We start from the raw sequence: 43,559 nt of genomic DNA, 5'->3' as shown, positions 1-43,559 counted from the left end.
CTGCCTGCCCGCGAGGCCGTACCGGTCGTGACGGACTCCCCCGCATCAGGCGTGCTGCCCGCCTGCGGGGCCGTGCCGGTCGGAACCTTCCCTGAAGTCACCGTCGCCGCCGCGTCGGCGGCGCCGCCCGCCTGCACGGACGCGTCTTCCGAGACCTGCGCCGCACTCCCCGTGGCCGACGCTCCCGCGCCGCCTTCGTCGGAGTCGCCGGGCGTGCCCGCCGCGCGCCGAGTGGCGCCCGGCTCCGGCTCCCGGCCCCCGTGCGCCGCACCCTCGGCCGGTTGCCCGGTTCCGGCCGACCGGCCACCGGAGACGTCGGCGGTGTCTTGCACGTCGTCGGGTCCCTTGTCCGTGGGCTTGCGCTTGTTCATGGCTGTCTCCTGTGCTCGGCGTCGCGGTGCGGGACGGGCGTCTCGGATGCCGTCGCGGCCCGGATACCCTGCGAAGGGGCGGACAAACGGGACGGCCGCCACGCCATCTCGAATTCCCGTCGCGGGTCGCCCGGGGCCATGGGCCCGCTCACCCCGGTCCGCACGAAGCCATTGCGCAGATACAGCCGCTCCGCGAAGGCATTGTGCTCGGCGAACTCCAAACGGACGACGTCGTGTCCGCCCGCGACCGCCCAGTCGAGCACCGCGCCGACCAGCCGGTCGGACACGCCGGTCCCCCGTGCCCGCGGCGCCACCCACATCGAGATCAGGTGCACGCCACCGCGTTCCGGGTCGAGCATGCCCGCGACGGTGCCCACTTCGGTCCCGCCCGACTCCGCCACGAACTGCACCCGGTCCGACAGGGCTCGCCGCCAGTCGCTTTCGGTGCGGGCCCGCGCCTCGGCCAGGGTGGTACCGAAGAACTGCGGCGCGTCGGTCAGCGCCGCGAGCCGGACACGCCGGAACACCGCCCAGTCATCGGGCGCGAGCGATCTGATCCTGGGTATCGAGACGTCCATCCGCATGTCTCTACCGGGTCGAAGACCTCGTGCACAACGGATTTCGACCACGGCGAGGCGCTGTCACCGCGACATCGGCGACGGGCAACCCGATCCTCGCAACCTCGAACCGGCAAGGGTGTCCGGAGCAGTCGCGCGGGTCGCTTCGTCGGCGCGGCGGGACCGGTCGTCGTCGAGCACGGCGCTCACCCGAGCCTGCGCAGTCCGGCGAACTCCAGCCCGGCGAAGGTCGCCACCGCCGCCGCTCCGACGAGTAGGAATGCGAGAGCGAGCCCGGTCAACGCGAAGAATCCCGAACCGGCCAGCCCGATCATCCCGGCCGCGGAGAGCGCGTTGACCGTGACCACCGCCCCCGCGTAGCGCGCGGCGACCGCCGGGCGCCGGGCGATCGACAGCAACGCGAGCGCGCCGCCGAGCATGACGACGCCGAACGCGAGGCTCCAGCCCGTCGGTACCCCGAGCGGGTCGCGCAGCAGTCCGGCTCCGGCGAGCAACACCCCGCCGAAGATCCCGGTGCTCCAGCCGTCCACGCGCAATGCGGAGCACAGGAACGCGGCGCCGCCGTCGCGGCGAGCCAGGGTGGTGGGTCTCATGTCGTACTCCCGTGGTCGATCCGGCGGGGCCGATCGGCTCCCGGCACCAACCCTGCTGCCCGGAGATGGGCGTCTCAATAACCTCCGAGGTCATGGCCGCACCGCGCGCCGGGATGCTTAGCTGACCGGGTGACTTCGGTGCGGACACAGTCGAGAGCGGGCATCCTGCTGCGGGAATGGCGGCAACGGCGCAGGCTGAGCCAGCTCGACCTGGCGCTGGCCGCGGACACCTCGGCGCGGCACCTGTCCTACGTGGAGACCGGCCGAGCCGCGCCGAGCCGGGCGATGGTGCTGCGGCTGTGCGACACGCTGGAGGTGCCGCTGCGCGAACGCAACACCCTGCTCGTCGCGGCCGGTTTCGCGCCCGCCTACCGGGAGAGCAGCCTCGACGACGCCCATCTCGCGTCGGTCCGCTCCGCGCTGGACGCCATGCTGACCGCCCACGAACCGTATCCGGCGGTGGTCATCGATCGGCTGTGGAACGTGGTGGTGGGCAACGCGGCGATGAGCGTGCTGATGGACGGCGTCCCCGAGCACGTCCGCGCGCCCCGGCCCAACGTCTACCGGCTGGTGCTGCACCCGGACGGGCTCTCGGCCCGGTTGGCCAACCGCACCCAGGTGCGCGAGCTGTTCCTGGAGCGGCTGGCCAGGCAGGTCAGCGCGAGCGGTGACACGGAACTGACCGCACTCTACGACGAGGTCTCCGCCTACCCCGATCCGCCGGGGACGGACGCGCAGGCGCGGACCGGCATACCGTCCAGCCCGTTCGAGGTGCCGATCCGGATCAGCACCCCGGCGGGCGAACTGTCGATGTTCAGCACGATGGCGACCTTCGGCGCTCCGGCCGACGTGACGCTGTCGGAGCTGGCCATCGAATTGTTCTATCCCCTGGACGACTTCACCGCGGCCGCGCTGCGCGGGGCGGCGGCCGCGGCGAAGTCGTGAGCGGACCTCAGGCGTCCAGCATGGACTCGTCCCACTCGCGGTCCAGGTCGGGATCGGCGGCCGACAGCACCTCGTCCAACCGCAGCCCCAGCTCGCCGATGTTCGGCTCGGTCATCATGTTCAGGTGATCGCCCGGCACGTCGATCACCGTGAACCGGCGCGCCGCGTACTGCTTCCAGCCGTTGTCGGCGCTGTCGAACATGCTGCCGACGGTCTTGTGCGCCAGGTCGACGCCCGGCGGCAGGCCCTCGGTGGCGCGCAGCAGCGTGATGTCGCGCTGGTACGGCTCGAGCTTGTAGTCCAGCATGGCCGAGTAGTTGGCGAAGAACACCTCGTAGAGCCGCCGGATCGCCTGCGGCGAACTGTCGGCGGGCAGGATGCCCGACCGCACCGACTCCGCCAGCATCGCCGCGAACAGATCCTCGGAATTGTGCACGCCGGGCTCGAAATCGACCAGGGCGGAGCGGCTTCCCCGCGCGTACCACAGCAGCTCGAGGAAGAACCACCGGATGAGCTTCTCCTCCGGAATCGGGGTCCGGGTGCGTGCGCGCAGCGCCATGGTGTCCAGCAGCGTCACACTGGAGACCTCGTGCTCGGGCAGCTGGCGGGCCATCTCCAACGCGACGTAGCCGCCGAACGACCAACCCGCCAAGTGATACGGCCCCTTCGGATGCACCCGCCGCACCGCCTGCAGGTACGACTCCGTCATCGCGGGAATGGTCTTCTCCGGGGCGCTACCGGAATCCGCGCCTGCCGCCTGCAACCCGTAGATCGGGCGATCCGGATCCAGATAACGCGCGAGGGCCAGGTAGCACAGCACGTTTCCGCCGATCGGGTGCACCAGGAACAGCGGTGGCTTGCTGCCGCCGACGCTGATCGGCACCAGCGGGTCGAATGTGCGTTGCACGGCACCCGCCCGCACCAGGGTGGCGATCCCGGCGGCGGTGGGCGCGCCGATGAACGCGTCCAGCGGCACCTCGACGCCCCACCGGCGCGACAGCGCCATCACCACGCGCATCGCCCCGATCGAGGTGCCGCCCGCCGCGAAGAAGTCGTCGTCCACACCGATGGCGCGCAGTCCCGCGTACTCGGCGAGCAGTTCGACCGCCGACCGCTCGTACTCGTCGGCGGGCTCCCGCCGCGCCGACACGGTTTCCGTCGCGTCCTCGCCGTAGGCGCGCAGCGTCGCGTCGTCGCGCTTGCCGCTGGGCGTGCGGGGCAGCTCATCGAGCCAGGCGAACCGCGACGGCACCATGTGCGCGGGCAGCATCGAGCGCAGGTCGTGCCGCAACGCGGCGAGGTCGGTCTGCTCGGGCGCGCCGACCAGGAACGCGATCAGCGAGCCGTCTATGCCGCCGAAACCGCGCGCCACCACTGCGGCCTCGGTGATGCCGGGGAACTTCTCGACCAAGCTCAGGATGCACAGCTCGACTTCGGCCGGCTCCACCCGGAACCCGCGGATCTTCACCTGGCTGTCGCTGCGTCCCAGGCAGACGATGTCGCCGGAGAACAGCCGGACGCCGAGATCGCCGGTGCGGTAGCGGATTCCGCCCGCGTGCGTGGCGACGAACCGCTGCGCGGTGAGCGCGGGCCTGCCCTCGTAGCCGCGGGCGATGCTGCGGCCGCCGAGATAGATCTCGCCGATCACGCCGTCCGGCACCGGCCGCAGGGCGCTGTCGAGTAGTTCGACGGTGTCGCCGTCGACGGCGCGCCCGATGGGCGGCAGCGCGGGGAACTCGTCGGCCGGACCCGTGAGCGTGAACTTGGTCGCGACGTGGGACTCGGTGGGACCGTACTGGTTCTCCAGCACCAGGCCGGGAACCACCTTGCACAGGGCGCGGATCTCGTCGGTGATGCGCAGCTGCTCGCCGGAGGAGATCAGCACCTTCAGTTCGGTCGGGAACATCCGATGCGCCACGGCCGCCTCGGCGAACGCCTGCAAGGCCACGTACGGCAGGAAGAGCCGTTCGATGCCCTCTTCCACCACCGTGGCCAGCAGTTGCTCGACGTTCGATCGCAGATCCGCCGAACTCACCCGCAGGGTGGACCCGGCCGCGAGGGTGGTGAAGATCTCCTGGAACGAGACGTCGAAACTCAACGGCGCCAACTGCAGTGTGCTCAGCAGGCCGCTGCCGGTGGCCGCGCGATTCTGCCAGTCCACCAGAGAGGTCAGGCCGCGATGCGGCATGGCGACGCCCTTGGGCTCGCCGGTCGACCCGGAGGTGAACAGCACGTAGGCCACCGCGTCGGGCGAGACGTGGTCGGGCAGCGCCACTTCCGCGTCGGGCACGGAGTCGTCGAAGAGCGCGGCGGTGTCCAGCACCAAGGCGGCGTCGTCGACGATGTCGCGATAGGCGGCGTCGGCGATCACCCGGTGCGGGCGAGCTCGGTCGATCATCAGATTGAGCCTGGCTCGCGGGTAGCTGACATCCAGCGGAACACACGCGGCCCCGATCCTGGTCAGCGCGAGCACGAGCAGCACCAGCCGCGGGCGGCGCCCCATCAGGATGCCGACCCGGTCGCCCGGCGCCACCCCGAGCCCGACCAGGCGCCGGGCCAGCCGGTCGGAGCGATCGATCAGCTCGTCGTAGGTGACCGATTCCTCGTCACCGGCCAGGGCGATGCGGGTGGGGTCGAGCGCGGCCGCCTCGGCCACCAGCGTGCCCACGTCGCGGGCGGTCGCGGGGCCGACGCCACGGTCGATCGCCGCGTCCGGGTCGGCGACGATTCCGGCCAGCATGCGCAACTGGGTGAGCGCCACGGTCTCGCACTGCTCGGCGGTCAGCGTGTGGTCGCCGTCCACCCGCAACCACATCCGGCCGTCGCGCGGGTCGGTGGCCGCGGTGACCAGCAGTTGGAAGTTGGTCTCCTCGCGAGCGTCGAAGTCGAGCAGGCGCACGCCGTCCAGCACGAGCATGGGCTGGAAGACGTGGTAGTTGACGAAGTTGAACGCCGTCTCGAAGACCGGCCCGCCGTCGGCGAGGATCGACCGCAGCGGGTAGCGGCGGAACGGGTAGGCCTCGCGTTCGCGTCGCGCGATCTGCTCTACCGCCGCGCGCCATGTGGTCGCGGTGCCGTCCAACCGGATCGGCAGCGTGTTGAGGAACAGGCCCGCCACTCGTTCGGCGCCGGCCCGGTCCGGGCGACCGTGGCTCACCACGCCGGTGGTGACGTCCGTGCGGCCGGTCAGCGCCCGCAACGCCAGGCAGTGCGCGGCCAGGTACACCGATTTCTCCGGCACCTGGTGGCGCGTGGCGAACGCCGAGACCCGTTCGGCCAGCCTGCGCGGCACCAGCGCCCGCGCTTGCGGCACGCCCGCCACCACCGGCTGGTGCACCCCCAGCGCGGTGAGCGCGGTGGGTTCGGCGCCTTCCAGGGCGGTCAGCCAGTAAGCGCGGGCCGCGCTGTCGCGCGCGGCGCTCTGCTCGGCCCGCGCGTACTCGGCGAGCACGGTGGCCGGATGCGGGGTGGCCTCGACCCGGTTGCGAGTCATGCCGATGTGGTGGAGGTAGTCCAGCAGCAGTTCCAGCACCGACGTGGCGACACTCCAGCCGTCCAGGATGGCGTGGTGGAAGCTCAGCACCAGGTCCACCGTGCCGACCGGCTGCTGCGAGCCGGGACGGACGAATACCCGGATCGCGAAAAGCGGAGCGCGTGAGATGTCGTACTGGGCGTGGGCCCGCTCCTGGAGATAGATCTCGATCAGATCCTCGCCGTCCGCCTCGTCCATCTCGCCGAGATCGATGATCTCCAGTTCGTAGGGCGGCGCGACATGCACGATCTGCAACGGAACCGAATACCTGCTCAGCTCGAACGACGAGCGCAGCGCGGGTTGACGCCGCACCAGCCGGCCCACGGCATCCCTGAATTGCGAGGCGTCCCAGGGTACTTCGAGCCGATAGCGGAACACGTCCTTGTAGGTGACCGAGTCGGCGCGCTCGATGCTGTGATACAGCATGCCCAGTTGCAGGGCCGTTGCCGGGAACGCGTCCTCGGCCTGGTGCAGCGCGGCGCGGTCGATCAGCGGCACCGTCTCCAGGGGCGAGGCGACGCGGCCACGCTCGTCGTGGCGGTCGTCGCGCACGACGCGGGCCAGCTCCGCGATGGTGGGCGCCTGGTAGAAGGCGTCCACGTCGAAGTAGAGCCCGGCGCGTTCGGCTGCGGTGCGCACGGCCAGCGCGAGGATGGAATCGCCGCCGTGGGTGAAGAAGTTGTCGTGCACGCCGACCGACTCGACGCCCAGCACGGTGCGCCAGACCTGCGCGAGCCTGGTCTCGACATCGGTGCGCGGCTCCGCGCCCGCGACCGGCTCGCCGCCGTGGCCGAGGACGAGCTGCTCGGCCAGGGCGCGCCGGTCCAGTTTCCCGTTGCGAGTCAGCGGAATCCGGTCCACCCGGATCAGTCGCGACGGCACCATGTAGCGGGGCAGCCGGGCCGCCAGCTGCGCGGCGATCTCCTCACCGGAGACGTCGGCGCCGACGAAATAGCCGACCAGTTGCACGCCGTGCGCTTCCGAGACCTCGTCCACCACGGCCGCCGCACGGACCCCGGCGCAGCCGAGCATCGCGTTCTGCACCTCGCCGAGGGTGATCCGGTTGCCGCGGATCTTCACCTGATCGTCGAAGCGACCCAGGTATTCGAGATTGCCGTCCGGCAGCCAGCGCGCCAGGTCACCGGTCCGGTACCGGCGGCGCCCCGGCACCGCGCGATCGTCGACGAACGCCGCCGCGGTCAGCTCGGGCCTGCCGCGATAGCCGCGGGCCACGCCCACCCCCGCGATGTTCAGCTCCCCCGGCACGCCGACCGGCACCCGGCGGCCGATGTGATCGAGCACGAGCAAGTCGATGTTGTCGATCGGGCGGCCGATCGGCACCACGTCGAGCGGATCGTCGGCGGGGCAGTCGAAATAGGAGACGTCGACGGTGGCCTCGGTGGGTCCGTAGAGATTCACCAGCTGCGGCGCCGACGCCCCGGCCGCGGCGAAGACCGCGTGGAACCGGCGCACGAGCGCCGGGGGTAGCGCCTCGCCGCTGCAGAAGACCCGTCGCACGCTGCCGATGCGGGCGACCGTGGCGGGGTCGGCCGCGAGTTCGTCGACGAACGCGGCCAGCATGGAGGGCACGAAGTGCAGCACCGTCACGCCGTGTGCGGCGATCGCGTCGGCGATGCGGCGCGGATCGCGCTCGCCGCCAGGTTCCAGCAGCGCCACTTTGGCGCCGGTGATCGCCCACCAGAACAGCTCCCACACCGAGACGTCGAAGGTCACCGGCGTCTTCTGCAGGATCACGTCCGAGTCGTGTAGGGGGTAGCGTCGCTGCATCCAGGTCAGGCGGTTCACCACCGACCGGTGCTCGATCATCACGCCCTTGGGCACGCCCGTGGAACCGGAGGTGTAGATGAGATAGCTGAGATCCGCTGGATGCGAGACGTTTTCGATACCACGCGCCGGGACGGTGTCGGCCACCGTGATCCTCGTGACGCCCAGCCTGTCGAAAACCGCTCCATGCTCCGGCCCCGCCACGACGAATCGTGCCCCGCAGTCGGCGAGCACGGTCTCGATACGAGCGGCCGGGAAGTCGGGGTCGAGCGGCACATAGGCGCAACCGGCCCGCAGCGCACCGAAGATCGCGACGAGCATCTCCGTCGAGCGGGGCAGTACCACCGGGACGCATTCGTTGCCGGTCGCGCCCAATGCGTGCAGCCTCGCGGCGAAACCGTCGGCCAGCGCGGACAATTCGGCGTAGCGCAGCGGCTGCTCCCCGGACCCGGCGACCGGTTCGATCGCGATCCGGTCCGGATGGCGCGTGGCCACGTCGGCGACCAGCCGGTCGATCGTCGTGTACGGGAATTCCTCGCGCGGTCCGGATTCGAACGCGGCGACGGCCGCCTGCTCCCGCCGCGACATCAGCGGCAAGTCCGAGATCGGCGCCTCAGGCCGGTCCAGCGCCGCCACCACCAGCGCACCGACGCCGCGCACGACCGACTCGAACGGGAAATTCTCGTCGAAGACGTCCTTGTCGTAGTACAGCTGGAGGTTCAGCGAGCCGTCGCGCGCGTGCTCGACGCCGAGAATGTTCAGCGCCTCGAGCACCGTGCCCGGGTTGACGATGTCGAGGGTGCCGAGAATCTTGTCGAGGTGATCCGACGGCGGCATCTTGATGTAGGAGTACGCCACGTCGAACAGCGGCGGCGCCGTGGGATCGCTGCTGAGGGCACGTGCCAGGTCACCGTAGGGAAAACGCTCGTAGCGCTTGAGTTCCCGGATCTGCGCGGCCACTTCCGAGGCGACCGCCGACAGCGGCTCGGCGGGGTCGACCCGGATGCGCAGGGGCACCACATTCGTCCGGTGCCCGGCGGTGCGGAAGGTCTCCGCGCTGTGCCGGTTGAGCATCGGGACGCCGATCACCACCTCTTCGGAGCGGTGAATGGTGGTCAGGTAGGCGGCCAGCGCCGAAACCGTGAACGCGAAGACGGAGAAGCCGGTGGCGCGAATGCGGTCGAGAAACGCGGGTTCCACCACCACGCGCCGCCGCCCCCGGTCGACGTTGGGGGTGCTCGCACGTCCGGAGAACAGCGCGGGGACCACTCCCTCGAAGCGACGCACCAGCGCGTCGCGGTCCGCCACCCACTGCGGGGAGGACAGATACTCCTCGTGCTCGGCGGCGATCTCGCGATAGGTCGCCGCGCCGCGGTCGGTCTGCTCGGTGAACGGATCCGGCTCGGCGAGCTGCTCGAGCGAGAGGTCGGTGCGGCTGTAGTTGTCGACCAGGGCGCTCCAGAGCGCGTTCACGCCCCAGCCGTCGATCATCGCGTGGTGCATCGCCACGTAGAGATGGAAGTGGTCGGGCCCGTCGACCAGCGCGGCGATCCGGAACGGCTGCCGGGGCGGGGACGGCGTCACATTGGCCCGGTTCACCCAGTCGCGGCGCGCCGCGGCCGGGTCCGACGCCCAACTGAGATCGACCAGCTCGACCTCGGGTAGCTCGTCGGAGACCCACTGCCAGAAGCGGCCTTCGGAGAACTCGAACCGCAGGCGCAGCGCCTCGTCGGCGAGCAGCGCCCTGCGCACCACGGCCCGCAACCGGTCCATGTCGAACGGTTCATCCATGAACGCGCAGTAGGCGTTTCGGGTGACCGGCGCCGGGGCATACCGGTAGGCGACCGACAAGACATCGCGTTGGTACGCGCTGACCGGCCAGGCTTCGGGGGGTCTCTCGGAAGTAGCACTCGGTTCGAATGTCACAGTCACTCCTATCGCGACAGTCGCGGCACCGGCCGTGCGCGGATCTACTCGAGCCCACCCTGATCGCTGACACGCAAAGCTGCTACCACACTTATCCAGTTATCGATATCGCGAATCACGGCATCGGCACTGCCGATGCCGCGACTCTGCTGTTGTTATCGCGGTGTATGCGGGCCGGTCAGCAAGCTGACAGCAGCGCGCGCACGCTTTCGTCGGCCAGACGGTCGGCGCGGTCACGTGATACCGCGGGCTCGACGTAGCCGATGTTGAGGGACAGCTCGTTGTGCGTCGCATTGGCGGTGGCCATGATGAAGCCGCTGACGGACATGCCGGAGACGAACTGCGCGCCCTCCAGCTGCCAGGAGCCGATCTTGGCCGGGAACGGGTAGTCGCCGAGGTAGGTCATACAGAGATGTCCCGGGCCGCGAGTGTCCATGAGTTTCACCGTGGACGCGCTGGCGGCCACCGACTTCGGCGCGGCCACCTTCAGCAGGTTCAACGCGGACAAGTGATCGCGCCGGTCCATCCGCGCACCGTACTCGCGCTCGATCTCGGCGGCGATCTCCCACAGCGAAGCCCACGGTGCGTACTTCGCCGGGGTGGCGATCATGCCCTGATAGGTGCCGACCTCGGTGTCGCCCGCGGCGCCGTCGAGATGTTCACGGAAGTTGACCGAGCTGCCGACGGTGTACCAGGCAGCCTTGTCGGTGCCCGCCTCCCTGGCCGCCGCGGTCAGCAGCGCGGCGGAGAGCGCGGCCTGCAGGCCGACGCCGTGGCGGGCGCAGCCCGCGGTGAGCGCCTCCAACTGGTCGCCGTCGAGGCTGCGGTGCACCACCCGGCTGCGCCGCTGTGCGGGCGGGGCGAGCCTGGTCGGCTCCAGCCTGCGCGGCTTGCGCAGCTGCGACTTCTGGTCGCGCAGGAACGATCCCGCGGTGCGCAGCGCACCGCCCGCACCTTGGAAGCGCGGGGGGAACAGTTCTTCCGGGCCCGGCCGGACCGGCGCGGGCGAGAAGTCCCCCCCTTCCCCGGCGGCCACTTGGAGCACCTGCTTGGCCACCGACAACGCGCTCTCGCCGTCGGCGATGGCGTAGTGCAGCGTGACGATCAGCTCGTTGGTGCCGTCGGTCTCCTTGATCAGCACCGCCCTGGCCAGCGGGCCGGTGCGCCAGTCGAACGGCTCGCGCAGCTCCACCTCGTCGGCCTCGGTCAGCCAGTTCGTGCTGTCCTCGGATTCGATCACGCGCAGCGGGATGGGCGCTTGCACCGGAACGAAACGCGGTGCGGTGCCGTCCGGTTCGGCGGCGACGGCGACCCGCAAGAGCGGATGTCGGCGTTGTACTTCGTCCAAGCCCGCGCGAATCCGGTCGGCTTCGACGTGGCCACGAATTCGCACCCGCGACAGGATGTGCAGCGGTGCCAGCTGATCGGCGATCCAGTGCCAGCGCTCGACCGGCGAGAGCGGACGCGGCAGTCGCGCCGCCGGCCCGTCCGGCGGCGGGAACGACATCGGTTTGCCGAGTTCACGCAGGAAGAATTCGGTGGGCGCGTGGCGGAAGTAGGTGTCGCGCACTCGCACCAGGCGCGGGTCGGTGGTCTGCTCGATCTTCGCCAGCGAAGCCGATCCGTTCACGAACATGGCGGTGCGGTCGGCGCGCAACTTCTCGTAACGACGCAGGCCCGCGACCGGGTCCAGGGAGTTGCGCAGCACACTGGCCAGCACCACCGCGTCCTCGATCGCGGCGTTGGCGCCCTGGCCGAGGCTGGGCAGCATCGGGTGCGCCGCGTCGCCGAGCAGCGTCACCCGGCCGCGGCCCCACTGCGCCAGCGGCGGGCGGTCCTGAGCGGGCACGGCCAGGATCGCCGCTTCGTCGGTCTGCTCGATGCAGGCGCGCACCTCTGGCGCCCAGTCGGCGTACAAGCGCAGTAGGTCTTCCTTGTCGCCCTGCCAGTTGGCGGCCTCGTCGGCGGGGAGCGTCTTGGTGCCCCACCAGTACACCCGGCCGTGACCGATGTCGTGGATGCCGAAACGCATTCCGGTGCCCCAGAAGTGCGCCGACAATCCGCGCGCGACATTGGGGTGCTCGAACGGGATGCAGGCCAGCCAGCAGACGAAATCGCCGGGCCGCGGCTCGGCGCGACCGTGCAACTGGGCGCGCACCACCGAGTGGATACCGTCGGCGCCCACGAGCAGATCGCCCTCGGCGACCCGGCCGTCGGCGAACTCGACGCGCACGTGCTCGCCGTCGTCGACGAAGCGGGTGGCCTGCGCGCCGACGAAAGTCGGCGTGTCGCCGATCGCGTTCAGCAGCACGTCGTGCAGGTCGGTGCGGTGCAGCGCCACGGCGGGTGCGCCGAGCTGGGCGTCGAGCCGATGCACCGGGAGCACCCGGATCGGGCTGCCGTCGGGGTTGCAGAAACGGAAGGTCTCGACCCGGCCGCCGCGTTCGAGCAGCTGCTCGTCGATGCCGAGACCCAACGTGCGCAGTGCGTTGATTCCGTTGGCCTGCACGGAAAGCCCGAAGCCCTGGGCCCGCAGTTCCGGGCCCGCTTCGTATAGTTCGACGCCGAATCCCGCATGCCGCAGGGCGGCCGCGGTGGTGAGTCCTCCGATCCCTGCCCCGAGAACGACAACCTTGATCGGACTGCTCATCGAACCTGCACTCTCATCGAACCACTCGACGGCACAGGTGGTTCCCGCCGCGACGCGGCCCGCGGGCCACTCTGCCCGCGCGAAACCGTCCCGCTGAGCAGCACTGACCGAGGTCACTGCGTCGACCCCGACCAGGCAGGCAGCTAGGACGCCTGTGCCTGACCGTCCGGAAGCCTACCGCTACTCGGCGCGCAAGGCCGAGTTGAAGTGAGATTCACCGCATCGCGCGATTGTGAAACGGAAATGTGTTGCAATGAGGCATAATTCGCCCTCCACGCACCGCGTTCGCCCTCGAATCGGGCTCGTCGTCGGCTTCAGAGGTAGGACGTATCGTTCACCAGACGCACCGAAGACCCGCCGTCGAGATAGAACTCGGCTATCGAGAGCGACGCCAGATCCAGATGCAAGCGATACAGCAGCGACGGGCCGGCATCGAGGGCCAGCCGCAGCAGCGTCTTGATCGGGGTCACATGACTGACCACGACCACATTGGCGCCGGGGTACCGCTCGAGCAGGTCGCGCAGAGCCGCGTCCACCCGCGCGCGGACCTCCTCGAAGTTCTCCCCGCCGGGCGCGGCGACGGTGGGGTCACCGATCCAGCGGGCGTGTAGATCCGGGTCGCGTTGCGCGGCCTCCGCGAAGGTCAATCCCTCCCACGCGCCGAAGTCGGTCTCGATCAGCCCGTCGTGGATCTCGACCGGGACCCCGAGCGCGGCGGCGGCCGCCTCGGCGGTCTCCCTGGCCCGGCCGAGCGGAGAGCTGACCACCGCGGCGATGCCGCCTTTGGCGGCCAGCATTTTCGCGGCGCGCGCGGCCTGCTCGCGGCCCAGCGCGGTGAGCGGCGGATTGCCGCGACCGGAATAGCGGCGTTGCACCGACAACTCGGTTTGACCGTGGCGAAGCAGCAGCAAACGCGTGGGCCGACCCGTGGCACGGGTCCAACCGGGACCGTGCTGCGCGGGCTTCGACTGCTCGGCGTTCGCTTCCCTGGCTTCGTCGATCCAGCTCGGCAGATCGCGCTCGGTGTCCGCGAGAGCCGGATCGGCGGCTTCCACCGACCGGGTGGAGGCGGCCTGGGCACGGCCCTCGTCCACGTCGGCTCCGGCGTCCATAGCCTCGTTCGCGAGCCGGTCGGCATGCGAGTTCTGCGCGCGCGGGATCCAGCGGTAACTCACCCGGGCGAACCCGGCCGCGATCCTGCGGGCCTGGTCGGCGAGCGGGATCAGGGCCGCGTGCTTGATCTTCCAGCGACCGGACATCTGCTCGACGACCAGCTTGGAATCCATCCGCACCACGACCGATTCGGCGCCCAGCTCCGCGGCCGCCGCCAACCCGGCGATCAGTCCGCGATATTCGGCGACGTTGTTGGTGGCGATGCCGAGGAACTCCCGGCGCTCGGCGAGCACCCGGACGTGATCGGCGTCGTAGACCACCGCGCCGTACCCGGCCGGACCGGGATTGCCCCGCGAGCCGCCGTCGGCTTCGACGATCACTTCGGGGAAGCTCATCGCATCTCCCCGGCAATCGGTCGCGGCGAACTCACAGCCCCGATTCCCTGGTCCGGACCAGGATGGCGCCGCACTCCGGGCAGCGCACGACCACGTCGGGAGCGGTCTTGGCGATACGGGCGATCTCGCCGCGATCGAGTTCGATGCGGCACGCGCCGCAGCGCCGCGCCTGCAACAGGGCGGCGCCGACACCGTGCTGTTCCCGCTGACGGTCGTAGATGGCCAGCAGTTCGCCGGGCAGCTTCGCGACCACGCCCGCGCGATCGGTTTCGCAGCGCGTCTGCGCCACCTCCAGGTCCGCGAGCGCCTCGTCCCGCTGTCGCCTGGCATCGCCGAGTTCCTCGTCGGTCTTGCTCAACCGCGCGCCCGCGTGCTCGTGGTCGGCGGCGGAGGCTTCGCGCCGCTCCATCACCTCGAGCAGCTCGTCCTCCAGCACGGAGCGGCGGCGCTCCAGACTGCCCAGCTCGTGCTGGATCTCCGAAAGCTGTTTGGCGTTCACGGTTCCCGCGGTGAGCAGACTCTTGTCCCGCTCCTCGCGCTTGCGCACCGCCTCGACCTCGCCCTCCAGCTTGCGGATGTCGCGGTCGAGATCGTCCAGCACGATCTCCACGGCCACCGCGGCGTCGGAGTGCGCGTTGCGCTCGGCCTCCAGCCGCGCCACCTCCTGCTGCTCGGGCAGCACGGTGCGGCGGTGCGCGATCCGGGTCAGCTCGGCGTCGACGGCGGCGAGCCGCAGCAGCTCGGCCTGGATCGGGGGTTCGACATTCAACGCGGACAAACTCCTGGACGGGGTGGACGGGACTGGTGTTCAACCGTACCCCGCCGGATCGGCGGACCGGCGTCAGCCGCCGACCGTGCGAGTTTTGATGGCGTCGCGGGAGATGTAGACGTCGTATTCGCCGGGCACCGCGATCACCGCGTTGCCGTAGGCGGAGCGCACGAACGGCTGGGTCCACCAGCGGCCGGCGCGCATGTCGGCGAAGAAGTCGCGGTCGCCGTCGTTGAGGAAGATCTGGTTCTGTTTGGTCGCGACGCCGTCCAGACGCTGACCGTACAGGCGGCTGATCCGGTAGCCGGAGTGAAAGCCCAGCGCGTTCACCCACGGCTCCAACTCGACGATGCCCGCTTGCAGCACCCACATGTCGCCTTCGACCTGGTGGGTGAGACGCTGCTCGGGGTGGTCGTCGTCGCCGTACAGGGTGACATCGACGTCGAGCAGGTGTTCCTGTCCCGCCACCGGCTTGGCCACCACATGCGCCGCTTTGATCTCGCCGGTCAATCCGAGATAGGTCTGCAGCAGCGTCGCGATCCACAACAGCACCGCGGCGACCAGCAGCAGCGCGAGCCCGCCCGTTCCGCGTGCGAGCAGCGGCCGCATTCCCACCCGGCGCGCGGCGATCAGACCGGAGATGATCAGCGCTACACCGACGACCAGCAGCAGGATCAGCCCGATCTGCACGAGCCCGAAATCCACCGGGAAGTTCATGCGGTAGTTGTACCCCGCGCGAACTACTCGATTCACCCGAAACGCCCAACCCGTTCCGGCCCGGCGCGGACACGCCCCGACACGCCGTTGCCAGTTCGTCGCCGAGACAACGGGTTCGGACGCGGACGTGCGACGCTCAGCCGGGCGCGCGCACCGTCCACGGATCGGTGCGCAGCGTGGACACCCTGGTCTCCAAACCGGGAAGGGCGGTTCGCACGACCGCTTCCGCCTGCGCGCACCACGGGAATTCGGTCGCCCAGTGCGCGGCATCCACCAAGGCGGGGCCGCCCTTGCGCAGGTGCTCGTCGACCGGGTGATGGCGCAGGTCGGAGGTGAGATACACATCGACACCCAGCCCGCTGGCCCTGTTCAGATAGGAGTCACCCGCGCCGCCACACACCGCGACCGTGTAGACGGTGCGATCCGGGTCGCCCGCGGCGCGTACGCCCCACGCAGTGGGCGGGAGGGCGCGGGCCACGCGATCGGTGAAGTCGCGCAAGGATTCCGGTTGCGGCAGGGTGCCGATCCGGCCGATGCCGAGCGACGACGGCAGCTGGGCGCGTTCGCTGATGTGATACACCGGGTCGTCACCGGGATGCGCGGCCCGCAGCGCGGCGAGCACGGCCGAGCGCGCGGCGGGCGGGGCGGCCACCTCGATCCGCTCCTCCTCGACGTACTGGAGTTCGGTCAGGGAGCCTTGTTCCGCGGCTTCGGGACGGAACTGGCCGGTCGCGGGCACACGCACCGCACGGTCGCAACAGTGCCCGCTCGCGCCCGCACCGGCGGCGAAGAGCGCGGCGAGCACCGCGTCGGTGTGCGTGCGCGGCACCTGGATCACCCAGTTGTCCACGGCTGCTTCGGGTTTGGAGTCCAGCGGGCCGGTCACGGTCAGGCCGATGGCCGCGGCGAGCGCGTCGGAGACGCCGGGATCGGCGGAGTCGGCGTTCGTGTGCGCGGTGAACAGCGCACAGCCCGAACGGATCAGCCGATGCAGCAGCGCGCCTTTCGGCGTGCTCGCCGCGACGGTGTCGACGCCGCGCAGCAGCAACGGGTGGTGCACCACCAGCGCCTGCGCACGCCAGTCGATCGCCTCGTCGACGACCGCGGCGGTCGCGTCCACCGCGAACAGCACCCGGGTCAGCTCCTCGGCCGGGTCACCGCAGACCAGGCCGACCGAGTCCCACGGCTCGGCCAGCGCGGGCGGGTAGGCCGCGTCGAGAGCCCCGACGAGATCCGCGAGCGTGGTCATCGTCCACCTTCCTTCGCTTCGGTTCCGCACTGTGCGGCAGTGGATTCACCGCCGAGCGTGCCTGCGTGGCTGCGTGCGCTCGCCCGTCTCGTGCCGGTGATTCGAGTGGTCGGACGGTACGAAGGGCACAGTCCAGCGCCACGAACACCGCGTCCGTCGTGGTGAGTGGGCCGGACCCTTGTTCGCCCGGATGCCCGGTGCGGCGACCACCATGCGGCGGACGTGGAGATCGGCCACCGGCCGTGAGACGTCCGACACGCGAAATCTCCGTCCGGCCAGTGCGCCTGCGCGCGGGATCGGATCTTTGATCGGCGTGGCACGGCCGGAGCCTCGTGCTCACCGGACATCCGCCGACCGGATCGCCGCGACCAACCGGTCGACCTCCGCGGGGCCACGGACCGCGACGCGCAGGTGATCCGGGCCCAGGCCTGGGAAGGTGTCCGCGCGCCGGACCGCGATCCCCTCCGCGGCCAAATGTTTGCGCAGCAATTCACCGTCCGCCACGCGCAGCAGCAGGAACGGGCCTTCCGCCGGAGTGTGGACCGCCACGCCGAGGCCGGTCAGGCGCTCGATCATCGCGGCACGGTGCACGGCGAGCGTTTCGGCGCGGCGCTGCGACTCGGCCACGGCGGCCGGGCTCGCGGTCGCGGTGATCGCCTCCAGTTGCAGGGTGCCCAGCGGCCAGTGCGGTCGCCCGTGGCCGAGGCGCGCCAGCACCTCGGGCGCGCCGAGGAAGTAACCGCAGCGCAGCCCCGCCAGCGCCCACGTCTTGGTGAGGCTGCGCAGGACGAGCAGGTCGGGCGCGGGGTCGGCGGCGAGGGATTCCGGCTCACCGGCCACCGCGTCGGCGAAGGCCTCGTCGACCACAATGACGCGTCCGAGCCTGCGCAGGGCGCGGATGGCGGCGGCCGGGTGCAGTACCGAGGTCGGGTTGGTGGGGTTCCCGAGCACCACCAGATCGGCTCCGGCGGGCACCGCGGCGGAATCGAGCCGGTAGGGCGGTTCGAGTACCACCCTGGTGACGGGAACGCCCGCTTCCCGGAGCGCGAGTTCGGGCTCGGTGAACGACGGATGCAACACCGCGGCCGACCGCGGCGCGAGGCGAGGCAGCATGGCGAAGCCTTCCGCCGCGCCGGCCAGCAGCAGCACCTCCCCGGGATCGCGGCCGTGCCGGGCCCCGATCGCGCGGCGGGCGGCTTCGGCGTCCTCGGCGCTGGGATAACGCCCCAGATCGGAGAGGCGCGCGGCCAAGCGCCGCCGCAGCCATTCCGGCGGTGCGGCCCCCTGCACGTTCACCGCGAAATCGAGCATGCCCGGACGTACGTCCACGTCGCCGTGGTGGCGCAGTTTCGCTCGATCGACGGTGTCCTCGGCCACGAGACCACACCCTACGTGGCGGCGCCGGAGCGGGACCGGCCAGAATGGCAGGCGTGGGCCAGCTGCACGTCTCGTTCGTCTGTACCGGCAACATCTGCCGCTCTCCGATGGCGGAGAAGATCTTCGCCTCGCACCTGTACCGGGCCGGCCTGGCCAATCGGGTGCGGGTGAGCAGCGCGGGCACCGGTTCGTGGCACGTGGGCGACGACGCCGACCCGCGCACCAGCGCGACCCTGCGCAAATACGGGTACCCGACCGGCCACGTCGCCGCGGCGTTCGGCGCCGAGCACAGTGACGCGGACCTGGTGATCGCGCTGGACAGCTCGCACCAGCGCGACCTCGCCCGCCTGGGCATCCCGGCCGAGCGGCTGCGGTTGCTGCGCGCCTTCGACCCGGACGCCGACGGTCAGGACGTGGCCGATCCCTACTACGGCGACACGGCGGACTTCGAACTCGTGCGCGCGCAGATCGAGGCCGCCGTCCCCGGCCTGCTCGACTGGGTGCGCGCCGAACTGGCCGCCGCCGAACCGCCCGACCCGCGCCTCGTCTCCGACGAGCGATCCTGATGCGCAGACTGACCTTCCTGCTTCGCCCCAGCTGGCTGATCCTGGCGGTGCTGGTCGCCGCGTTCGCCTACCTGTGCTTCACCGTGCTCGCGCCGTGGCAACTCGGCAAGAACACCGCCACGTCGCACCGCAACCAGTTGATCGCCGACTCGGTGAAGGCCGAGCCCATCGATGTCACGACCGTGCTCTCCGGCGCGGGGAGCGAGCACACCGAGTGGCGGCGTGTCACCGCCTCCGGCAGTTATGTGCCGGACTCGACGGCGCTGGTGCGGCTGCGCCATCTCGACGGCGCTCCGGGGTACGCGGTGCTCGCGACGTTCCGGTTGGACGACGGGCGCGTGCTGCTCGTCGACCGCGGGCTGGTGGCGGCGGTCGACGGCACGCGCCCGCCGCAGATCCCCGAGCCCCCCGCCGGGCCACAGCGCATCGAGGCCAGGGTCCGGATGTCCGAAGGGGTCACGCCCGGCAAGGACCCGAGCGTCCAGGACGGCTATCGCCAGGTGTACTCCATCGACACCACCCAGGAGACGGCGGTCCTGCGACAGTCCCTGACCGCCGTTCCGACCGGCGGCGAGCGCGGCGGCTACCTGCAACTGGGTGAAAACCAACCGGGCGCGTTCACTCCGACGCCGCTCCCCCAGCTCGATGCGGGACCCTATTTGTCCTATGGCCTGCAATGGCTGGCCTTCGGCATCATGGCTCCCCTCGGCCTCGGCTATTTCATTTACGCCGAGATCCGGGAACGAAGGAAAGAAAAGAGCTCCGCCGCAGAATCGCCCGAGGCCACGTCAGGCACCGAACCGGCCGGGTCCGAGCAGGCTCCGTCGACGGCTCCCAGCGTGCCCGCCGCCGCACCGACCACGCAAGCGCGCCTCGCCGACCGCTACGGCCGCGGCCGCGGTTGATCCCGGCATGGTCGCGGCCGGACTTGCTCGACGCGACGCCGGACGATTCGCACTACGGCTGAGCCGGGCCGAGCAGATCCCACCGGTTCCCAGCGATGTCCAGGAAGACCGCCACCTGCCCGTATGGCTCGCTCCGTGGCGCGCCGACGAACTCGACACCGCGCGAGACCATTCGGTCGTACGCCGACCGAAAGTCCTCGACCTGCAAGAAGAATCCGACGCGGCCCGCGACCTGCTGTCCGGTCACCGCGGCTTGCCGCGCACCGTCGGCGCGGGCCAGCAATATGCCGGTTTCGGCGCCGGGTGGCCGCACGACTACCCACCGTTTCGGGCGGCCGTCATTCGTGCGAGCCGCTGAGTCCTCGATCAGTTCGAATCCCAACGAGTCGACGAAGAAGTCGATCGCGGCGTCGTACTCCGCCACCACGATGGTCATGAGCCCGATTCGCACCCGCCGACCCTATCCGAGCCGGAATAATCCGGATTCGCACGATCAGCGCCCCTACACCAGCCGATCGGAAGTTCCGCGCGGCGCCGACGCTGCGGCCGATGACCGTCATCGCCCGGCGATCGCGAGCGGCTGCGGCCGCCGGTGCGCGGGCCGACCGCCCGCGGACTCCCGCCGTTCGCGGCTGCCCGGTGCGGCGGACGGCTCAACGCCTGATCGCGGCCACCCGCCGCGGCCAACTACTCAACGTCTGATCGCGGCCACCGCGGCGGCGATCACGGTGGCGGTGAGTTGCACCGCCTCCGAAAGGCGTACGGCGCGGCGCAAGTCGTGCACGGTCGGAGCTGGGCCGTCACCGAGCACCGGGCGCATCTCCACACCGTGCGGGTACTCGGTGCGGCCACCCAACCGGACGCCCAGCGCCCCGGCCATCGACGCTTCGACCACGCCCGCGTTGGGGCTGGGATGCCCGGCGGCGTCCCGGCGCCACGCGGCCAAGGCGGCAGCGGGCCTTCCGCCGATCGAGGGTGCGAGCACGGCGGTGAGCAAACCGGTGACGCGCGCCGGGATCAGGTTGGCCGCGTCGTCGACGCGCGCGGCGGCCCAGCCGAAATGCCGGTAGCGCTCGTTGCGGTAGCCGATCATCGCGTCCAGCGTGTTGACCGCGCGATATCCGAGCAAACCCGGAACGCCCGCCACCGCTCCCCACACCATCGGGGCGACGGCCGCATCGGAGGTGTTCTCGGCGATGGACTCCAGGGCCGCGCGGGCGAGACCGTCCGCGTCGAGCGCCTGCGGGTCGCGGCCGCACAGCGAGGGCAGCAGCGCGCGGGCGCCGTCGAGATCGCCCCCCGCCAGGCGATCGGCCATCCGGCGACCGGCTCGGGCCAGACTCCGGCCCCCCAGCACGGTCCAGGTCGCGGCGGCGGTCGCGACCACGCCGCCGCGGCGTACAGCCGCGCCGAGTCCGACCACCGCGCCGACGGCCAGCGCCTCGTGCACCAGCCCCGCCGCGCGCCGGTCGGCATAGGTCACCGACTCCAAAGCCGCCACCGCCGAACCGAATCCGGCCACCGGGTGCCACCGCCGCGGATCGCCGAACGTTCGATCGAGCGCGAAGCCGAGCAGCAACCCGAGCGCGGTAGCGGTCCCCTTCTGCACTCGGCGACACTATCGGGCGGGCGGCGACCGTCCCGCACGGCCCGGCCGTGTCACACTCCGCGCCCCTGCGTCGTCGACCTGGTGACGCATCCATAGACTCGCCCCGGCGGGGCCCGAACGACGAACGGCGAACAGACGTGACTTCCGAGCAGCCTTCCCCCGAGCACCTCGACCAGGCCGAGCTGGCTCGGCGGTTCGAGGAGCACCGCCCGTATCTGCGCAGGCTCGCCTACAGCACCTTGGGCAGCCTCAGCGACGCCGACGACGTCGTGCAGGAGGCCTGGCTGCGGTTGCAGCGGCAGTACGAGAGCGGCGCCGCCGGTGAGATCGACAACTTGCGGGCCTGGCTGTCCACCGTCACCGGCAGGCTCGCCCTCGACCACCTCGGCTCCGCTCGTGTGCGCCGCGAACAGTACGTGGGCGAATGGCTGCCGGAGCCGGAGGTGACCAGCTGGGACGACCCCGCCGACCGGATCACCCAGGACGAGCGGGTAACCACCGCGCTGCTGGTCGTGCTCGAGTCGCTGTCGCCCGCCGAGCGCACCGCGTTCGTACTCCAGGACGTCTTCGGCATGAGCGGCCCCGAAGTCGCCGAAGTGGTCGGCCGCACACCGGCCGCCGTCCGCCAGCTGGCTTCCCGCGCACGCAAACACGTCGAGGAGGGCACCCCGCGCTTTCCCGCCTCCCCCGACGAGCAGAAGAAGGTGGTGTCGGCCTTCGCGCTGGCGTGGCGTTCCGGCGACCTCGGCGCCCTGCTGGGCGTCCTCGACACGAACGTCAGCCTGACCGCCGACGGCGGCGGCAAGGTGCCCGCGATCCGGCAGCCCGTGCACGGCGCCGAGCTCGTGGCCAAGCTGCTGCTCGGCTGGTACCAAGTGGCGGGCGGCTGGGGCCGCGCGGTGCTGGTCAACGGCCAGCCCGGACTGGTGGTCTTCGACGGCACCCACACGGGCGTCTTCTCCTTCACCGTCGACGAGGGTCGCATCGTCGCGATCGACGTGGTCCGCAACCCCGACAAGTTGCGCGACCTGCCCACCACCGGTGAGCCCGACTGGCACCTGGGCGGAAGCCGCACCGAGCGGGAGTAATCAGCCCGCGACGCCGAGCGGCCGCGAGTATCCGTGCGCGGCCGCGACTTCGGCCGACAGCAGCCGCCCGGCGTCCGCGGTGAGCCCGTGCGCGAGATCGGGGTGCCGGGCGCATGCCTCCTGCCAGCCGAGTTCGGCGATCGCCCGCACGTAGGGCAGGGTCGCGTTGGTGAGCGCGATGGTCGAGGTGTGCGGCACCGCGCCCGGCATGTTGGCGACGCAGTAGAACAGCGAATCCGCCACCCGGAAGGTCGGATTCGCGTGCGTCGTCGGGTGGGCCGAGGCGAAGCAGCCGCCCTGGTCGATGGAGATGTCCACCAGCACCGCGCCGGGGCGCATACCGCCGACGAGCTCATCGGAGACCAGCTCCGGCGCACGCGCACCGGGAACCAGCACCGCGCCGATCACCAGATCCGCCGACAACACCGCGCGCCGGACCTCCGTGGCGTTCGACGCGACGGTGGCGATCCGCCCGTCGAAACGAGCGTCGAGTTCGCGCAACCGATGCAGGTTGGTGTCCAGCACGCTGACGCGCGCCCCCATGCCGACGGCGACCGCGGCCGCGTTCGACCCCGCGACGCCGCCGCCGAGCACCACCACTTCCGCCGGGCGCACGCCGGGGACGCCGCCGGGCAGCAGTCCGGCGCCACCGAGCGGCGCCATCAGGTGATACGCGCCGACCTGGGCGCCGAGCTTGCCCGCGATCTCGCTCATCGGAGCCAGCAGGGGTAGCGACCCGTCGGCGGCGCGCACCATCTCGTAGGCGATGGCGGTGATGCCCGAGCGCAACACGGCGTCGGTGCATTCGCGCGACGCCGCCAAGTGCAGGAAGGTGAACAACACCTGCCCACGGCGCATCCGCTGATACTCCTGCGCGATCGGCTCCTTCACCTTCAACACCAGGTCGGCTTCCCGCCACACCTGGTCGGCGTCGGGGACCAGGCGGGCACCCACCGCGGCGTAGTCGGCGTCGGGAAATCCCGATCCGACGCCCGCGCCCGCCTGCACCAGCACGTCGTGTCCGTGCCCGGTCAGTTCCCCGGCGCCCGCCGGAGTCAGGGCTACCCGGAACTCTTGATCCTTGACCTCCTGTGGAACTCCGATCCTCATACCGCCATCGTGGCCCCGGCGCGGGGCCGACGCCACGACCGACGCGCCGAACGCGCACGGCGACCACCCGAGCCGCGCGCGCCGGGTGAGTTTCTCGGCACGTTGCCCAGCTGAGTTCGGACGACCCGTCTCACACGGTGGTGGTGCGTCCCAGCGGCGGTATCCGCAACTGCTCGGTGCGGCCGCCGTAGCGGAAGACACGGCCCAGGTGGTCGAGCGTCTCGCTGAAGTGCGCCCAGCCTTCGGCGTGGACGGGCACGATCACCGCGTCGCCGAGCGCTTCGGCTGCCTCCAGCGCGGTGCGCGCGTTCAGGGTGACGTCGGTGTCGCCGAAACGGCCGACGTTCGCGGCGCCCACGTTGAGCACGGCGATGTCGATGCGGCCGATCCGCTCGACGATCTGCCGTACCAGGTCGACGGAGGCGTTGTCACCCGAGACGTACACCGTCGGTTCGCCTTCGGCGCGCAGCACGAACCCGGTGACGATGCCGCTGAACGGCTCGCAGCCCTCGGGACCGTGCAGGGCCGGCACGCCGGTCACCTGCACGCCGTGCACCGTCACCGTCTCCCAGTTCGCCAGCCCGCGCACTCCTTCGATCCGGGTCGCCGCGCCGGGCGTGGACAGCACGGTCGGCACCGTGGTCAGCAACTTCCGGCCGGAGTCGTCGAGGTTGTCGGCGTGTTCGTCGTGCGAGAGCAATACGACGTCCACGGGGCCGACTTCCGCCTGCGATACGGCAGGCCCGACGAGTTTGTGCAATGTGATGGGCCCCGGGTAATCGCCCGGCTCGTCGAAGGTGGGGTCGGTCAGCCAGGTGCGGCCCGCGTAGCGGAACCGCACCGTGGGACCGCCGATGTGCAGGAGTTCCAGGCCGGTGCGTTCGATCGTCTCGCTCATGCCGTTGATCTTGTCCCGCCCGCCCGCCGCAAGCCAGTGGCCCGCGAGCCGCTTACCGTTAAGATCAGGCCATGCGTACGGTGGCCGTCCTGGCGTTCGACGGAGTCAGTCCCTTCCATCTGTCGGTGCCCAGCCTCGTCTTCGGCCGGGTCGGCGTCGAAGGGCCCGCGCCGTATCAGGTGGACGTGTGCGCCGAGCGGCCAGGAACAGTGCGCACCCCGGCCGGATTCGACATCCACGTCCGGCACGGACTCGAGACGCTGACGCGGGCCGACACCGTCGTGATCCCGAGCTGGCGACTCGGCGCTCCGCTGTCCGCCGACGTGCGCGACGCCCTGCGCACCGCACACGCCGGCGGCGCCAGGATCGTCGGGCTGTGCCTGGGTTCCTGGGCGGTGGCCGCCAGCGGACTGGCCGACGGCCGCGAGATCACCACGCACTGGGCCTCCGCCGCCGAGCTCGCCCGTGCGTTCCCCGCGGTCCGGGTCCGTGCCGACACGTTGTGGTCGGATCTGGGCGATGTCGTGACCTCCGCCGGGGTGGCTGCGGCGCTGGACTGCTGCCTGCATCTGGTCCGCGGCGATCTCGGCAGCAAAGCCGCCACCGAGCTGGCCAGGTCGCTGGTCACCGCCCCGCATCGCAGCGGCTCCCAGGCGCAGTACATCCCCGTCGCGGTGCCCGACGCCGCCGACGACGATCCGATCGAGCGCGCCATGGTTTGGGCGCGCACCCATCTCGGCAACCCGGTCGACCTGGACGGCTGGGCCCGCGTCGCGCTCATGTCGCGGCGCACCTTCACCCGCCGCTTCCGCGACCGCACCGGCACCAGCCCCCAGCAGTGGCTGCTGCTCCAGCGCACCGATCGCGCGCGGCTACTGCTCGAATCCACCACCGACACCGTGGAACGCATCGCCGTCGACACCGGATTCGGCACGGCGGTGAGCCTGCGCCACCACTTCCACCGCATCCTCGGCACCAGCCCCGCCGCACACCGCACCAGTTTCCAAGGACAGAACTGACCGGGACGGGCCGCGGGTGGCCGCACAGCCGAGCCCGCTAAGTTCATGGCCATGCGGATTCAGCTGGGCGAGCATGCGCCGGAGATCGATGAGAGCGCGTGGATCGCGCCGAACGCCACCGTGATCGGCCGTGTCCGGCTCGGCGCCGAGGTCAGTGTCTGGTACAGCGCGGTGCTGCGCGGCGACCTGGAGACCATCGAGGTCGGCGCGCGCAGCAATATCCAGGACGGCTGCGTGCTGCACGCCGACCCGGGCTTCCCGCTGACCGTCGGCGCGGGGGTCTCGGTAGGGCACAACGCGATCCTGCACGGGTGCACGATCGGCGACGACGTGCTCGTCGGCATGGGCGCCACCATCCTCAACGGCGCAGTGGTCGGACCCGGCAGCTTGATCGCGGCCAATGCGCTGATCCCGGAGGGCGCGCGGATTCCGCCCGGTTCGCTCGTGGCGGGCGTGCCCGGCAAGGTGCGCCGGGAACTCGGTGCCGAGGAGCAAGATCGCATTCGCCTGAATGCGACTGTCTACCTAGCAAATACAGCCCAACATCGCACGGCGAATGAGGTGTGAAACAGGACACACTGATCAAATGTCCATTAGAGATCGCTGATAGCATTCAGCCAGCGTGCCCGGCGACCCGGGCTCTCCTGTCGACACGGTTGTCGTGCGACTTGTAGCGCAGTGGTGAACCCACCCGGGTCGATGGGTGGGCGAGCGTGCAGGCAGGAGGTATCACGGTGTCGTACGTGCAGTCGGGTGTGCACGGGCCCAAGGGCCGGATCAGCGTCGCCGACATCGCGGCCCAACCGGGGGGAGTCGAGGCACTCCAGCGCCGGGTTCATGAATTACGTTCTCGCGGTGTGGATTTCGCCGCGAACGCGATCGAGAAGGAAATGGCCGAGCTGGATCTGCCGCGCCAATGACTTCGACGCCACGCTCACCGCGGATCACGATGCCGCGGTGAGCGTGGCGAGTCCGGCCGTGGTGTGCTGATCCAGCGCCATCAACGCGGCCCGAATTCGTACCGTTTGCCAGCCACCGTCGACCCGGCGCAGGCGCACCGTCCCCTCGGTACGATGCCGCGCCAGATCTCGCGACATGGTTCGCGCGGTCGCCAGATCATCCGGATGAATCTGCGGCCTCGGTTGCCCGGGGAGATCCGCCCAGGCGACGTCCGGCATGGGTGGCCCGATCCACCGGATCAGCCGCAACGAGCGCAGATTGACGATCGCGCGGTACTCGCCGGGTTCGGTGGCGGCCTCCAGCACCGCGTACTCCAGGATCGTCGGCGGTGGAGCGGCGGAGACGGCGGTGGCCGCGCCGATGTCCTGGGTCACCCCGCGCAGCAGCACATGAGGCTCGCCCGCGTCGTCCGGCTCGGCGACGATCCGGCAGGCGAAATGCCCGGCGCGCAGAGCGTCGTCGTCGCGCCGGATGGTCCAGACCGCCTGATGCTCGGTGCCCGGCGCCGAGTTGACGATCTTGGCCAGCGCCTCGCTCTCGTCGCGGTTGGCGACCAGCCGGGTGAACGCGCCCGCGATGGCCAGCTCGGCGGCACGGTTCTCCGGCGCGACGCCGTACAGGTCCAGCAGGTCGATACTGCGCACCGAGCGGTTGGCCGTGAGATCGAAGTACCACGCCCCCATCGGGTCGGCCGCCGCGACCGGCTCTTGCCGCGGGCCCACCCACAGTCGTACGGCATGCGCCCGCCCCGGTGCGATGAGCAGCGGCTCGGCCCGCACCGTGCGCCGCCCGTCGCCGGAGACGCACGCGACCGGCGCACCGGTGGCGCATGCCCGCCGCAGCGCCGACTCCGCGTCGGCCCGCGACAGCGGATTGCGCACGATGTTGCTCAGCGGCACGAACGCCTTCGGCGCGGACCCCACGGCGATCACTCGCCCCGGCTGGCCCGAAAAGCAGTCCAGCAGCAGCCATTTCGTCACCATCCGCGCCCCCGCACGTCATCATCGGCGGTCCACCGTAACTCGTAATATGCTCGGCCGGTTGTCATTTCGCCCTCCCCGTCCTTGACCGCGCATCCGGCGTGCGGTCAGGACCGGAATACCATGTCCAGCACCTTCTCGTGGTACGACCCCGCCATTCGTGTGACCAGGTCCACAGCGATGGCATCGATTCCGACCAGGACTTTCGCCTCGCCGCGCGCGGCGCCTCGCAGAATGGTCCGCGCAGCCGCTCCCGGGCTGGTCCGCGCCACATGTCCCTCGAATCGGCGCACCACCGCTTGCGCGTCGACGCCCGGCGCGACGCTCGCCGACCGGGCGATCCCGGTGAGCACTCCGCCGGGATACACCCCGGTGACCCGCACCGAGCCGCCCGCCGCACGCATGTCCTGGCGCAGCGAGTCGGTGAAACCGCGTACGGCGAACTTCGCCGCGTTGTACGGCGCGTGCCGCGCGACGGCCACCAGCCCGAACGCCGAGGACATATTGACGACATGCGCGCGATCGGCGGCCAGCAGATGGGGCAGGAACGCCTTGGTCCCGTTGACCACACCCCAGAAGTCGACGGCCATCACCTGTTCGAAGTCGCTGAAGGGCGACTCCAGCACGCCGCCGACGTGCAGGATGCCCGCGTTGTTGAACAGTGCGTCGACCCGCCCGAACCGGGCGACGGTCCGCTCCGCGTATGCGAACACCGCTGCCCGATCGGTGACGTCCACCGTGCTCACCGACGGCTCCCGGCCCACCGCCGCGCACAACACCCCCGTCTCGGCCACGGCATCCGCCGACTTGTCCGACAGCGCCAGCGATGCCCCCGCGCCCGCCAATGCCACCGCCAGCGCCCGGCCGATGCCCGAACCCGCGCCGGTGACCGCCACCACACGATTCGCGAAATACCCCATGGCTCAACCCCTTTCCGGACCGGCCGGAGTCGCGGCCGGACACCGACCACAGGCTAGTCAGCCGAATCTGGACGCGCGACCCACTCCATCCGGCCGCTCCTCGGCAATGCCGGGTCACGCGGCGTCCACCCAATGAAATAATGGACGTTCCCGTCCGCACCCGTCGCGATGCCGCGCCCACCGGCCACGGCCCGGCGACCGCGCCGAACCTACTGGAGATCCGATGCCAACCCTCTCGCCCATGTTGCAGCGCATCCTCGAGAAGCCGGTCGCCGACGGCGAAAAGCTCCTGGAAAGCGCACTCTCGGCATTCCTGGACTTCGGTATCAAGCGGACCAGCATGGGCGAGATCGCCCGCCGCGCCGGGATCAGCCCGGCCACGCTGTACCGGCGCTACGAATCCAAGAACGACCTCGTCGAGGCGGTCAGCGTCCGGGAGGCACAGCGCTTCGTCGCCGCGATCGAGAAGCAGGTGCGCACCGTCTCGGGCAACGACGATCAGCTCGTCGAGATCTTCGTCGCGTTCATCAGCGCCATCGCGGGCAACGAACTGCTGCGCAGGCTGCTGCGCACCGAGCCCGACCTGATCCTGCCCCGGCTGACCACCGAGGCGGGGCCGATCCTCGCCGTCGGCCGCGACTACCTGGCCGAGAAGCTGCGCGAGCTGCGGAACGCCGGTGGCACGCACGACTTCGACGCCGATCTGGTCGCCGAGATCATGGCCCGGCTGGCGCTGTCGCTCGCCCTCACCCCCGACGGCCTGATCCCGGTCAGCGATCAGAACGCGGCGCGCGAGTTCGCCCGCCGCACGCTGCTGCCGATGGTCGGCGTCCGGGTCAGCGCTTAATGGGCGCTGTCGGACGCAGTCCGTCTTCAGCCCGCGCATGGCCGGAGCGAAGGCGGAGGTACGCGCAATCCGACGCCGAACGCGGCGGCCACCCGCTCGTCCAGCTCGGCCCGCGCCGCCGCATCCGGCGCCCGGCCCTCCACGAACTCGCGCACCAGATCGATGACTCCCGCCGACCGGACCGCCGCCGGATCGGGCACCGGCAGCCGTGACACATATTGGGTGATCCACCGCCGCCTGCCCGAGTACAACCGATTGCCGCAGACCACGTCGTAGAACCGCAATCCCAGCGCCGAATTGGCCACCCCCATCAGCAGGTATGCCAAGCGCGTCGCCTCCGTGGGCGCAGCCGCCAGATCGGGCAGCGAGATCCAGTAGCAGTCGCCGTTGACCACCGCGCCCGAGCTGTCCAGCGCGAAACGCGGACGGTCGCTGATGTCCGGGAATACCAGCTTCGGCTGCTGCCACAGGTGCGGGCGCTGCGGCACCCAGATCTCGTACCAGGCGCGGCCGCTCTCGACGACATAGCGTCGCCCGGCCAGTGTGCGACGATGCGACCGTAGATACGCGGCGGCGGCGGGGTATTCGCCGAGATCGATCGGCGTGCGGCGGGCACAGGCCAGGTCGTAGGGATACAGCACGCGAACGTCGCGGGCGCGTGTGGCCCGCCACGGCGCCAGATCGTGATGGGTGATCAGCTCCAGCAATAGTTCGGGCTCGGGACACAGGTCGGCCTGTGCCCAGCGGTCGGAGATGAACACATGGTCGGCGGTCGTCTTGATGCCGACCCGGATGCGCGCCACCTCGCCGAAACTGCGCCAGGTCGCCGCCGCTATCCGCGCCAGCCAGGAATCGATCGCATCGTGCGACATCCGCCACGCGGCCTCCGGCTCCCGCGCCGCACCTCGGAGCGTCCTTCGTTCCGCCGTGACATCCGGCGTGGCGTCACTGGTCGAACTCTCATCGCCACCCCGACCGGCTCCGGGGGCCCCGGGCGGCCCGGACCCCGTTGCCAACGTGCCGACCTCGACGGCGAAGGTCCGGCCGTTGTACTCGACGATCGAGCCGCCCGGGTCGAGCAGCGCCTCGAACAGCGTCTTCGCACCTGGTGTTTCGCCGATGGCCTCGTAGGCGGAGACGTAGCGGCAACCGTCGCCGTGGTTCGCGCGGCGCGCGATGGTGATCGCTGGCAGCACAGCGGCGGTGAACAGTTTGGTGTCCCCCAGGTCGTACAGCTCGACCGGAGCCAGATCGGTCAGCAACAGCCGCCGGATGTTCGCGCCGGCCTTGGTGGTCAGGAATCGGTTGGCGCACAAGAGGCCGAGCACACCTCCCGCGGCCAGCAGCCGTGGCAGCGTCGCCACGAACGGATGGGTCAGGTCGATCCGCCCCCTCAGACCGAACCGCTTGCTCAGCAACTGCGCGGTCGATCCGCCCAACTGCTGGGTGCGCACATACGGCGGGTTGGTGATCACCGCGTCGAACGAGCCTTCCGCGAGCCGCGCCTCGACCGCGAGGAAGTCCGCCTCGTGCCAGTGCACATCGATCCCCGCCGAGCGGGCGCGCTCACGGGCGACCGCGAGCGCGCGGGCGTCCAGGTCGTAACCGGTCAACACCAGACGGGCACCGGGAAACCGGGCCGCGACCTCCTCGTGCACGGCGAACAGCAATTCGCCGTCGCCACAGGCCGGATCGAGCACACGCAGGACGCCCGCGTCCGAGGGCTCGGCATGGCGCAGCAGCCGTTGCGCCAGGAACCGCGCCAGCACGGGCGGCGTGTAATGCCTGCCGTGCCGTTTGCAGTCCCGCGCGGCGGGAGCTTCGGACGCCATATCGGGATTCTGCCTGGCGCGACCGCGCCCGTTGCCGCAACGCGGGCAACACTTTTGCGCCCCGCGCGCGTCGCGGCCGACTCGCCCGGCGACGGCGTGGCGCCCGGCTTTCGCGTCGGAGCGTTCGATGCTAGCGTTCGGTCTCGAAATAAGACTGCCAAAGGAGGCGGGGGAATGACCGTGACGACCGACGACTTCACAACCCTGACCCGAGTGCTCGACGAACGGTGGACCTGCAGGCAATTCCACTCGCAGCCCGTCGAGCGCGACACCATCCGCGCCCTGTTGCGGCTGGCCCAGCGAACGCCGTCGTGGTGCAACACCCAGCCATGGCAGGTCGTGGTGACGGAGGGCGCCGGAACGGATCGTTTCCGGAAGGAACTGGTCGAACACATCGCGACAGCCACGCCCGCGTCGGATTTCGAGTTTCCCGCGCAATACACCGGTGCGTACCGGGACCGCAGGCGCGAATGCGGAAAGCAACTGTACGACAGCGTCGGCATCGCCAAAGGCGATCACGAGAAGACGATGCGGCAGGCCGTACGGAATTTCGAACTCTTCGACGCGCCGCATGTGGCGATCGTGACCAGCGAAGCCGATCTGGGCGTCTACGGAGCGGTGGACTGCGGTCTGTACATCGGCAGTTTCCTGCTGGGCGCGCAGAGCCTCGGTCTCGGCGCGGCGCCGCAGGCGGCACTCGCCTCGTACTCCCCTTTCGTCCGGGAGTACTTCGGCATCCCGGAGCATCGCAAGGTCGTCGCCGGAATCTCCTTCGGATATCCGGACCTCGATCATCCCGTCAACGGCTTCCGCACCACCCGGGCCGACGCCGACGAAGTCGCCACCTGGTTCGCCGACTGACACCCGAGGGCGTCAGCGCGCGCTACCCGCGGTCGCCTCGGCGCCGGTGACGCCCAGCAAGCCCGGTCCCGGCTTCGGGGTGACATCGCGTGCGGTGAGTTCGGCTCCGCACGAATCGCATTCGAGCCGGACGTGGGCCTCGCCCGCGCACTCGTGATGGGCGTAACGCACCGGAGGCCCTTCCGGCGCCATGTAAGCATCGCCCCAATCACGGATGGCCAGCAGAATCGGGTAGATGTCGTGCCCCTTGGGGGTGAGGCGGTACTCCTCGTGCGCACCCACGGCGGCCTTCTGCTTGACGAGGATGCCGTGCTCGATCAGCCGGTCCAGCCGATCCTGCAACCTGCTGCGCGAGATGCCCAGTGCGCTCTGGAAGGCGTTGAACCGCCGGATCCCGGAGAAGCAGGACTTGAGGATCAGCAGCGTCCAGCGATCACCGAAGATCACGAGCGGGCGCGTGATCGAGCACGGCACGTCGGCCAGTTCTTCGTAGCGCACCTCCCGATGCTACCGACCACCGAGCCGCTCCCGCCCCGTGAGACTTCACGACCTCACCCGCTCGAACTGCGTGCGACACACCAAACAACCGACTCCACAGCGCCGCACGAGCCCGTCGGTGCGAAATCCGGAAAACGCGAAGCGGGCCCCGGGAATACCGGAGCCCGCTTCGGTGCGTAGATCAGAGCGGAATGTTCTTGTGGTGGCTGGCGCGGGCCGGGGCCGCGGCGAGCGCCGCCGCGATAATGCTGCGGGTCTTCGCCGGGTCGATGACCTGGTCGACGACACCGATGGCGATAGCGCGCTCCACGCCGCCCGCGATGCGCTCGTGTTCGGCGGTGAGCCGCTCGTGCAGCGCCTCGCGCTCCTCCTCCGGCGCGGCCGCGAGGGCCTTCTTGTGCAGGATGCCGACCGCGGCCTTGGCGCCCATGACGGCCACCTCCGAGCCCGGCCACGCGTAGACCGCCGTCGCGCCGAGCGAGCGGGCGTTCATCGCGATGTAGGCGCCACCGTAGATCTTCCGGGTGACCAGCGTGACCCGCGGAACGCGCGCCTCGGCGAACGCGTGCAGCAGCTTCGCGCCGCGCCGGACGACGCCTTCCCACTCCTGGCCGACGCCGGGCAGGTAACCCGGAACGTCGGTGACCACGATCAGCGGAATGCCGAACGCGTCGCACAGCCGCACGAAACGCGCCGCTTTCTCCGCGCTCTCGGAGTTCAGGCAGCCGCCGAGACGGATCGGGTTGTTCGCCAGCACACCGACGGTGCGCCCACCGAGACGGCCCAGACCGGTGACGATGCTGCGGGCGTACCCTCCCTGCAATTCCTCGAACGACGACTCGCCGTCGACGTTGTCGAGCAGCTCGTTGATGATCGGCTTCACGTCGTAGGCGCGCTTCGCCGACTCCGGCAGCATCGCCTTCAGGTCGACGTCGCCGTGCTCGGCCGCGACCAAGTCGAATTCGCCCTGCTCGGCGAACATCGACACCAAGCGGCGAGCGCGGTGCAGCGCGTCGGACTCGTCGGCGGCCACGATGTGGGTGACGCCGGACTTCTTACCGTGCGTCTCCGGCCCGCCGAGGGTGGCCATGTCGACCTGCTCGCCGGTCACGCTGCGCACCACGTCCGGGCCGGTCACGAAGACGCGGCCTTCCGGAGCCATGATCACGATGTCGGTCAGCGCCGGGCCGTAGGCGGCGCCACCGGCCGCGAAGCCGAGCACCACGGAGATCTGCGGGACCAGGCCGGACGCGCGGACCATGGCCTCGAAGACCAGACCGACCGCGTGCAGCGCCTCGACGCCCTCGGCCAGGCGAGCGCCACCGGAGTGCCACAGGCCGACCACGGGGACACCGGAGTCGATGGCGGTGTCGATGGCGTCGACGATGTGCTTGCAGCCCTCCACGCCCATCGCGCCGCCCATGACGGTGGCGTCGGAGCAGTAGGCCACGGTGCGGACGCCGTCCACCTCGCCGATGGCGGCGAGCACGCCGGACTTGTCGCGCGGGTGTAGCGGAAGAATGGTGCCGGGATCGAAGAAACGCTGGAGCCGGCCGAGCGGATCGCGCGGGTCGGTCGTCGTCTCCTGATGCAACGCGGGAGCGATGATTGTCATCGCGTTGTCTCCTGACCTCGATAAGTGCGCCGCTGCCGCGGCTGCGTATGGCGAAACGCGGCGGGGCCGACCACGTCAGATGGCCGGCCCCGCCGGAATCGTTGTGCAGTCGATCGCGCGGCTATGCCCGACCGAAGGCGAGCGCTACGTTGTGCCCACCGAATCCGAAGGAATTGTTGATCGCGTACTCGATCTCCTGGCGTCGGGCTTCGCCCTTCACCACGTCGAGGTCGATCTCCGGGTCCTGGTTCTCCAGGTTCAGCGTCGGCGGAACGATGCCGTCGCGGATGGAGAGCACGGTCAGCACGGACTCCAGGGCGCCGACGGCGCCGATCGAGTGGCCGAGCGCCGACTTCGGCGCGTACACCGAGGCGTGGCTGCCCACGGCTTTGTTGATCGCGTTCGCCTCGGCGGTGTCACCGATCGGCGTCGCGGTCGCGTGCGCGTTGATGTGCGTGATGTCCTTCTTGGTCAGACCAGCGGACTGCATCGCCCTGGTCATCGCCCGCGCGGCGCCGTCACCCGTCGGGTCGGGGGCGACGAGGTGGAAGCCGTCGGAGGTGATGCCTGCGCCGAGCAGGCGGGCGTGGATGGTCGCGCCCCGAGCCTTCGCGTGCTCCTCGGTCTCGATGACCATCAGCGCGCCCGCCTCGCCGAAGACGAAGCCGTCGCGATCCTTGTCGAAGGGACGCGAGGCGCCCTTCGGGTCCTCGTTGCGGGTGCTCATGGCGCGCATCATGGTGAACGCCGCGATGGGCACCGCGTCGATGAAGCCCTCGACGCCACCGGTGACGACCATGTCCGCGTCACCCATGACGATCATCCGCCAGGCGTTGGCGATGGCCTCGGAGCCGGACGAGCACGCCGAGACCGGAGTGACCACTCCTGCCCTGGCCTTCAATTCGAGGCCGACAACGGCCGAGGGGCCGTTCGGCATGACCATCTGCACAGCCAACGGCGAAATCTTGCGGTAGCCGCCGTTCTTCAGCTTGTCCACGGAATCGATGAGGGCGTCGCCGCCTCCCAATCCCGTGCCGATGGCCACACCCAGCCGCTCCGGGTCGACTTCCGGGCTGCCCGCGTTCCGCCAGACCTCGCGACCGAGCACGGTCGCGAGCTGCTCGACGTAGGCCATGCGCCGACATTCGACCCGGGTCAGCAGGGTGTCCGGCCGGACCTTCAGGTGACCGCCGATGCGGACCGGAAGGTCGTATTCCTCGACGAAGGAATCCTCGAGAACGTCGATGCCGCTCTCGCCGTTGAGGAGTCCCTTCCACGTCGCATCGACGTCACCCGCGATCGACGTGGTCGCCGCAAGGCTGGTTACGACGACGTTGGGGAAGTTCCCGTTCAAGGTGGAAGGAGTGGTCACAGTTTCGGCCCTACTCGGCGTTGTCGAACTTGGCCTTGAGCTCGGCCGCCGCCTCAGCGTTCTCGGCCTCGAGCTTCTGGATGTAGTTGACGGCGTCGCCAACGGTCTTCAGGCTGGCCAGATCCTCGTCGGGGATCTTCACGCCGTACTTGTCCTCGGTCTGAACCGCGATCTCGACCATGGACAGCGAGTCGATGTCCAGGTCATCGACGAAGGACTTCTCGATCGTCACTTCGGAGGGCTCGATGCCGGTCACCTCTTCGATGATCTTGCCGAGTTCCTCGACGATTTGTTCCTGGGTCAGAGCGGCCACTTCGTGGCTCCCTTCTTGATACTTTGTAGGGCTCTACTGGTTTTTTTCGGATCGAGCGCGGTAATAGTTACCGCCTCTCGGTCACGACCTCGCATCATGTGATGCATGGTCGCGGAGGAAAGCTAGCCGGACACGGTCAGCTCAGCCAACGCGGGGAGGTCTTGCGGGGTCTTCAGGGCCAGCGTGGGCGTGCCCTTCAGCTCCCTCTTGGCAATGCCGACGAGGGTGCCCGCCGGCGGCAGTTCCGCCACCGCCGAAACGGCGGCCTGCCGGACGGTCTCGGTGCACAGATCCCAGCGAACAGGCCGGGTGACCTGCGCGGCGAGCTTGTCGATCGCGTCCTGTCCGGACACGACCGGCTTGCCGTCGAAGTTCGAGAGCAAGGTTCTGGTCGGCTCGTTCGGCGTGATCTTCGTTATGGCGTCGGTCACAGCATCCTGCGCGGGCGCCATGAACGCCGTGTGGAACGCGCCCGCGACGGGCAGCGCCCGAACCCTGGCCTTCTCCGGAGGGTTCGCGGCGAGCTCGGCGAGAGCGTCCAACCGACCCGCGGCCACGATCTGGCCCACCGCGTTGCGGTTGGCCGGGACGAGGTCGAGTTCGGTGAGCCGTTCGAGCACGGCGGCCTCATCGCCGCCGAGCACCGCGGACATACCGGTCGGTTCCAGTGCGCACGCCTTGGCCATCTCCGCGCCGCGGATCGCGGCCAACCGGACCGCGTCGTCGGCGGAGATGACTCCGGCGACCGCGGCGGCGGCGAGTTCACCGACCGAATGCCCGGCGACGATGGTAGCGGCGGGCAGCTCGTCCTGGGAGATCTCCGCGAACGCGAGTAGCGCGGCGGCGACCACCAACGGCTGGGTGACCGCGGTGTCGGTGATCTCCTCGGCCGTCGCGGTGGTGCCGAGACGGACCAGGTCCAGGCCGGAAGCCTTGGACCACAGCGTGAGGCGCTCGTTCGCGCCGGGAAGGTCGAGCCAAGGCGCGAGCATGCCGGGTGTCTGAGAGCCCTGTCCAGGGGCGAACAACGCGATCACGCCTCTAAGAAAACACTGTGAGGCGGGCCGCACGAGATGTCGACGCGGATGAAGCTTCGGAAGCGGTTTTGTGGGGGTTCCACAAAAGACCACGTGGGCTGTCCGAATCGACCGATTCCGCCGATGCGTTACAAGCCCTCGGGGCCCAACGCGATCGAAGTGACTTCTGGGACAGGAGTTGACGATTCGTTACGGGTTCGTGTCAAACGACCCACTGTCGCGGCGATCCGGAGGACGTACGCGTCCCGTGGATTCATCGGATCCCGGCCGGTGATCTCGGCGATTCGCTTGAGGCGATACCGAACCGTATTTGGATGGACGTACAGCTGACGCGCACACGTCTCGACCGCTCCACCGCAATCCAGATAGGCATCGAGCGTGTCCGCCAGCGACGACCCCGCCGCAGCCAACGGTAGGACAAGGTACTCGTTCAGCGCGTCGATCGCAGCTCGATCACCCAACAAAGCGCGCTCCGGCAGCAATTCCGCCGCGTGCACCGGTCGCGGCGCCCCCCGCCAACCCACCACGGCCTCCATCCCGGCCAGCGCTTCCAACGCGCTGGCGTGTGCCGCTCCCAGCGTGCGGGTGGTCGGACCGATCACCACCGGACCATCGGAGAACACCTCCGCGAGCAGGTCGGCCAGGAACGGTGAGATCTGAGCGGTCTCCCCCAGATGCCCGGAGACCACCATCACCAACCTGGTGCCCTGCACCACCGCGAGCGCGGCCCGCCCGTGCCGCGCCGCGATGGAATGCACCGCCCCCACCGACGAGACACCCTGCTCCCCGGGCGGCGTGCCCACCAGCACCGTCGCCGGTGCGGTGGCGTCCCAGTTCAGCGTCGCGGCCCGGGAGAGCATGTCCGGGCCGGTGTCGCCGCGCACCACGGCGTCGACGACGAGCGCCTCCAACCGGGTGTCCCACGCGCCGCGCGACTCGGCGGCGCTGGCGTACACCGAGGCGGCTGCGAAGCCGAGCTCACGCCCGTAACGCAGCACCGCCTCGGTCAGCGCCACCAGCTGCCGGTCGTTGCGCGCGAGCGCGGGCAGCCACTGCTCGAAGAACTCCATGGCGACACGCACCATGTCCACGGTCTGGCGCAGCGTCAACCGCCGCGCCAGATCCTGCGGGATCACCTGGAAGGCGTCCAGGCTGAAACGGATGTCGCTGTCCGGGTCCTGGAGCCATTCCAGGAAGTTCACCACCGCGGTCTGCACCAGCATCTGCACGCCCGCCCGCTGCGCGGCGTCCAGATCGGCGAAGAACGGCAACCGATCCTGCATCGACCCCACCGCCTCCGTGGAGAGGCGGCCGGAGAACTGCTTCACGCGTTTGAGCAGCGTGTCCGGAAGGGGGTCGCGGGTCTGCCGGTTCGGGGAGAGCGCGCCCGTCGGCAGATACACCTCGTGCTCGGAAGAGCCCTCGGAGATCCGTCGCGGCCGCGGCGGTTTACGGTCCACCATCCAATATTCCGCTATGCGAGGTCTTCGTCCGAACTCACCGCCGCCTTCGGCGCGGCGTCCACGTCGGCGATGCCGTATTTCGCCGCCGCCTCCGCGGCCTTGGCCGGGTCGAGCTTGCCGATCCGGCCGAGTCCGGCCAGCGCGGCGACCACGATGGACTGCGCGTCGACGTTGAACACCCGCCGCGCGGCCGGGCGGGTGTCGGAGAAGCCGAAACCGTCCGTGCCGAGCGTGGTGAAGTCGCCGGGCACCCACTTGCGGACCTGGTCGGGCACCGCGCGCATCCAGTCGGTCGCGGCCACGTACGGGCCGTCGACCCGCGACAGCGCCTCGGTGACGTACGGAACCCCGGGCTCGGCGCCCGGGTCGCGCAGCGCGGCGATCTCCTTGTCGAGCGCCTCCTTACGGAGTTCGCCCCACGAGGTGACCGACCACACGTCCGCCTGCACGCCCCACTCCTGCGCGAGCAGCGCCTGCGCGCGCAGGCCGTCCGGAACGGTGACGCCGGAGACCAGGATCTGGGCGCGCACCGCGCCCTCACCCCCGCGCTTGTACAGGTAGATGCCCTTGAGCAGCCCCGCGACGTCGAGGTCCTCCGGCTCGGCAGGCTGCGGGTACGGCTCGTTGTAGAGGGTGATGTAGTAGAAGACGTCCTCACCGCCGAACTCGGTGGGGCTGCCGTGCGGATGGGTGCCGGGCAGCGGCGCGGAGCCCTGCGGCGGGGTGCCGCCGCCGTACATGCGGCGCAGGCCGTCGCGCACGATGTGGGCGATCTCGAACGCGAACGCCGGGTCGTAGGTCACCACGGCCGGGTTGGTCGAGGCCAGCAGCAGCGAGTGCCCGTCGTTGTGCTGGAGGCCCTCACCGGTCAGCGTGGTGCGTCCTGCGGTCGCGCCGAGCACGAACCCGCGCGCGAGCTGGTCGGCGGCCGCCCACAGTCCGTCGCCGGTGCGCTGGAAGCCGAACATCGAGTAGAAGATGTACAGCGGGATCATCGGCTCGCCGTGCGTGGCGTACGAGGTGCCCGCCGCGGTGAACGACGCCGTCGACCCCGCCTCGTTGATGCCCTCGTGCAGGATCTGCCCGACGGTGCTCTCTTTGTAGGCAAGCATCAATTCCGCGTCGACGGATGTGTACAACTGCCCATTGCGGTTGTAGATCTTCAACGAAGGGAACCACGAGTCCATACCGAAGGTGCGGGCCTCGTCGGGGATGATCGGGACGATCCGCTTGCCGATCTCCTTGTCCCGCAGCAGCTCCTTCATCAGCCGCACCAGGGCCATCGTGGTGGCGACGTTCTGCTTGCCCGAACCCTTGCGGACCGAGCGGTAGGCCTCGTCGCCGGGCAGCTTCAGCGGCTTGGCCGCGGCGCGCCGCTCGGGCAGGAACCCGCCGAGCGCCTTGCGCCGGTCGAGCATGTACTGGACCTCGCGGGCCTCCATACCGGGGTGGTAGTACGGCGGCAGGTACGGATCCTTCTCCAACTCGGCGTCGCTGATCGGGATCCGCTGCAGGTCGCGGAAGTCCTTGAGATCCTGCAGGGTCAGCTTCTTCATCTGGTGCGTGGCGTTGCGGCCCTCGAAGTGCTTGCCGAGGGTGTAGCCCTTGATGGTCTTGGCCAGGATCACCGTCGGCTGGCCCTTGTGCGCCATCGCCGCCGCGTAGGCGGCGTACACCTTGCGGTAGTCGTGGCCGCCGCGCTTGAGGTTCCAGATCTCCTGGTCGGACAAGTCCTGCACCAGCGCCTTCGTGCGCGGGTCACGCCCGAAGAAGTGGTCGCGGACGTACGCGCCGTCGTTGGCCTTGTAGGTCTGGTAGTCACCGTCGGGGGTGCTGTTCATCAGGTTCACCAGCGCACCGTCGCGGTCGGCGCCGAGCAGCGCGTCCCACTCCCGCCCCCAGATCACCTTGATGACGTTCCAGCCCGCGCCGCGGAAGAACGACTCCAGCTCCTGGATGATCTTGCCGTTGCCGCGCACCGGGCCGTCCAGGCGCTGCAGATTGCAGTTGACCACGAAGGTCAGGTTGTCCAGACCCTCCATGGCAGCGACGTGCGCGAGACCGCGCGACTCCGGCTCGTCCATCTCGCCGTCGCCGAGGAACGCCCACACGTGCTGGTCGGAGGTGTCCTTGATACCGCGATCGTGCAGGTAGTGATTGAAGCGCGCCTGGTAGATGGCGTTCATCGGGCCCAGGCCCATGGACACCGTGGGGAACTCCCAGAAGTTGTTCAGCAGGCGCGGGTGCGGGTAGGACGGCAGCCCGTGGCCGGGGCCGCCGTTGCTGTACTCCTGACGGAACCCGTCGAGCTGATCGGTCGACAGCCTGCCCTCGAGGAACGCGCGGGCGTAGATGCCCGGCGAGGCGTGGCCCTGGATGAAGATCGAGTCGCCGCCGCCCTGATGGTCCTTGCCGCGGAAGAAGTGGTTGAAGCCGACTTCGTAGAGCGCCGCCGAGGACGCGTAGGTCGAGATGTGGCCGCCGACGCCGATGCCGGGGCGCTGGGCGCGATGCACCATGATCGCGGCGTTCCAGCGGATCCACGCGCGGAAGCGGCGCTCCACCTCCTCGTCGCCGGGGAACCACGGCTCGTTCTCGGTGGGAATGGTGTTGACGTAGTCGGTGGAGGTCAAGGACGGGATGGCGACCCGACGTTCACCGGCCCGCTCCAACAGACGGAGCATGAGGTAACGCGCACGGCCGGGACCCTCCCGGTCGAGCATCTCATCGAACGACTCGAGCCATTCGCTGGTTTCCTCCGGGTCGATGTCCGGTAGGTAGGACGCCACCCCTTCGCGGATCACCCGCACCCGTCCGGCCGGCTGCGGCGCGTGCGACCCGTTCGGATCGCGGCTCGCGGCGGGCGCGGGAGCGGAGCTGGTACCAGCGGATTTCGCCGGTGCGGAAGAGTGGATCAGGTCGGTCAAATCTGCTCCTCGTACAGGGGTGGACATGCTGATGGCGTCGGTATCCCCGGGCGGGTTCGCTGGTTGGCGGACCCCCCGTTCACGAAAGGTTCGGGCGCACCATCCATCCTTGCCGATGACGCGTCCCAAATCATCATGTCAGCCGGAAATCCAGTACCGTTCGACAGGCAAGGTGAGCATGTCGAGCGTGGCAGCCCTGAGGAGCGGGAGGACGATGAAGCTGCTGAACCCACGCGGGTTCGGAATGGTGTGCGCCACCGGCGCGGTCGCCGTCGGATTGGTCGTCGCGGGGTGCGCCAACCGCGTGGAAGGCGTGGCGGGTCCGAACGCGAGCGATCTGGCGGCATACAAGACCGAGGCAGCGTCCTCGTCGGCGGCGGCGACCTCATCCAGGCGCGCCGCCGCGCAGGCCAAGGCCATCTCCGACAACTGCGGTCAGTTCCCCACCATCACCGGAGCGGGCGTCAGCAAGTACAACGATTTCGTCGACGCGCACGATGCGAACGCACCGGACTACGTCGCAAAGCGCGACTCGGCGGCGCAGACTCTCGAGGACGCCGCGAACAAGGTGGAAAGCGGCGTGAACTCCGCCAAGGAGTCGCTACCCGCGGACCTGGTGCCGCTGTTCACCGAATACGTGAACGCCGCCCGCGCACTGGCCGCCGAGACGCGCAAGATGACCTACACCGCCCCGGTCGCGGCGCTCAACGACGCCAGCAAGCGCGTCAACGACGCGCGCAACGCCGTCCGCGACTCGTGTCCGAAGCGCTGAGAAAGCCCTTGACACACCATCGCAACGCGACATTCGGTAGCTATTTCGCCGGATCGGCTTGCGCTGAAGCCCATAACCATGTTCGCTTGCAACTACCTACTGTCGGGAGTTGAGGAGGACGCCACCGTGGTCGCCGCGGCGGACGCGCAGAACTACGCTCAGAAGCTTGGCATCTCACACGGCTTGGTTGTCCAGGAATTGGGCTGGGACGAGGACGTCGACGACGACCTGAGGGCCGATGTCGAGGAAGCGATCGGCGGTGAACTCGTCGACGAGGACTCCGACGAGGTGATCGACGTCGTGCTGCTGTGGTGGCGGGATGGGGACGGTGATCTGGTCGACGCCCTGATGGACGCCATCGCCCCGCTCGCCGACGACGGTTTCGTCTGGGTACTCACCCCCAAGACTGGACAACCCGGCCATGTCGAGCCGAGCGAAATCGCCGAATCCGCACCGACCGCAGGTCTGACCCAGACCTCGGCGATCAGCCTCGGCTCGTGGACCGGAAGCAGACTCGTGCAGCCCAAGGCGCCCTCGAAGCAGCGTTGAGCCACCGCGCTATGGTTTCCACCAGGGTGGTGTCGCACGCCCACCCGGTGGAGACCCGACACGATGGAGGATTCGCTATGCCGCTAGAGGTTGGCACTGTCGCGCCGGATTTCACGCTGAAGGACCAGAACAACCAGGAAGTCACCCTGTCGGCTTACCGGGGCAAGAAGAACGTCCTGATCGTGTTCTACCCGCTCGCCTTCACCGGCATCTGCCAGGGTGAGCTGTGCAAGGTGCGCGACGAGCTGCCCAAGTTCCAGAACGACAACGCGGAAATCCTCGCGATCTCGGTCGGCCCGCCGCCAACGCACAAGATCTGGGCCGCCGAGCAGGGCTACATCTTCCCCCTGCTGTCGGACTTCTGGCCGCACGGCGCGGTGGCCCAGGCCTACGGCGTCTTCAACGAGAAATCGGGCTACCCGAACCGAGGCACCTTCGTCGTCGACCGCGAGGGCTACATCCGCTTCGCCGAGATGAACGGCCCCGGAGAACCCCGTGACCAGGCGGCTTGGGAGAAAGCGCTCGCCGCGCTAGATTCATAAGCCGCCGGTAACGGCACGGGCGTATAGCTCAGCGGTAGAGCTCTGGTTTTACACACCAGCGGTCGGGGGTTCGATCCCCTCTGCGCCCACAGATCGAATGCCAGGTAGAAGCCGCAAACTACGTTTGGTGCGTTTGCCCCACTCACACTATGTGGGGCACCGGCCAGATCTACATCGGACTACATCTGCGGCCGGGTAACCCGCGCGGCAAAGCCCCCGAAGTATGCGCCTATGCGCGCACTGAATGTCGCTCGGAAGCAGCGTTGACGGGCCTAGCGTTCTTGCCGATGCGGTGCCGTCGGCGAGTGTCCCGACTGCTGTAGTGAGACAAACACTTCAGAGGGATGACGAATGAGCACGGGGGGCACGCCGATTCCGCCAGACCCGCCCGCCCCGCCGGAGAACGATCCGCCCGCACCGGGTCAGTCTTCGCGGTGGGCAGGGTGTTCCATTGGTCGGGCTGGACGAAAGTAGCGGCCATGGCAACGACAGTGGCGACGCTCGGCGCGACGAACAACCAGTACTCCTTATCGCAGCAGACGGCGGTCACCGATCGCTTTCGGCTGGCGGCTGAACAACTCTCCTCCGACAAGATTGACGTACGGCTCTCGGGTGTCTATCTGCTCGCGCGGCTCGGACCGCGCCATCATCACGGCAGCCACAGCGGGTGCGGCATGACCGCAGCAACCACGTACGCTACCCAGGCCTGAACACCCTCATGGGAAGCGAGCACCACACCGTGTCGATCACCGCCGACAGAACCGCCCTCACCGACCCCGCCCGGCTAGGGAGTGTTTCGAAGTGGGGAGGGCGGGCTGTTGGGCCCCGTCCTCACCCGTGTCGCAGCCACTGATTGATCGCAGCGATATGGATCGT

General features: G+C 69.8%; 36 protein-coding genes, 1 tRNA gene and 1 pseudogene. 14 read left to right on the top strand and 24 right to left on the bottom strand.

Annotated elements, in window-relative coordinates; all coding sequences use genetic code 11:
- From ACIHAX_RS33220 to ACIHAX_RS33210, 3 genes and pseudogenes are all read right to left on the bottom strand, one after another.
- Positions 1 to 371 (bottom strand): annotated as a pseudogene (locus ACIHAX_RS33220) (hypothetical protein); the annotation flags it as partial.
- Positions 368 to 949, bottom strand: coding sequence for a GNAT family N-acetyltransferase (locus ACIHAX_RS33215; protein ID WP_355072790.1), 582 nt, complete (start codon positions 947 to 949; stop codon positions 368 to 370). The pseudogene ACIHAX_RS33220 and the gene ACIHAX_RS33215, both read right to left, overlap by 4 nt.
- Before the next feature lie 185 nt (positions 950 to 1,134).
- Positions 1,135 to 1,542: a hypothetical protein gene (locus ACIHAX_RS33210; RefSeq protein ID WP_397281542.1), complete on the bottom strand. Its 408-nt coding sequence runs from the start codon at positions 1,540 to 1,542 to the stop codon at positions 1,135 to 1,137.
- A gap of 129 nt (positions 1,543 to 1,671) precedes the next feature.
- Between ACIHAX_RS33210 and ACIHAX_RS33205 the strand changes: the two genes are divergently transcribed.
- Entirely contained in the window at positions 1,672 to 2,487 is an 816-nt protein-coding gene (locus tag ACIHAX_RS33205; protein WP_397281540.1) for a helix-turn-helix domain-containing protein, read from the top strand.
- Positions 2,488 to 2,494: 7 nt separating this feature from the next.
- On the opposite strand, the gene ACIHAX_RS33200 is transcribed toward ACIHAX_RS33205, so the two are convergent.
- From ACIHAX_RS33200 to cobC, 7 genes are all read right to left on the bottom strand, one after another.
- Positions 2,495 to 9,595, bottom strand: coding sequence for an amino acid adenylation domain-containing protein (locus ACIHAX_RS33200; RefSeq protein ID WP_397281538.1), 7,101 nt, complete (start codon positions 9,593 to 9,595; stop codon positions 2,495 to 2,497).
- Between the two features lie 313 nt (positions 9,596 to 9,908).
- Positions 9,909 to 12,380, bottom strand: a complete 2,472-nt coding sequence (locus tag ACIHAX_RS33195; RefSeq protein WP_397281536.1) for an FAD-dependent monooxygenase — start codon at positions 12,378 to 12,380, stop codon at positions 9,909 to 9,911.
- Between the two features lie 314 nt (positions 12,381 to 12,694).
- A complete protein-coding gene (locus ACIHAX_RS33190) occupies positions 12,695 to 13,888 on the bottom strand; it encodes a bifunctional RNase H/acid phosphatase (RefSeq protein WP_364427731.1) in 1,194 nt (397 codons plus the stop codon).
- 31 nt (positions 13,889 to 13,919) lie between these two features.
- Positions 13,920 to 14,657 carry a C4-type zinc ribbon domain-containing protein gene (locus tag ACIHAX_RS33185; RefSeq protein WP_355072781.1) on the bottom strand — a complete coding sequence of 246 codons (738 nt, stop codon included), beginning with the start codon at positions 14,655 to 14,657 and terminating at the stop codon, positions 13,920 to 13,922.
- A gap of 72 nt (positions 14,658 to 14,729) precedes the next feature.
- Positions 14,730 to 15,374, bottom strand: coding sequence for a hypothetical protein (locus ACIHAX_RS33180; protein WP_364427725.1), 645 nt, complete (start codon positions 15,372 to 15,374; stop codon positions 14,730 to 14,732).
- A gap of 136 nt (positions 15,375 to 15,510) precedes the next feature.
- Positions 15,511 to 16,623, bottom strand: a complete 1,113-nt coding sequence (locus tag ACIHAX_RS33175) for a Nif3-like dinuclear metal center hexameric protein (RefSeq protein WP_397281533.1) — start codon at positions 16,621 to 16,623, stop codon at positions 15,511 to 15,513.
- Between the two features lie 336 nt (positions 16,624 to 16,959).
- Positions 16,960 to 18,000 (bottom strand): Rv2231c family pyridoxal phosphate-dependent protein CobC, encoded by a 1,041-nt coding sequence (gene cobC / locus ACIHAX_RS33170; RefSeq protein ID WP_397281531.1) that lies wholly within the window; start codon positions 17,998 to 18,000, stop codon positions 16,960 to 16,962.
- A gap of 44 nt (positions 18,001 to 18,044) precedes the next feature.
- On the opposite strand from cobC, the gene ACIHAX_RS33165 reads away from it, so the two are divergent.
- Positions 18,045 to 18,566: a low molecular weight protein-tyrosine-phosphatase gene (locus ACIHAX_RS33165; protein ID WP_355072774.1), complete on the top strand. Its 522-nt coding sequence runs from the start codon at positions 18,045 to 18,047 to the stop codon at positions 18,564 to 18,566.
- On the top strand, positions 18,566 to 19,471 hold the full coding sequence (locus ACIHAX_RS33160) for an SURF1 family protein (RefSeq protein WP_364427713.1): 906 nt from the start codon (positions 18,566 to 18,568) through the stop codon (positions 19,469 to 19,471). The genes ACIHAX_RS33165 and ACIHAX_RS33160 overlap by 1 nt, the downstream gene beginning before the upstream one ends.
- Before the next feature lie 52 nt (positions 19,472 to 19,523).
- On the opposite strand, the gene ACIHAX_RS33155 is transcribed toward ACIHAX_RS33160, so the two are convergent.
- Positions 19,524 to 19,922, bottom strand: coding sequence for a VOC family protein (locus tag ACIHAX_RS33155; RefSeq protein WP_397281528.1), 399 nt, complete (start codon positions 19,920 to 19,922; stop codon positions 19,524 to 19,526).
- Positions 19,923 to 20,162: 240 nt separating this feature from the next.
- Positions 20,163 to 21,080, bottom strand: a complete 918-nt coding sequence (locus ACIHAX_RS33150) for a cobalamin biosynthesis protein (RefSeq protein ID WP_364427704.1) — start codon at positions 21,078 to 21,080, stop codon at positions 20,163 to 20,165.
- 137 nt (positions 21,081 to 21,217) lie between these two features.
- Between ACIHAX_RS33150 and sigJ the strand changes: the two genes are divergently transcribed.
- Positions 21,218 to 22,168 (top strand): RNA polymerase sigma factor SigJ, encoded by a 951-nt coding sequence (gene sigJ, locus ACIHAX_RS33145; protein ID WP_397281526.1) that lies wholly within the window; start codon positions 21,218 to 21,220, stop codon positions 22,166 to 22,168.
- Here the strand turns inward: sigJ and ald are convergent, their stop codons facing one another.
- Positions 22,169 to 23,278 carry an alanine dehydrogenase gene (gene ald, locus ACIHAX_RS33140; RefSeq protein WP_356965054.1) on the bottom strand — a complete coding sequence of 370 codons (1,110 nt, stop codon included), beginning with the start codon at positions 23,276 to 23,278 and terminating at the stop codon, positions 22,169 to 22,171.
- 130 nt (positions 23,279 to 23,408) lie between these two features.
- The gene (locus ACIHAX_RS33135; protein ID WP_364427697.1) at positions 23,409 to 24,176 is read right to left on the bottom strand and encodes an MBL fold metallo-hydrolase; all 768 of its coding nucleotides are present in this window, start codon (positions 24,174 to 24,176) and stop codon (positions 23,409 to 23,411) included.
- 71 nt (positions 24,177 to 24,247) lie between these two features.
- Between ACIHAX_RS33135 and ACIHAX_RS33130 the strand changes: the two genes are divergently transcribed.
- The 3 genes from ACIHAX_RS33130 to ACIHAX_RS33120 all read left to right on the top strand — a co-directional run bounded on the left by ACIHAX_RS33130 (position 24,248) and on the right by ACIHAX_RS33120 (position 26,115).
- On the top strand, positions 24,248 to 25,195 hold the full coding sequence (locus ACIHAX_RS33130) for a GlxA family transcriptional regulator (protein WP_397281523.1): 948 nt from the start codon (positions 24,248 to 24,250) through the stop codon (positions 25,193 to 25,195).
- Positions 25,196 to 25,246: 51 nt separating this feature from the next.
- Positions 25,247 to 25,762, top strand: a complete 516-nt coding sequence (locus ACIHAX_RS33125) for a gamma carbonic anhydrase family protein (RefSeq protein WP_355072760.1) — start codon at positions 25,247 to 25,249, stop codon at positions 25,760 to 25,762.
- 167 nt (positions 25,763 to 25,929) lie between these two features.
- Complete coding sequence (locus ACIHAX_RS33120; RefSeq protein ID WP_039803648.1) at positions 25,930 to 26,115, top strand: hypothetical protein; 186 nt, start codon at positions 25,930 to 25,932, stop codon at positions 26,113 to 26,115.
- 24 nt (positions 26,116 to 26,139) lie between these two features.
- Here the strand turns inward: ACIHAX_RS33120 and ACIHAX_RS33115 are convergent, their stop codons facing one another.
- Together ACIHAX_RS33115 and ACIHAX_RS33110 are read right to left on the bottom strand one after the other, a co-directional pair.
- A complete protein-coding gene (locus ACIHAX_RS33115; protein WP_355072758.1) occupies positions 26,140 to 27,138 on the bottom strand; it encodes a GAF domain-containing protein in 999 nt (332 codons plus the stop codon).
- Between the two features lie 104 nt (positions 27,139 to 27,242).
- On the bottom strand, positions 27,243 to 28,055 hold the full coding sequence (locus ACIHAX_RS33110; protein ID WP_355072757.1) for an SDR family NAD(P)-dependent oxidoreductase: 813 nt from the start codon (positions 28,053 to 28,055) through the stop codon (positions 27,243 to 27,245).
- Positions 28,056 to 28,278: 223 nt separating this feature from the next.
- Between ACIHAX_RS33110 and ACIHAX_RS33105 the strand changes: the two genes are divergently transcribed.
- Positions 28,279 to 28,902, top strand: a complete 624-nt coding sequence (locus ACIHAX_RS33105) for a TetR/AcrR family transcriptional regulator (RefSeq protein ID WP_355072755.1) — start codon at positions 28,279 to 28,281, stop codon at positions 28,900 to 28,902.
- Between the two features lie 26 nt (positions 28,903 to 28,928).
- Here the strand turns inward: ACIHAX_RS33105 and ACIHAX_RS33100 are convergent, their stop codons facing one another.
- Positions 28,929 to 30,734 (bottom strand): Eco57I restriction-modification methylase domain-containing protein, encoded by a 1,806-nt coding sequence (locus ACIHAX_RS33100; protein ID WP_397281520.1) that lies wholly within the window; start codon positions 30,732 to 30,734, stop codon positions 28,929 to 28,931.
- 174 nt (positions 30,735 to 30,908) lie between these two features.
- Between ACIHAX_RS33100 and ACIHAX_RS33095 the strand changes: the two genes are divergently transcribed.
- On the top strand, positions 30,909 to 31,595 hold the full coding sequence (locus tag ACIHAX_RS33095; RefSeq protein WP_364427685.1) for a nitroreductase: 687 nt from the start codon (positions 30,909 to 30,911) through the stop codon (positions 31,593 to 31,595).
- 12 nt (positions 31,596 to 31,607) lie between these two features.
- Here ACIHAX_RS33095 and ACIHAX_RS33090 read toward each other — a convergent pair whose 3' ends face one another.
- From ACIHAX_RS33090 to aceE, 7 genes are all read right to left on the bottom strand, one after another.
- Entirely contained in the window at positions 31,608 to 32,093 is a 486-nt protein-coding gene (locus ACIHAX_RS33090) for a helix-turn-helix domain-containing protein (RefSeq protein WP_364427682.1), read from the bottom strand.
- 181 nt (positions 32,094 to 32,274) lie between these two features.
- The gene (locus tag ACIHAX_RS33085; protein ID WP_355072748.1) at positions 32,275 to 33,708 is read right to left on the bottom strand and encodes a carboxyl transferase domain-containing protein; all 1,434 of its coding nucleotides are present in this window, start codon (positions 33,706 to 33,708) and stop codon (positions 32,275 to 32,277) included.
- A 121-nt stretch (positions 33,709 to 33,829) separates the two neighbouring features.
- Positions 33,830 to 35,080, bottom strand: a complete 1,251-nt coding sequence (locus tag ACIHAX_RS33080) for a KasA/KasB family beta-ketoacyl-ACP synthase (protein WP_355072747.1) — start codon at positions 35,078 to 35,080, stop codon at positions 33,830 to 33,832.
- Positions 35,081 to 35,090: 10 nt separating this feature from the next.
- A complete protein-coding gene (gene acpM / locus ACIHAX_RS33075; RefSeq protein ID WP_039796877.1) occupies positions 35,091 to 35,393 on the bottom strand; it encodes a meromycolate extension acyl carrier protein AcpM in 303 nt (100 codons plus the stop codon).
- 122 nt (positions 35,394 to 35,515) lie between these two features.
- On the bottom strand, positions 35,516 to 36,430 hold the full coding sequence (locus tag ACIHAX_RS33070) for an ACP S-malonyltransferase (RefSeq protein WP_364427675.1): 915 nt from the start codon (positions 36,428 to 36,430) through the stop codon (positions 35,516 to 35,518).
- 128 nt (positions 36,431 to 36,558) lie between these two features.
- On the bottom strand, positions 36,559 to 37,893 hold the full coding sequence (locus ACIHAX_RS33065) for a PucR family transcriptional regulator (protein ID WP_397281519.1): 1,335 nt from the start codon (positions 37,891 to 37,893) through the stop codon (positions 36,559 to 36,561).
- A gap of 11 nt (positions 37,894 to 37,904) precedes the next feature.
- Positions 37,905 to 40,820: a pyruvate dehydrogenase (acetyl-transferring), homodimeric type gene (aceE, locus tag ACIHAX_RS33060; protein WP_397281517.1), complete on the bottom strand. Its 2,916-nt coding sequence runs from the start codon at positions 40,818 to 40,820 to the stop codon at positions 37,905 to 37,907.
- 214 nt (positions 40,821 to 41,034) lie between these two features.
- Between aceE and ACIHAX_RS33055 the strand changes: the two genes are divergently transcribed.
- From ACIHAX_RS33055 to ACIHAX_RS33035, 5 genes are all read left to right on the top strand, one after another.
- Positions 41,035 to 41,592: a hypothetical protein gene (locus tag ACIHAX_RS33055; protein ID WP_364427669.1), complete on the top strand. Its 558-nt coding sequence runs from the start codon at positions 41,035 to 41,037 to the stop codon at positions 41,590 to 41,592.
- Between the two features lie 126 nt (positions 41,593 to 41,718).
- The gene (locus ACIHAX_RS33050) at positions 41,719 to 42,141 is read left to right on the top strand and encodes a DUF3052 domain-containing protein (protein ID WP_355072984.1); all 423 of its coding nucleotides are present in this window, start codon (positions 41,719 to 41,721) and stop codon (positions 42,139 to 42,141) included.
- Between the two features lie 77 nt (positions 42,142 to 42,218).
- Complete coding sequence (locus tag ACIHAX_RS33045; RefSeq protein ID WP_355072739.1) at positions 42,219 to 42,683, top strand: peroxiredoxin; 465 nt, start codon at positions 42,219 to 42,221, stop codon at positions 42,681 to 42,683.
- Between the two features lie 17 nt (positions 42,684 to 42,700).
- Positions 42,701 to 42,772 (top strand) — tRNA-Val (locus ACIHAX_RS33040).
- 390 nt (positions 42,773 to 43,162) lie between these two features.
- Entirely contained in the window at positions 43,163 to 43,393 is a 231-nt protein-coding gene (locus ACIHAX_RS33035) for a hypothetical protein (protein ID WP_397281514.1), read from the top strand.
- Positions 43,394 to 43,559 lie beyond the last annotated feature (166 nt).

It is taken from the genome of Nocardia sp. NPDC051929, from assembly GCF_044548645.1.
In the GTDB taxonomy this organism is placed as follows: Bacteria; Actinomycetota; Actinomycetes; order Mycobacteriales; family Mycobacteriaceae; genus Nocardia; species Nocardia sichangensis.
The sequence above is the reverse complement of the archived record's forward strand: the minus strand, read 5'-3'. Positions and strand labels throughout refer to the sequence as shown.

What these genes read in the sequence shown, in the direction of transcription:
- ACIHAX_RS33135 (WP_364427697.1), bottom strand. Translation starts at nt 24,176, where the DNA reads ATGAGCGAGACGATCGAACGCACCGGCCTGGAACTCCTGCACATCGGC.
- ACIHAX_RS33125 (WP_355072760.1), top strand. Translation starts at nt 25,247, where the DNA reads ATGCGGATTCAGCTGGGCGAGCATGCGCCGGAGATCGATGAGAGCGCG.
- ACIHAX_RS33165 (WP_355072774.1), top strand. Translation starts at nt 18,045, where the DNA reads ATGGCAGGCGTGGGCCAGCTGCACGTCTCGTTCGTCTGTACCGGCAAC.
- ACIHAX_RS33035 (WP_397281514.1), top strand. Translation starts at nt 43,163, where the DNA reads ATGGCAACGACAGTGGCGACGCTCGGCGCGACGAACAACCAGTACTCC.
- ACIHAX_RS33160 (WP_364427713.1), top strand. Translation starts at nt 18,566, where the DNA reads ATGCGCAGACTGACCTTCCTGCTTCGCCCCAGCTGGCTGATCCTGGCG.
- ACIHAX_RS33045 (WP_355072739.1), top strand. Translation starts at nt 42,219, where the DNA reads ATGCCGCTAGAGGTTGGCACTGTCGCGCCGGATTTCACGCTGAAGGAC.
- ACIHAX_RS33100 (WP_397281520.1), bottom strand. Translation starts at nt 30,734, where the DNA reads ATGGCGTCCGAAGCTCCCGCCGCGCGGGACTGCAAACGGCACGGCAGG.
- ACIHAX_RS33065 (WP_397281519.1), bottom strand. Translation starts at nt 37,893, where the DNA reads ATGGTGGACCGTAAACCGCCGCGGCCGCGACGGATCTCCGAGGGCTCT.
- ald (WP_356965054.1), bottom strand. Translation starts at nt 23,278, where the DNA reads ATGAGGATCGGAGTTCCACAGGAGGTCAAGGATCAAGAGTTCCGGGTA.
- ACIHAX_RS33130 (WP_397281523.1), top strand. Translation starts at nt 24,248, where the DNA reads ATGCGTACGGTGGCCGTCCTGGCGTTCGACGGAGTCAGTCCCTTCCAT.
- ACIHAX_RS33180 (WP_364427725.1), bottom strand. Translation starts at nt 15,374, where the DNA reads ATGAACTTCCCGGTGGATTTCGGGCTCGTGCAGATCGGGCTGATCCTG.
- ACIHAX_RS33210 (WP_397281542.1), bottom strand. Translation starts at nt 1,542, where the DNA reads ATGAGACCCACCACCCTGGCTCGCCGCGACGGCGGCGCCGCGTTCCTG.
- ACIHAX_RS33190 (WP_364427731.1), bottom strand. Translation starts at nt 13,888, where the DNA reads ATGAGCTTCCCCGAAGTGATCGTCGAAGCCGACGGCGGCTCGCGGGGC.
- ACIHAX_RS33175 (WP_397281533.1), bottom strand. Translation starts at nt 16,623, where the DNA reads ATGACCACGCTCGCGGATCTCGTCGGGGCTCTCGACGCGGCCTACCCG.
- ACIHAX_RS33095 (WP_364427685.1), top strand. Translation starts at nt 30,909, where the DNA reads ATGACCGTGACGACCGACGACTTCACAACCCTGACCCGAGTGCTCGAC.
- ACIHAX_RS33195 (WP_397281536.1), bottom strand. Translation starts at nt 12,380, where the DNA reads ATGAGCAGTCCGATCAAGGTTGTCGTTCTCGGGGCAGGGATCGGAGGA.
- ACIHAX_RS33115 (WP_355072758.1), bottom strand. Translation starts at nt 27,138, where the DNA reads ATGGTGACGAAATGGCTGCTGCTGGACTGCTTTTCGGGCCAGCCGGGG.
- ACIHAX_RS33085 (WP_355072748.1), bottom strand. Translation starts at nt 33,708, where the DNA reads ATGACAATCATCGCTCCCGCGTTGCATCAGGAGACGACGACCGACCCG.
- ACIHAX_RS33215 (WP_355072790.1), bottom strand. Translation starts at nt 949, where the DNA reads ATGGACGTCTCGATACCCAGGATCAGATCGCTCGCGCCCGATGACTGG.
- ACIHAX_RS33105 (WP_355072755.1), top strand. Translation starts at nt 28,279, where the DNA reads ATGCCAACCCTCTCGCCCATGTTGCAGCGCATCCTCGAGAAGCCGGTC.
- ACIHAX_RS33055 (WP_364427669.1), top strand. Translation starts at nt 41,035, where the DNA reads ATGAAGCTGCTGAACCCACGCGGGTTCGGAATGGTGTGCGCCACCGGC.
- ACIHAX_RS33200 (WP_397281538.1), bottom strand. Translation starts at nt 9,595, where the DNA reads ATGGATGAACCGTTCGACATGGACCGGTTGCGGGCCGTGGTGCGCAGG.
- ACIHAX_RS33110 (WP_355072757.1), bottom strand. Translation starts at nt 28,055, where the DNA reads ATGGGGTATTTCGCGAATCGTGTGGTGGCGGTCACCGGCGCGGGTTCG.